This is a genomic window from Shewanella sp. YQ_9, assembly GCF_043103185.1.
In the GTDB taxonomy this organism is placed as follows: Bacteria; Pseudomonadota; Gammaproteobacteria; order Enterobacterales; family Shewanellaceae; genus Shewanella; species Shewanella algae.
On the sequence record NZ_JBICJO010000069.1, the window covers coordinates 1 to 57,671 of the forward strand.

36 protein-coding genes, 2 pseudogenes and 1 riboswitch are annotated in these 57,671 nt (G+C 53.9%); of the genes and pseudogenes, 19 read left to right on the top strand and 19 right to left on the bottom strand.

Going from position 1 to position 57,671, the window contains the following annotated elements:
• Nucleotides 1-201 (top strand): annotated as a pseudogene (locus ACF8D4_RS18795) (IS4 family transposase); the annotation flags it as partial.
• A 141-nt stretch (nt 202-342) separates the two neighbouring features.
• On the opposite strand, the gene ACF8D4_RS18800 reads toward ACF8D4_RS18795, so the two are convergent.
• The 4 genes from ACF8D4_RS18800 to ACF8D4_RS18815 form a co-directional block, all read right to left on the bottom strand.
• Entirely contained in the window at nt 343-4,212 is a 3,870-nt protein-coding gene (locus ACF8D4_RS18800; protein ID WP_392466180.1) for a S8 family serine peptidase, read from the bottom strand.
• Between the two features lie 192 nt (nt 4,213-4,404).
• Nucleotides 4,405-5,511 (bottom strand): succinylglutamate desuccinylase/aspartoacylase family protein, encoded by a 1,107-nt coding sequence (locus tag ACF8D4_RS18805; RefSeq protein ID WP_071238446.1) that lies wholly within the window; start codon nt 5,509-5,511, stop codon nt 4,405-4,407.
• Complete coding sequence (gene lysC / locus ACF8D4_RS18810; RefSeq protein ID WP_392466182.1) at nt 5,501-6,868, bottom strand: lysine-sensitive aspartokinase 3; 1,368 nt, start codon at nt 6,866-6,868, stop codon at nt 5,501-5,503. The genes ACF8D4_RS18805 and lysC overlap by 11 nt, the downstream gene beginning before the upstream one ends.
• A gap of 136 nt (nt 6,869-7,004) precedes the next feature.
• A riboswitch (Lysine riboswitch) is annotated at nt 7,005-7,181 on the bottom strand.
• A gap of 82 nt (nt 7,182-7,263) precedes the next feature.
• Nucleotides 7,264-7,698: a DUF3293 domain-containing protein gene (locus ACF8D4_RS18815; protein ID WP_144166516.1), complete on the bottom strand. Its 435-nt coding sequence runs from the start codon at nt 7,696-7,698 to the stop codon at nt 7,264-7,266.
• Nucleotides 7,699-8,258: 560 nt separating this feature from the next.
• Between ACF8D4_RS18815 and arcA the strand changes: the two genes are divergently transcribed.
• Complete coding sequence (gene arcA / locus ACF8D4_RS18820) at nt 8,259-8,975, top strand: two-component system response regulator ArcA (protein WP_025008928.1); 717 nt, start codon at nt 8,259-8,261, stop codon at nt 8,973-8,975.
• Between the two features lie 333 nt (nt 8,976-9,308).
• Here the strand turns inward: arcA and fusA are convergent, their stop codons facing one another.
• Together fusA and ACF8D4_RS18830 are read right to left on the bottom strand one after the other, a co-directional pair.
• A complete protein-coding gene (fusA, locus tag ACF8D4_RS18825) occupies nt 9,309-11,399 on the bottom strand; it encodes an elongation factor G (protein ID WP_096140981.1) in 2,091 nt (696 codons plus the stop codon).
• A 261-nt stretch (nt 11,400-11,660) separates the two neighbouring features.
• A complete protein-coding gene (locus ACF8D4_RS18830; RefSeq protein ID WP_096140982.1) occupies nt 11,661-13,094 on the bottom strand; it encodes a diguanylate cyclase in 1,434 nt (477 codons plus the stop codon).
• A 236-nt stretch (nt 13,095-13,330) separates the two neighbouring features.
• On the opposite strand from ACF8D4_RS18830, the pseudogene ACF8D4_RS18835 reads away from it, so the two are divergent.
• Nucleotides 13,331-13,612 (top strand): annotated as a pseudogene (locus ACF8D4_RS18835) (IS4 family transposase); the annotation flags it as partial.
• Nucleotides 13,613-13,663: 51 nt separating this feature from the next.
• Here the strand turns inward: ACF8D4_RS18835 and ACF8D4_RS18840 are convergent.
• Nucleotides 13,664-18,217 (bottom strand): biotin carboxylase N-terminal domain-containing protein, encoded by a 4,554-nt coding sequence (locus ACF8D4_RS18840; protein WP_096140983.1) that lies wholly within the window; start codon nt 18,215-18,217, stop codon nt 13,664-13,666.
• Between the two features lie 121 nt (nt 18,218-18,338).
• On the opposite strand from ACF8D4_RS18840, the gene ACF8D4_RS18845 reads away from it, so the two are divergent.
• Nucleotides 18,339-19,250, top strand: a complete 912-nt coding sequence (locus tag ACF8D4_RS18845) for a LysR family transcriptional regulator (RefSeq protein WP_025008920.1) — start codon at nt 18,339-18,341, stop codon at nt 19,248-19,250.
• 196 nt (nt 19,251-19,446) lie between these two features.
• On the opposite strand, the gene ACF8D4_RS18850 is transcribed toward ACF8D4_RS18845, so the two are convergent.
• The gene (locus ACF8D4_RS18850; protein WP_025889747.1) at nt 19,447-20,316 is read right to left on the bottom strand and encodes an OXA-55 family carbapenem-hydrolyzing class D beta-lactamase OXA-964; all 870 of its coding nucleotides are present in this window, start codon (nt 20,314-20,316) and stop codon (nt 19,447-19,449) included.
• Between the two features lie 269 nt (nt 20,317-20,585).
• Between ACF8D4_RS18850 and ACF8D4_RS18855 the strand changes: the two genes are divergently transcribed.
• The 12 genes from ACF8D4_RS18855 (at nt 20,586) to ACF8D4_RS18910 (ending at nt 35,470) form a co-directional block, all read left to right on the top strand.
• Nucleotides 20,586-21,734 carry a hypothetical protein gene (locus tag ACF8D4_RS18855; protein ID WP_392466189.1) on the top strand — a complete coding sequence of 383 codons (1,149 nt, stop codon included), beginning with the start codon at nt 20,586-20,588 and terminating at the stop codon, nt 21,732-21,734.
• Nucleotides 21,735-21,805: 71 nt separating this feature from the next.
• Nucleotides 21,806-22,375 carry a SprT family zinc-dependent metalloprotease gene (locus tag ACF8D4_RS18860; protein ID WP_101058647.1) on the top strand — a complete coding sequence of 190 codons (570 nt, stop codon included), beginning with the start codon at nt 21,806-21,808 and terminating at the stop codon, nt 22,373-22,375.
• 95 nt (nt 22,376-22,470) lie between these two features.
• Complete coding sequence (locus ACF8D4_RS18865) at nt 22,471-23,226, top strand: endonuclease (RefSeq protein WP_370629046.1); 756 nt, start codon at nt 22,471-22,473, stop codon at nt 23,224-23,226.
• 18 nt (nt 23,227-23,244) lie between these two features.
• Nucleotides 23,245-23,976: a 16S rRNA (uracil(1498)-N(3))-methyltransferase gene (rsmE, locus tag ACF8D4_RS18870; RefSeq protein ID WP_044735161.1), complete on the top strand. Its 732-nt coding sequence runs from the start codon at nt 23,245-23,247 to the stop codon at nt 23,974-23,976.
• A 43-nt stretch (nt 23,977-24,019) separates the two neighbouring features.
• Nucleotides 24,020-24,979 carry a glutathione synthase gene (gshB, locus tag ACF8D4_RS18875; protein ID WP_025889743.1) on the top strand — a complete coding sequence of 320 codons (960 nt, stop codon included), beginning with the start codon at nt 24,020-24,022 and terminating at the stop codon, nt 24,977-24,979.
• Nucleotides 24,980-24,986: 7 nt separating this feature from the next.
• Nucleotides 24,987-26,303 carry an alkaline phosphatase gene (locus ACF8D4_RS18880; RefSeq protein WP_044735955.1) on the top strand — a complete coding sequence of 439 codons (1,317 nt, stop codon included), beginning with the start codon at nt 24,987-24,989 and terminating at the stop codon, nt 26,301-26,303.
• A gap of 124 nt (nt 26,304-26,427) precedes the next feature.
• The gene (locus ACF8D4_RS18885) at nt 26,428-27,462 is read left to right on the top strand and encodes a methyltransferase (RefSeq protein WP_392466230.1); all 1,035 of its coding nucleotides are present in this window, start codon (nt 26,428-26,430) and stop codon (nt 27,460-27,462) included.
• 301 nt (nt 27,463-27,763) lie between these two features.
• Entirely contained in the window at nt 27,764-29,434 is a 1,671-nt protein-coding gene (locus ACF8D4_RS18890; protein ID WP_109248594.1) for a DUF342 domain-containing protein, read from the top strand.
• Between the two features lie 94 nt (nt 29,435-29,528).
• Nucleotides 29,529-29,891 (top strand): DUF4144 family protein, encoded by a 363-nt coding sequence (locus ACF8D4_RS18895; protein ID WP_109248593.1) that lies wholly within the window; start codon nt 29,529-29,531, stop codon nt 29,889-29,891.
• A 119-nt stretch (nt 29,892-30,010) separates the two neighbouring features.
• Complete coding sequence (locus ACF8D4_RS18900; RefSeq protein ID WP_170946674.1) at nt 30,011-31,138, top strand: site-2 protease family protein; 1,128 nt, start codon at nt 30,011-30,013, stop codon at nt 31,136-31,138.
• A gap of 196 nt (nt 31,139-31,334) precedes the next feature.
• The gene (locus ACF8D4_RS18905) at nt 31,335-32,396 is read left to right on the top strand and encodes an efflux RND transporter periplasmic adaptor subunit (protein ID WP_144191491.1); all 1,062 of its coding nucleotides are present in this window, start codon (nt 31,335-31,337) and stop codon (nt 32,394-32,396) included.
• The gene (locus ACF8D4_RS18910) at nt 32,396-35,470 is read left to right on the top strand and encodes an efflux RND transporter permease subunit (RefSeq protein ID WP_392466195.1); all 3,075 of its coding nucleotides are present in this window, start codon (nt 32,396-32,398) and stop codon (nt 35,468-35,470) included. The genes ACF8D4_RS18905 and ACF8D4_RS18910 overlap by 1 nt, the downstream gene beginning before the upstream one ends.
• Before the next feature lie 91 nt (nt 35,471-35,561).
• Here the strand turns inward: ACF8D4_RS18910 and ACF8D4_RS18915 are convergent, their stop codons facing one another.
• From ACF8D4_RS18915 to ACF8D4_RS18960, 10 genes are all read right to left on the bottom strand, one after another.
• A complete protein-coding gene (locus ACF8D4_RS18915) occupies nt 35,562-38,351 on the bottom strand; it encodes a M16 family metallopeptidase (RefSeq protein ID WP_392466198.1) in 2,790 nt (929 codons plus the stop codon).
• Between the two features lie 66 nt (nt 38,352-38,417).
• Nucleotides 38,418-40,778, bottom strand: a complete 2,361-nt coding sequence (locus ACF8D4_RS18920; protein ID WP_392466200.1) for a TonB-dependent receptor plug domain-containing protein — start codon at nt 40,776-40,778, stop codon at nt 38,418-38,420.
• Between the two features lie 352 nt (nt 40,779-41,130).
• Nucleotides 41,131-41,988, bottom strand: a complete 858-nt coding sequence (locus ACF8D4_RS18925; protein ID WP_208136142.1) for a pirin family protein — start codon at nt 41,986-41,988, stop codon at nt 41,131-41,133.
• 99 nt (nt 41,989-42,087) lie between these two features.
• Nucleotides 42,088-43,011, bottom strand: a complete 924-nt coding sequence (locus ACF8D4_RS18930; RefSeq protein WP_025008904.1) for a phosphatidate cytidylyltransferase — start codon at nt 43,009-43,011, stop codon at nt 42,088-42,090.
• Nucleotides 43,008-43,646 (bottom strand): lysophospholipid acyltransferase family protein, encoded by a 639-nt coding sequence (locus tag ACF8D4_RS18935; protein ID WP_025889733.1) that lies wholly within the window; start codon nt 43,644-43,646, stop codon nt 43,008-43,010. Before ACF8D4_RS18935 ends, ACF8D4_RS18930 begins: the two co-directional genes overlap by 4 nt.
• Nucleotides 43,647-43,665: 19 nt before the next feature.
• Nucleotides 43,666-44,094, bottom strand: coding sequence for a hypothetical protein (locus ACF8D4_RS18940; RefSeq protein WP_109248587.1), 429 nt, complete (start codon nt 44,092-44,094; stop codon nt 43,666-43,668).
• Nucleotides 44,087-45,472 (bottom strand): phosphatase PAP2/dual specificity phosphatase family protein, encoded by a 1,386-nt coding sequence (locus tag ACF8D4_RS18945; RefSeq protein WP_115389781.1) that lies wholly within the window; start codon nt 45,470-45,472, stop codon nt 44,087-44,089. Before ACF8D4_RS18945 ends, ACF8D4_RS18940 begins: the two co-directional genes overlap by 8 nt.
• Nucleotides 45,472-47,241: a bifunctional alpha/beta hydrolase/class I SAM-dependent methyltransferase gene (locus ACF8D4_RS18950; RefSeq protein ID WP_392466205.1), complete on the bottom strand. Its 1,770-nt coding sequence runs from the start codon at nt 47,239-47,241 to the stop codon at nt 45,472-45,474. Before ACF8D4_RS18950 ends, ACF8D4_RS18945 begins: the two co-directional genes overlap by 1 nt.
• A gap of 25 nt (nt 47,242-47,266) precedes the next feature.
• On the bottom strand, nt 47,267-47,881 hold the full coding sequence (locus ACF8D4_RS18955) for a CDP-alcohol phosphatidyltransferase family protein (protein WP_071238429.1): 615 nt from the start codon (nt 47,879-47,881) through the stop codon (nt 47,267-47,269).
• 195 nt (nt 47,882-48,076) lie between these two features.
• Nucleotides 48,077-51,088, bottom strand: a complete 3,012-nt coding sequence (locus tag ACF8D4_RS18960; RefSeq protein WP_392466233.1) for an ImpA family metalloprotease — start codon at nt 51,086-51,088, stop codon at nt 48,077-48,079.
• A gap of 247 nt (nt 51,089-51,335) precedes the next feature.
• Here ACF8D4_RS18960 and ACF8D4_RS18965 point away from each other — a divergent pair, with 247 nt between their 5' ends.
• Together ACF8D4_RS18965 and ACF8D4_RS18970 are read left to right on the top strand one after the other, a co-directional pair.
• Nucleotides 51,336-52,934, top strand: coding sequence for a TerC family protein (locus tag ACF8D4_RS18965; protein WP_208139234.1), 1,599 nt, complete (start codon nt 51,336-51,338; stop codon nt 52,932-52,934).
• A gap of 370 nt (nt 52,935-53,304) precedes the next feature.
• The gene (locus ACF8D4_RS18970; protein ID WP_392466208.1) at nt 53,305-55,284 is read left to right on the top strand and encodes a diguanylate cyclase; all 1,980 of its coding nucleotides are present in this window, start codon (nt 53,305-53,307) and stop codon (nt 55,282-55,284) included.
• Between the two features lie 2 nt (nt 55,285-55,286).
• Here the strand turns inward: ACF8D4_RS18970 and ACF8D4_RS18975 are convergent, their stop codons facing one another.
• Nucleotides 55,287-56,015: a DUF3581 domain-containing protein gene (locus ACF8D4_RS18975; RefSeq protein ID WP_392466210.1), complete on the bottom strand. Its 729-nt coding sequence runs from the start codon at nt 56,013-56,015 to the stop codon at nt 55,287-55,289.
• A 401-nt stretch (nt 56,016-56,416) separates the two neighbouring features.
• Here ACF8D4_RS18975 and ACF8D4_RS18980 point away from each other — a divergent pair, with 401 nt between their 5' ends.
• On the top strand, nt 56,417-57,637 hold the full coding sequence (locus tag ACF8D4_RS18980; protein WP_096140999.1) for a porin: 1,221 nt from the start codon (nt 56,417-56,419) through the stop codon (nt 57,635-57,637).
• Nucleotides 57,638-57,671: the final 34 nt, after the last annotated feature.

Genomic DNA, 57,671 nt, shown 5'->3' on the forward strand with positions numbered 1-57,671 from the left:
TCGAGTTATATCATTTTTAAACTGACTCAACTGTCATCTCAAACGCCTGGAAATGTCCCGAGAGATGTCTTGGACATAGTGCGTAATGCGAGGCAGTTCAAGCTTGATGGGAAACGGGATAGAGCCTATCCACGTGCGTTAAAAATGAGTAAAAACAAGTATCCCATTAAGCCTAAGAAAAATGCCGTTCACACTAAGTGAACGGCATTAGCCAAATTGGCAGCCTTTTTCAGTTTAAGGCTTAGGGAAGGTGCAAAGGACTATGGCCATTTGCTGCAAACCACGCCTTGCATCCAGGCCTGTAAGCCAACGCAGAGCACACAGGACTTGCTCGCACCTTCCTTAGCTCGATTTCCTGCGCAGCCACCCCAAAGGCAGCAATAGCAGCGACAACCAACCCAGCGAACCACCACCGTCACGCTCGAAGTCAAAGACCACTATGCTGACAGTTTCTGTGGTGCTGTTACCCTTGGAGTCACTCACCTTCAGATTGAAAGTCAGCAAATCGCCAGAGCCTCCCACTTCAGGTGCCGTCAGCTCCAGCTTGGCCGCCGAGCTGTCAAACTTCAGTGGTGCACCGGCAATCTGAGTCCATTGATAGCTGACAGCATCGCCATTGGGATCGGCCGAGGCAGACGCATCGATAACAAAGCTCTTGCGCTCTGCCACTCGGTCCGGTGCATCAACTTTGATAACAGGGGCCCCTTCTTTAACATCGAACAGATACTCCTGAGTCAGCACCTCGGCGGTATCATTGACTACGGTATTGCTCAATATCAGCTTATTGCCCTGCCCCTGTTTACGCGGGATAAACTTGAAGCTCAACGTTTTGGCCGGATCGCCGGTTTGCATCACATGAGTCCAACTCAATACTCCTTGAGCCAGTTCTCCTTGGTCGCTGATAGCCGTGACTTCATGTCCTTCCGGCACCATGGCCTTGATTTGATATTCCCGAGCCTCCGGGGAAGCATTGGCAGCAATAGTTACAGCCATGGTTACTGGCTGTCCGGGGGCCATCTCTCCACTGAGCACACTGGCCGCAGGCATTTGCACATCATCAACGACTCGGCTGAAAGCAACCGGCAAGTTCTTGGCCGCGATGCTGGTATCGCTGGACGTCAGAGTTACTACGGCATAACCCAGGTCGCTGGCGGCAAAATTATCCTTCCAGGCAAACTTCAGTGAGAAGTCCTCGTTATCACCCGTCTTGGTCAGAGTAAAGTTGTCCTGAGCCGGACCTGCCTCTACCACTGAAGTTTTCAGGGTGAAGGGATCCTCGGCATTGGCGGCTGAGGCCTCATAGTTTTGCACAAAGATATAGTAATCACCGGCTTCTGGATTACTGATGCTGACAGATTCATCAGAACCGGCTCTGGCCGATTGGCCAACAAGGGCATCCAGCGCCCCGTCACCGTCCCTGTCTATTGCCACATAGAGATCCAAATCCGGAGAGTTGGTGGCAGTAATGGCCGTATTGAACAGCTTGGCACCATCTTCAACACTGTAAACAACGTAGGCAACGCCGTCGGTAATGTCGTCCAGGAAGCTACCAACATCCGAATCTTGCTTCAGCACGCCTTCAAAGCTGTCGGCCAGTGCCAAGGCAGATACCTCTGCATCCAGTCCCGTCATATCCAGCGATTTGAGCTGGCTGAAAGTCAGCTCATCGGCATCTCGTCCTGCCCGGATGGTAAAGCTGTCCGGCAGGTTGTCACGGGAAGCCTTGACCGCCACCGGCATAGCCGCATCAGGGTGGTTGCTCGAGGTCAACAGCAGGTTACCAAACGCCCAATCACTGGAGCTCACCCCTGTGATATCGGCAGTGACAGTCACCACCTGTGACTGCCCCTTGGTCAGAGTGAAGTTTTCAGGCGAAACCGTTATTTTCAGCCCTTCAGTCGTCGCCACCCCGGCAGCGCTCCATACGCCGTCTTTGGTCGCCGTGACTTTTCGAGTCCAACTGCAACTGTTAACACATTGGCTAGTGGACATGCTGGGAAGATTCAAACGTCTGGGATCACCACCGAGTTCTGGATTGGCAAACTCATAATTGTCCGCCAACTCATCCATGATGAGCCCTGTCTTGGCGGCCAAATCGACCCGGATCCGGCCGGCACCCACATCAAACGGATCCGCGGTAGTCTTGCCATCGGCCTTGGTCATAGCACTGGCCGTAGTTGCCGTCAGCATCAAGGCTGAACGGATATTATCCGGTGTCCACTCAGGATGAGCCGACTTCAGCAGCGCCCCGGCGCCCGCCACATGAGGGCTGGACATGGAAGTACCGGACATCAAGGTATAATCGGCAGGATCTGTCCCTGTTACTTCATGGCCATACTGCTCATCGGCATAAGCGGCATAGATGTCCACACCCGGTGCTGAAATCGAAGGCGCAATCACATCGAAGTAACGATTTGGCCCGAGTAGAGAGAAGTCGCCCAACACATCTGCCTGACGCTCAACGGCCGATGGAGTGGCATTGATTTTGGCCACCAGCCCTGGCGTGGCCGCCAGCGCATCCACAACAGCCAAGCCATCAATATTACCGATGAAAACAGAAGGGATACTGGTGTTGCCCAGTCCGGACATCTTGGTTCTGACGTTGCCTTCACCGTCTTTGTTAAAGACGATAACCCCTACTGCCCCCGCATCTTTGGCATTATTGACCTTATCGGCAAAGTTACAACCGCCGCGCTTAATCAGCGCCAACTGTTCCTTGAACGCATCGGCGGCAAAGGCGTTACAACCTTCGAAATTATCAGCTGCCAAGTCACCGGCATACACCAAAGGTGCACTGATATCTGTAGTCATTACCGGCCCGGTTCCCTGAGTGTAGTCCAGTTGGTCACCGTTGAACTCCAGAATGGAACGCACTTCCCGGTTGTGGGTAGATGCCGCGACTGAGGTATACCAAGGCGCATTTTTGGGTGAAGAAAAGGGAACTTGGCTAACCGAAGCAGAGGTATTTCCGGCCGATACGGCAGAGAAGATGCCGGCATTACGGGCAGCCAGGAAGCTCATCTCTGTCGCGCTTGACCAAGGGAAACCACCGCCGCTGATGGAATAGTTGATCACATCCACACCGTCGGCAATGGCATCATCCAACGCTTTGAGAATCGCCGATGTGGGACAACCTGAATATCTATCGCCATTGTTGCCCGGACGGCAGATCTGATAGGCAACAATGTTGGCATGGGGGGCGACCCCGGAGATCTGTGTAAATTCGAGCCCGGTCTCAATGCCATCCCCCTGAGCCTCACCGACTTCACCGGCAACATAGGGAACATTCTTAAGGATATTGCCCGCAGCAGTACTGGCAGTATGAGAACCATGGCCCCCATAATCCTCACCATTCTTGGCAGGAGGTGTTGGGCCAAAGACCTCTTCATCATCATAACTGTCGGTAATCTCAGGATAACTTCTGACCCCGATTAACTTGTCGTTGCACATGTCAGAAAACGCTGCCGCACAGTCACCGACGTAGACCCCCTGCCCCCAGGGGTTAGTATGGTCGTAACCATCTCCCCCAATGTCGGCAAAGGATGGATGATCACTGTTGATCCCCGAATCGATCACCCCGACTATGACCCCTTCACCCATAGCCCGGGTCCCTGTTGCACTGCCGTCCCACACTTTGGGAGAACCTATCATGCTCTGGCTACTGTCGGTATCCATTGAATAGAGGCTTTCCCGCTCAATGAACGCCACTTCGGGTAACTTGGACAGGGCTTCAGCCTGCTGCTGATCCATGGTGACAGCCAGGCCATTAAAGGCATAGTGATATCTGGCCTTGGCCTGCAACTGAACCCCTTGGGCCGCGGCACTCATTAAAAAGTTCTGTTGTTTGGCATTCAAATACTTCACGTAGGACTTCACCGCCACACTGGCGGTATTCAGCTTGGGAGCCTTTTGGGGCGCCAGCCCTTGGCTTCGTTGTGGACTGGTGGCTTCAAGCCCGACAATACCACCGGCATAATTCGCCACAGAGGGATCTTTAAGGCGCACTATATAAGTGTATTTACCCTCTGCAAGTCCAGGCTCTTTGACAAACTTATGTTGCCCCACCCCTTGCTGTTGTCCTTTGAGGCCGCTGGACGCACTAAGCAGATCCGACGAAATAAATGGATCTGATACGCTAACTGGCGCGGCTTCTGAATGGAATGCCATAGATAACAGCGCTGCTGAAACGGCTATTGCAACTTGACTCTTCACTTGTCTACTCCCTATAAGACTGCTTATTGTTGTTTTATGTTTCCATGCTCAAAAACACTCCCTTAATACAAAGGGATTAATTCTTGTAACACCAATTGATACAAACAAGAAACAAAAGACACAAAATATTACAAATTATCAGCCAGTTACAGAATGGTAGACGCTAAAAAGGATTTCATATCCGGCTTTGACTTAACCAGAAAGAGTGAAGTAGTTGGTCATCACCTTGTAGAGCTCAGTACCTTGATGCACAGACGCCGAGGCAAAATGCAGCACGGGGATCACATCCTCATTGAGTGAGAGCCTGGTGACTTCAGTGCCGGCATCGACTCGGTCGAGCCTGAGCATATTGACCAGAGGCGCGCCCGCAGCCAAAGGTACTCCCGGCTCGGCCAGATACTCCACCATACCTGCCATAGGTGCGTGAAACTTTCGATAGTCTTTCAGCATACAAGCAAAACGCGACATCACCTCGGGCTGTATGCTCTGGGCTATCACCTCTCTATAGCTCAGATAACTTAATATGCCTTCCGCATCCCGGCTGGCATCAGCAAGATCGATACGCTCCTGGCTGCCAAGCTCCAAAGTAAAGGCCGACACTGCGACTTTCAGCTCTCTGCCCCGGCTATTGGCATAGTCGCTGAGCTGCCACCAGGGATTGAAGGCCGCTTCATCCATCGCGCCGCCAAAACCTTTAGGCATCACCAGGGTATAGGGAATATGAAAGTAGCCGGCAGCAGACAGCTCATACTCGGGGCAATAGAGATGTTTACAGGACTTGGGGCCGGTGTGCAGATCCAGCACTATGTCAGCACCGTGCGCCAGTTTCTGCAGATTGAGCGCCAATCTCTGCCCGGTCGTCACTCCCCAGGGATTGGCCAATGCCTGCTCACAGTTGGCAATAAGAAGACGACGAAAAGCGTCAAACAGTGCTGGCTCCGGCAGCTCACCGTGCAGCAGATACCAGTCATCCAGGTGGACAGCCTGATCCAGATAGGCTCGGTTCCAGTTGATACCTGTGATGGGATCGAAACGGCCCAAGGTAAACTCACCGCTTTTCTGGTTAATCCCCAAGGGGTTGGCCAGAGGCACCAGGGTGATATCCCCCAACGGCGGATGAGCCTTGAAGTACTGCAGCAACTGCAAAATCACCGCATTGCCCTGCACCTCGGCGCCATGCACATTGGCCTGAATATAGACGCTGGGCGCCGCATCGCTGGTACCTTTGAAGCGATAAACAGGTATGGTCAAGGGCTGGCCGGCGGCCAGCTCCCCAACCGGCAGATGTTCAAGCTGCATCCTGAGCCCCTTCAAACAGGTTACGATGCAAAGCGGCAACAACATCACCGGCTTCGGCTTCAGACACCAAGACACAAAGATTGTGCGGACTGGCGCCCTGACAGATCATTCGGACGTTATGGGGTTCAAGCACTTCAAATACCCGGCGACAGACCCCGGCAGTAGTGGCTATCTTGTTGCCTATGATGGCCACCAGAGCCAGCTTATCTTCCACCCGCACACGGCAGTTTTGCGACAATTCCTGCAGCAGGGCTTCGGTCAGAAGCCCCTTGCCGGCCGAATCTGAGCCCGTTTTGTCCAGCGTCAGCGACACATTCACCTCTGAGGTGGTAATGAGATCGACACTGATCTTGTGCCGCGCCAACACGGCAAAGGTCTCTGCCAAAAAGCCCTGGGCATGCAACATCTGCAAACTGTGCAAGTTAAGTAGGGTCTGATCTCGTCTCACGGCAACGGCCCTGAATACCGGCTCATCTTCCACTTGGTGACGGATCCAGGTGCCACCTTTTTCCGGTGCCCGACTGGAGCCGACAAACACCTGGATCTGTTGACGCACCGCCGGCAAGATGGTGGCAGGGTGCAACACCTTGGCACCGAAAGTAGCCATCTCTGCCGCCTCATTAAAACTGATTTCTGCGATAGGCCTGGCGTTGGGAGCCAGTCGGGGATCCGTGGTGTAAATCCCTTCTACATCGGTCCAGATCTCGACCGCATCGGCTTCCAGCGCCTCAGCCAAAAGGGCCGCAGAATAATCGCTGCCACCACGCCCAAGCGTAGTGGTTCGGCCATCGGCATCGGCGCCGATAAAGCCCTGGGTCACCAGCAGTTGCTGCTCAAGCAAAGGTTGCAATTTCTCTGTCGCCAGTCGCTTCAACTCGGCGATTTGTGGCTCGGCCTTACCGAAATGGCTATCGGTACGCATCACCTGGCGCACATCAAAGGCGCTGGCCTTGGCACCACGTTCTCTCAATACCGCGGCAAACAGCGCTGAAGAACACTGTTCGCCCAAAGATAGGATCTCATCGACCATAGCATGACTCGGCGCTTGCAATAACTTGGCACTGAGCGTTGCCATGCGGCTGAGCAAAGCATCCAGCGCCGCGGCAACATCTGCCGGTCTGCCAAGTTTATCCAGAATTGCGTATTGAATGGTGGCGATCTCTTTCAATAGCTTGAGACGGCGCTCATCCCCCATGTCTGCCTGAGACAGCTCCACCAACAGATTGGTTACGCCACTGGATGCACTGACCACAACCAGACGGGAGGCCGGGTTTCCAAGCACTATATCGGCACAGCGATTCATCGCCGGATAATCGGCAACTGAGGTACCACCAAACTTGGCAACAACAAGAGACATCAGCGCATTCCCCCACAGGCAGGTAACAGGGAAAGGTCGATAACGAGAATAGATTTCATGAGTTAAGCTCCGAACAGATAACGTTCGAAGAGCCTGGTGCAGAGATAACGCACCCCATAGCAGGGAAACAGCGATCGTCACCAGAAGCTCTCCACCAAAACCAGGTGACAGTCGCCAGGATTCAGCCTGACCAACCGACCGGAAGCGTAGCCAATACGCATCCCGACCTCGGCGTTAATCTCCCTCATGAGCCGTCATTGGAGAATTGCCCTCCTCTGACTCACTACCTAGTTAACGCACCTCTTCTGTTCCTTTCTCGCGAAAGGGATGAAAAAATTAGCAATAAAGTCCTTATGAAGTCAATGCTAATTTGCGCAGGATGAAATTTCCTCAACTCATCCGTCACTGAGCTCGGGTAACTCGCTGACCAGGCGCGCCCTGGCAGCAAACTGTCCAAGCGCCACCTCTCGCTCCCCTTTCAGGCAAGGCACCAAGGTCAAGAGCCCACTATCAACGTAGTAAAGGGCATTTTGGCGATACTTTGATGCCAGTTCGATTGCCGAGGCCTTATCCAGAAACAGAGCCCAGCTTTTTTCCATATGACTGAGATCATCGGCAGCGCCTATGATCGCCCGGTAAGGAATGCCCAGCTTATCAATATCGTGTTGTAGCTGCCGATCGAGAAGGCGGTTTTGGCAAGAAGTGAGTTTTTGCCCAAGGGGATTATGGGCGGTGACAATAGCGAAAGGAACAGCGGAAGAAAACGACTGAGTCAATAAAAAGCATGCGCTCTGGTAGTACTGCCAGAGACTTTCAAATGCAGCATCCATTGTAGTATCTGTCTCTAATGAACCGGATTTATTCTAGCAAAGGCTTTTGCATTCCCCTAGCCCCGTGAGCAAGCTCACAGTAAGAAAAAATACAAAATGCTTATCTTTCAATAGGTAACGCAAAAACTTGTGATGTGGATCATAGTTAAACATTAATTTGTTAACATTTCATTTGTTAACAAATGCCCAATCCTAGTACAATGGATTGTATCGACAGAGGCTTAGAGTTAAGTGTGTGACCCGGCTAGCGCCATTACGCTACAGCATAAGTCTCTATCGATAACGACTCTGTACCAAATGTAATCTGGTTTTAAGATGACATTTTCTGGATTTTCCATGTCTTTCAGGAACTAAATCCCGCCACTGGGAATCCTAGACAGTACAGTTCGCGCCTCTCCGGGTGGAGAGCATACTTTTTGCTAATCATGAAGTGTGTTGCCGTTTCATTTCAGTTTTGAACAGCACTTACGTGAACCCTGTGAATGTTGGCGTTTTAGAGAGTATAGCGGAGCGTCACCCGCGCTCATGGTTAGATAAACTGATTTAATTAGGTAAATAACATGCAAAACCCGCACATTCTGATCGTTGAAGATGAAGCCGTTACCCGTAACACGCTGAGAAGTATTTTCGAGGCAGAAGGTTATGTGGTAACCGAAGCCAATGATGGCGCAGAGATGCACAAAGCCTTGCAGGAAAACAAGGTGAACCTGGTGGTTATGGATATCAACCTGCCAGGTAAGAATGGTTTGCTGTTGGCGCGGGAATTGCGCGAAATCAACAATATCGGTCTCATCTTCCTTACTGGCCGTGACAACGAAGTGGACAAGATCCTTGGATTGGAGATCGGTGCCGATGATTACATCACCAAGCCGTTCAACCCTCGTGAACTGACCATTCGTGCCCGTAACCTGCTGACTCGAGTCAACAGCTCTGGCGCTGAAATTGAAGAAAAGGCTGCCGTTGAATACTATCGTTTCAATGGTTGGAGCCTGGAAATCAACAGCCGTTCTCTGGTGAGCCCACAGGGTGAATCTTACAAGCTGCCACGTAGCGAATTCCGCGCTATGCTGCACTTTGTGGAAAACCCAGGCAAGATTCTCAGCCGCGCTGAGCTGCTGATGAAAATGACCGGCCGTGAGCTCAAGCCACACGACCGTACTGTTGACGTGACTATCCGTCGTATTCGTAAGCACTTCGAAAGTGTGCCTGATACACCGGAAATCATCGCCACCATCCACGGCGAGGGCTACCGTTTCTGCGGTAACCTGGAAGACTGATAAACACGCGTTATCGGCCCTGCACAAAGCCAGCTTATCGAGCTGGCTTTTGTTTATCTGCTCACCTATTTCGGTTCCCCCAGCTACTGATATTCGCAGTGGCTTCCTCACGGCAATTCTCTGCCAATCCCAGCTCCTTTATCTCCTTTATCTTAGGTAGCTCCTTTGCCACATATGCCACTTTCGGAAACAGTTGCCATACGATTGCCCATTGATATTCATCGGCATCCGCCGAGCTGAATGCAAGTTTGATTCTGCTGGCTTCGCGGCACTAGATATTCGCCCATAAAAAAACCCGCCATCAAGGCGGGTTTTTATCAGGATAATTAATCCTTATTTCTTGGCTGCGTTACGAGCCTTGGTTTCTGCGATAACAGTCTCAGCCACGTTGGCAGGACATGGAGCATAGTGAGAGAACTCCATAGAGAACTGACCACGACCAGAAGTCATGGTACGCAGGTGACCGATGTAACCGAACATTTCTGCCAGTGGCACGTCAGCCTTAACACGTACGCCAGTCAAACCAGCTTCCTGATCCTTGATCATACCGCGACGACGGTTCAGGTCACCGATAACGTCACCAACGTGATCGTCTGGAGTGAACACGTCAACCTTCATCACAGGCTCCAGCAGCTGAGGCTTGGCCTTAGGCATAGACTGACGGAATGCACCCTTGGCAGCGATTTCAAACGCGATTGCTGAGGAGTCAACTGCGTGGTAACCACCGTCGAACAGTTCAACTTCAACGTCCAGTACTGGGAAGCCAGCCAGAGGACCTTCGTTCATCATGTCTTCGAAGCCGCTTTCAACTGCTGGCCAGAATTCACGAGGTACGTTACCACCAACAACGCTGGAGGTGAACTTGAAGCCACTACCAGCTTCGCCTGGACGGATGCGGTAGTCGATCTTACCGAACTGGCCAGAACCACCAGACTGCTTCTTGTGAGTGTAGCTGTCTTCAACGGCTTGAGTGATGGTTTCACGGTAAGCTACCTGTGGAGCACCAACAGTCAGTTCAACACCGTGAGTACGCTTCAGGATGTCTACTTTGATGTCCAGGTGCAATTCACCCATACCCTTAAGGATGGTTTCACCAGTTTCTTGGTCGGTTTCAACCTGGAATGATGGATCTTCTGCAACCATCTTACCCAGAGCAACACCCAGCTTCTCAGAAGCGCCTTTGTCCTTAGGAGTTACAGCGATAGAGATCACTGGCTCAGGGAAGATCATAGGCTCCAGAGTACATTCGTGCTTAGGATCACACAGAGTGTGACCAGTCTGAACGTTCTTCATACCTACAACAGCGATGATGTCACCGGCTTGAGCAGAATCGATCTCTTTACGATCGTTAGCGTGCATCTCAACCATACGGCCAATACGCTCGGTCTTACCGGTAGCAGAGTTCAGGATAGTGTCACCTTTCTTCAGCTTACCAGAGTAGATACGGATAAAGGTCAGGGCGCCGAAACGGTCATCCATGATCTTGAACGCCAGTGCGCGCAGTGGCTCATCGGCAGATACAGTAGCTACTTCACCGGTTTCTTCACCAGTTTCTGGGTCAGTCAGAGGCTGAGGCTCAACTTCTGTTGGAGATGGCAGGTAGTCAACAACTGCATCCAGAACCAGCTGCATACCCTTGTTACGGTAAGCAGAACCACAGTATGTGGGGAAGAATGACAGGTTGATGGTACCTTTACGGATACAACGCTTCAGGTCTTCGATAGAAGGCTCTTCACCTTCCATGTAGGCTTCCATCAGGTCGTCGTCCTGCTCAACGGCAGTCTCGATCAGTTGCTCACGGTATTCTTCAACCAGATCAACCATGTCTTCTGGAACTTCTTCTACAGAGTAGTTTTCTGGCAGACCAGACTCATCCCATACATAGGCTTTGCGGTTCAGTACGTCAACAACACCCTTGAACTCGTCTTCGATACCGATAGGCAGAGTCATAACCAGTGGTGTCGCAGCCAGAACGCGCTTGATTTGACCAACAACACGCAGGAAGTCGGCACCCATACGGTCCAGCTTGTTTACGAAGATGATACGGGCAACTTCAGATTCGTTAGCATAGCGCCAGTTGGTTTCGGACTGAGGCTCAACACCGCCGGAACCACAGAATACACCAACACCGCCGTCCAGAACTTTCAGAGAACGATATACTTCAACGGTGAAGTCAACGTGTCCGGGGGTATCGATGATGTTGAAGCGGTGATCTTTCCAGAAGCAACTTACCGCAGCAGACTGAATGGTAATACCGCGCTCAGCTTCCTGCTCCATGAAGTCAGTAGTGGTGGTACCGTCATGGCTGTCACCCATCTTGTGGATTTTGCCGGTCAGTTTCAGGATACGTTCTGTGGTAGTGGTTTTACCCGCGTCAACGTGAGCAAAAATACCAATGTTTCTGTATTTTGATAAGTCAGTCATGATTCAACTTCAAATGATTAGTTAATAGGAGACGGAGTATGCCACTTCAAAGCTGCGACAGACGGAACCCCATAAATAAGGCGCGTATTATAACACCGAAACCCCTATAGGCTGCAATCAGCAGTTTCAATTTTCACCAGTTTGTCATCACAGACGGGCAACAAAAATAAAATTCATTAAATTCAACATCTTGAAATTCAATATTTTCTATATTCGAGCGATTAATGCAGAAATTGATTGTATAAAAGCGCCGCTACAGCGCTAAGCTGACGAATTTGAGCTGATTTTATCGGCTCGATCGGATTCGGGATCGCAGCAGATCCTATTGCGACCTTCCGACTTGGCCCGGTACAAGGCCAAATCTGCCCGATCAAATGCACTCCAGATCGATTCACCGGCTTTAAGTTCTGTCAGTCCAAAACTGCAACTCAGGCTAACACCGGCTGAAAAGGGATAAACCTTCATCGCCAGTGCCAGACGCTCACATAAACGCCCCGCCTGCACACAGTCGGTATCCGGGCAGATGATCATAAACTCCTCCCCCCCCCAGCGTGCCACCAGATCCTGTTCACGGGCACCATCTTTGAGCAGAGCCGCCAGTTCGCGGAGAATCGAATCTCCCACACTGTGGCCATGACGATCATTGATCTCTTTAAAAAAATCTATGTCTATTACTATCAGCGACGTGTGCCCTTGCGCCGAGTTACTGCGGTGTTCGGCGGCGAAGTGTCGGTGGAAATAGTGACGGTTATATAACTTGGTCAAAGGGTCGTGGGTCGAAATGAACTCCAGTTCTCTGTTGGTTTCCAGCAACTGATTGCGCAATTGTTCCAGTTGTTGATTCTTGGCTGTCAACTCGCGGTTGTATTTACTGATCCAGCGGTTACGTGCCAGCAAGGCACCGAAGATCAATGTTGCCACCGCCAACAACTGCCAGAACATTCGGTAATCTGTCTGTTCCAGCACCGCCATATTGCTCCACTGCCGGTACAGCCTGGCCCTGTGTTCATCGGAAATCTGCGCCAGTAAATGATTGAGCTCGGGTAACATCCATTTGGCATTCTCTGTTACCGCCATCCGGAACTGATCCTCTGGCCCGGCCCAACCAGCGATTTTGAGATTGAACAACCCACTCTGCTGAATGCGGGCATTGATGGAATACATAGAGCCGATAAATAGATCCGCCTCACCGCTGGAGACCATCTCCAATCCCTGCTGCTCTGTCTCGGCCAGAATAATGCGGATTTTGGGATAGTTCTGGCGCACATAATCCAGCAAGCGGTAGCCTCTGGGGATCGCCAAGCTTCTATCACCGACCTGTTCCATACTTTGCAGAAAGGGTTGCTCGTGGCGGGAAACCAACACATTGGGAGAACGGCTATAGATATCGCTGAAATATAAGAACTCAGCGCGCCTGGAAGTGTAGTTGAGCATGGGGGTGAATACACAGCGTTGCTGCTTCAAGTAGGCTAATGTCTGTTGCCAGCTTTCGGTGGGCACCAGTTGAAACAGCCAATCTGTCTGCTGATCGATAAGTTCAAGAAAGCCGGAAGAGATCCCCACATGCTTGCCTTGGTCTATGCCTTCATAGGGCATCCAGTCGGGGTCGACACAATAGGGAATCGTGACAGCATTGACTGCGGCCGTTGCCAGTAAAAGGCTGCCAAACAATATGGGCCGCAAATATCTCAGCAATCTGTATGCTCCGGCGATTCAGGATACATTCAATATTAGTTCAAAAACATCAGCTTCTGGTCATATGCTGCGCCGGCTGAAATTGAATCCAACCGTTAAGAAACAAAAGACCCGCTCATGGCGCAACGTCGATCAGATAAGGATCGGTTGACCGATCCTTCTGATGAGAGACAATCGGAAACCTGTTTGTAGGTTTCCGATTTTTTATGTCTATTCAAAACTGCTTTGCCGACTTTGGTTATAACTTGGTGAGACGAGAAGCGAGTCAGGCGGCAGTAGAGCATGGTCGAATGCCCAATGAAATCAGCTTTAAGTACGCTTGTCAGTTCATCGCAAGTCAGCTCAAAGTCATGAGCAAAACGGTGTCACCAGGTAATACGCCGAAGCGTCTAAACAGTCTGCGAGGAGACTTGTCCATCCTTTTTATAGACAAACGCCCTAAGCCAAATCGGCCTAGGGCGGTAAAAATATCAAAGACCCGATATCCTGTGAATCACAAGGCAGCTCCGCTTAAGTGAACTACGTTGCGCTCATGGCGGGCCTTTTCGGGTTACCTACAATCAGCAGCCTCAGTCTTCCACAGGGGAGACCACAAACAGCAGATCGCCTTGAGAGACCTGTTGGCCATTGCTGTTGAGGATCCGCTCAATGCGGTATTTCTTATCCTCTGGATACAGCTCGGCGCCCTTGCGGTTGAAGCCTGCCAGTGTCACCTGAGAGAACATCTTCATCGCTTCGGTCAGTGCCAGCGTTTGATCGACAGTCACTATGTCGCCTTCCTTGACGAAGTCGGCTTCGCCCGGTGCCGGAGAGGTATAGAAGATACCCGCGCCCTGAGCCAACACCTTGAGCTCGTTGGACTCACCCACACGCAGCGATTCGGTATCCACACCTTGAGTTTCGGCGGCGGCTTCCATTTCGGCGATCAGGGCTGGGATATCCAGCTCGGCCATCAGGCGCGGCAGATAGTTGGTGTCATACACGCCTTCACGGAAGGTCTCGTCGGCCAGGATCCGCTTCAGCAGCGGGATGTTGGTGGCGATACCCTTGATGACCACCTGATCCAGATAGTCATACATCTTGGCAATCACATCGTCCCGGCTTTCACCGCGGATGATGATCTGGGCAATCAGGCTGTCGTAGTATGGCGACACTTCTTTGCCATCGGCCGCGATAGAGATGATTTCCACATCATCGCGCTCTGGCATCACGCACTCAGTGATAAGACCCGGGTTTGGCACCAACTGCAGTATGCCCTGGCTGTCCAGAGCAGCCTTCTCGGCTGTCACCCGCACTTCCATCGCATAGCCGATTTCCTGCGGCTGCAGATCTTCAATGGAGCGACCGGCTGCCACATCGAATTGCGCGCTGACGATATCAATACCTGAAGTCGCTTCGGTTACCGGGTGCTCTACCTGCAGACGGGTATTCATCTCCATGAAGTAGACTTCGTTGGCATCCAGGTTATAGATGAACTCAACGGTACCTGCGCCCATATAGTCGGTGGCATCACCCAGAGCACGGGTGTATTCCATCACTCTCTGCTTGAGTTCTTCAGGCAGCATGGTGGAACCGGACTCTTCAATCACCTTCTGGTTGTTACGCTGCACCGAGCAGTCACGCAGACCCAGTACCTTGGTGTTGCCGAACTTGTCACGCAGCAGCTGAACTTCGATATGACGCAGTGAAGTCACATATTTTTCCAGGTACAGGTCACCATTACCAAAGGCGGCAGCCGCTTCTGTGGAGGTTTTCTGGAACAGGCCAATCATATCCTCGGGGCGCTTAACCACTTGGATACCCTTACCGCCACCACCTTGTACCGCTTTGAGCAGCACTGGGTAGCCGATTTCGTTGGCCACGTTAACCGCTTGCTCGGCGTTGGTCAAAATACCGTGAGAGCCTGGTACCACGGGCACATTCTGCGCCTGAGAGGTCTTGATGGCGTTGGACTTGTTACCCATGGTTGTCATCGAGTGCACACTTGGACCAACAAAGTTCACGCCGTTGTTCACACACAGGGCGGCGAACTGTGGGCTTTCCGACAGGAAGCCGATACCTGGGTGCAACGCGTCTACCTGCTCATACTCGGCCACTTTCAACACTGAATAAGCGTTCAGGTAGGACTCGTCTGAAGTGTTACCGCCGAGACAAACCAGCTTGTCGTTTTCCTTGAGCATGTCAGCAGGAACCGAAGTCATATCAGGATCGGACGCCACCAGTACCACATTAATGCCATTGTCGTGGGCCTTGCGGATCAGTTTCACCGCAGTACAGCCTCGGGCGTGTACCAGCACCTTATCGATAGGCTTCATCAGGGCACGAGGATCGTCCTGAACTATCTCCTCACTGACCTCTTCAACTTCAACCACCAGAGTCGACAGTGCATTGGTCAACACATCACTTATCTCGGCGTTAGGCATAGGCATCAGAGGATCTATGCTCTTGAGCTGTTCATCGAGCTGAGTGCTGAATGGGTTGTTGACCAGGCCATTCATCGCTCCGGGCACCTTGGACAGGTAGTTGGACAGAGTCGAAGTGGATGGCAGGTAAGCTGGTACCACCATCTGACCGGCAAACGGCATATTGGTACCGGACAGATAATAAGTCTGCACCAGAGGGTGAGTCACGAAGGATGCCTGGGCTCCACCGGTACAGTCACCGAAACCGAACATCAGCACAGGCAATTCGTTGTCACGCACGAAACGGGTAATACGGTCGTTCACCACGGCCATGGAGAACAGCGCAGCAGCCCCTTCTTTGGTCTGCATACCGCCGGAGCTGATAAAGCAGATCACCGGCAGCCTGCGCTTGGCACACTCAATAAGCAGCGCAGAGAACTTCTCGGCACTGGCCATATCGAAGGCACCGGCCTGGAAGGCGGTGTTGGATACAGCAACCCCGACACGCAGCGCCTTGCCGCCATGTTCAAAGTCCGCCAGACCCGTGATCAAACCACAGGGGCGAATGCCCTTGTCGAGTGCATCTTCAATAGAGAGACGGAAGCCCGGGAAGTTGAGCAGGTTGGCCGACATCTTATCGCCATTGATCTCATCGAAGTTCTTGAAGAACTTGGCGATGATATTTTCCCAGGTCATATTGCCGGCTTTCTTCTCGTCACGCAGCACCTTCTGAATCAGCAGATCCTGGTAACCCATGGTCAAACGGTTCCAGAAGTCCTTACGACGACCGATACGCACCGGGTTAATGGCACCTGTGTACTTGCCCTTATCCTCTTCGCTGTCGAAGTATTCCGGCAGCAGACGCTCGAAGAAGTAAGTCAGGATAACGAACAGCGAATCGTTCAGCTGTGGGAAACCCACGCTCTTCCACTGCTCTGTCTTGGTCAGCAGTTCGGCACGGTTGGACTGTGACATGAAGTACTTCAGCCACTTGTAGAACTTGCTCTTGTCGTTGGCGGTATCCTGTGTGGAAATCGCCCGGTCGATAGACTTGTGCAGCAGGCCATCAACAGACTGACGCGACAGGCTCTTGGCCATCATGGCTTCCTTGGCGATAGAGGCCAGGTTACCCACGACATTGTCGTACAGCGCGTTAAAGATCAGGATGTTGTAACACTGCCAAATGAAGTCTTCACGCAGCTCTTCATTGACCACTACATCCAGTACTGTCAGCTGGTTCAGTTCAGGCCAAGGCGCCTGAGTCACTTCTGCCGGCAGAGTTTCCAGATAGTGGATAAGCCCCTTGAAGTTGTTGGCGGCATTACTCTTCCAACGGTGATACAAAGACCAACCAATGTTGAACAGCAGCGCCTTACGGGCCTTCTTGTAGTTCTCTTTCGGCTCACCCAGGATCAGACGGGTCAGCATGTTACGCTCGGTGGAAACATCATCACGCTTGGAGATGAAGTTACTCCACAGCTTGTTGAGTTCTTCGTCGTAAACCAGCTTATCCGGGCTGGACAGCCAAGCCTGGAACACCTTCTCCTGCTCCTTCTGGATCCGGGCCAACAGATCCCCTTCCGGCACACTCACCTTGGACAAGCGACCATACTGATCCATGGAGATGGAGTGAATACGGCTACGCAGGGTCAAATAACGCAGATAACGGTAGGCGCTGCCGAACAGGTTAAGGTGCATGGTCGGGCTGATGGCAACAGACATTTCCGCGTTGGATTCCAACGCCTTGAGGCTCTTGGAAGGCTCGAGGAAACGCTTGAGGCTGCGATCATAGTGTTCACGCAGGTCATCGGATTCTTTTACAAACTGCACTGCGGCACGTTCAATGGCTTCGATGGCGCTGATGATGGCGCGGCGCAGGTTGTGCTGACGCTCGTCGCGATCATAAGGAGAGAAATCCACAATGCCGTCGATACAACCTGAGGTATAGAGCTCTTCCGGGGACACACCCACAGACTTGGCACACTCCTGCCATGAAAGGTTGTACTTGCGGGCGATGCTCTGCAGGCCCTGAGGCTGAATGGTGTTGAAAATACCATCACGCAGCGACAACAGTATATTGGCCGCCGCCAGTGGGATAGCACCACCCGAGTAGCCGGCGCCAATCACTATACCCAGAGTCGGCACATCGACGTTGGCACTCTCGGCAATCGCCTTGGAAATAGAATGCGCCTGGTTGTGGCTGTTGGCCACCTCACCGGCATCGGCTCCGGGGGTATCAATCAGGTAAACGATAGGCATGGACAATTCGGCAAAATGGCGAATCGCCTCACAGGCCTGCAGGTGGTGCTCCGGCATCCAGGCACCGTTGGCCGTGGTGCGCTCCTGGGCGATAAAGCCGATGCGGCGGTTACGACCACCAAAGTTCAGCTCTATTTCGGCGCTGTAGAATGGGCCGTTGTGGCTCTCGGCGATCATCTTGCCTTTCAGATCGGCAATGATTCGCTTGGCACCCGGGCGGTTCTTGTCCTGGGTAGGCTGGATAACTTTGGCAACATAGCCATCCACATCCAACTGCGCCAATGACTTTAAGTTACTCTGGATGGCATCGTCATCCAACAGACCCTTTATCTCTTCAGAAAGGCTCTGTTTGCTGTGCTCTGGGAACAGCGAAAAATCCTTAGCCAAATGCTCCGCCTGCAGAAACAGGGGATCCGGAGTCTGGGCTTGAGTCGTGTTTGCGGGCTGCTTCTTGCTGGTCATCTATCGATCCTCTGCTAAGCCTCTGAAATTTTTTAGCCAATAAATATACCTTTGTTATCCCGTCAAATGCCATTAAACTGCCTTAGACGCTATGTTCCATTTTTGAGACAGTAATAAAAACATGCCAGATTTGAATGGGATGCTCCTATTTGCAGCAGTGGTCAGAGCAGAAGGCTTCTCTCAGGCGGCCCGTGAAACTGGCCTGCCAAAGTCTACCATTAGCCGAAAAATCGCCCAACTGGAACAACAGCTTGGGGTCCGTCTGCTGCAACGAAATACCCGCTCAATAAGCCTCACTCAGGTGGGCGCGCTCTTTTATCAACACTGTGACAGCATCTGCAACGAAGTGGAAGCGGCAAAGGCCACAATCGAGAATACCCATAACGATGTTTCCGGTTCATTGCGGATTGCAATCCCGGTTTCATTCAGCCAAGAGTTAATAGCCAATCTCTGCAGCGGCTTTATGCGGCTTTATCCCGGGGTCGAACTGGATGTTCAGTTTACCGATGCCGATGTGGGCTTGGTGGGCGAAGGCTATGATATCGCCATCAAGTATGGCCCGCTGCAGCCTTCGGATCTCGTCGCCAGGCTCCTGTTTGAACGTCAGCCGATTCTGGTGGCTGGCCCCGGCTATCTCAAGTCCAAAGGAACGCCGGCAACCCCGAGAGATCTGGCCCGTCACGATGGTATCTTGCTGGGTACCTCACGCTCGGCCCCCATCTGGCCGCTGGGCAAGGGGAGCCGCAAAACCATGGCCAGCTTCAGGCGCCGCACTCGAGTGAACAGTGCCATCATGGTCAAGCAACTGGCACTGGATGACTTTGGCATCGCCATGTTGTCCCATTCGGTATGCAAGAACGAGCTGGCCAGCGGCGCCCTGGTGCCGCTGCTGCAGGAGTGGCCCATAGAACCCTTCAAGGTCTATGGCGTCTATTCCTCCCGTCGACAACTGGCGACCAATATCAGTGTGTTTCTGGACTTCTTTACCAAGCGCTTCAACAGTCAGGAGTCGCTGCAATCTTTGATGATGTAGCCCATCTTTGCAGGTGAAGGAAGGCGCGAATAAGTCCTCGTGGCACTCTCGTGATGTAAAGAGTGGCTTGCACAGCAATTGGCGTTCAAGGCATCTGACTGAAGGCATGCCGGGGCCTGTCCAAGTCAGATAACACAGCACACAAGTTGGCCTTCTCTGACTTATGTCTTGGCTCTCTATTCCGTGCCAGCCAGACTCAAGGCAGCAGCTGTTCCTGCTTGAGCACCTGTTTCACCAGTTGTTGGCGCAACGGTAACTGGCTGGCCGAGGCCAGATCCAGGTTAACGGCGAAATAGACAGTGTTGTCGTCCAACTCCAACCAACCGACCCACCAACCTATGGCCGGCGTGCGCCGCACACCATAGCCTGTCTTGGCGCGAATAATATAGTCAGTACTCGCTTCGGTCAGCATCATCTGTTTGACAATTCGCTGGCTGCGCTCGGACACAGGCAACTTGTTGTCATGCAGTTGCCTTAGAAAATCCACTTGTTGAAATGCTGTAATTCTCAGTTGGCCGTCGAGCCAGAAGCTGTCCGCTTGGCCACCGATATCCTGATTGCCATAATCCAGCTGCCGCACCATAGCTGCCATCACTTTGGGGCCTATCTCCCTGGCCAACTGCTGATACACAGGCACCACAGAGTACTTCATTGCGGTGCGAAAACTCTGGTCCCTGTTCCAGGCGGCAATTTCACGAACCTTTCCGTCCCAGCTAAAACGACTGGTTTCATCGCGCACCGCCCCGGTTTCCAACGCAATAAGGCTGGAGGGGATCTTGAAGGTGGAAGCCGGAATAAAGCCTTCGGCGGCGCGACTTAGATTGTTGGAGAGCCCCAAAGAACGCTTTTGATCCCAAAGCAGTAAACTGCCTTTAACACCTGCGGATTCGAACAGCTTGTCCCAGCGGCGTACCTCTTGCCAACCCTCGGCCGTGACCTCAGAGCCGACGTCACTGACCTTGGTCTGCTCAGCTGCCACAGCCTGCGTTTGTTGAGCCAATAAACACAGCAACATGGGCAGCAGCAAACGCTTACTCAGGCGCTTTCTGTGCAAACCTTTATTCATCTCATTCCCCTATTATTCCCGGCGGTCAAAGCAACAAGCATACAGCCCTGGGGTGAATAATGGTCTGGCAAAGCCCTGCTCAATTGTGGCAACAATCTGGCAAGGTAACAGATAGCTTTCCAGTTGCTGGCGAGTGTTGCATACTTGAGGTAGGTCGGATAACGCAGAGAGCCAATGACTGTGCAAGCCACTCTCTACAAAAGAGAACGCCACGAGGACTTATTCGCACCTTCCCTAACTTTACAACTCTATAAGCGAAAGGAACTGCCATGTTTAAGCCCAGCCTGGCCATAGCCCTGCTGTCGGGTACTCTGGTTTCTCTGTCGGCTCAGGCCGGTGTCGAAGAGGATCGCCTGCCTGCCGCCAACGAAAAAATGCCTCAAGTCGTCCAGCGCTATCAGGCATTGACAGATGATCTGGTAACGAAATACCGCCAACATACCGATGAGCTCAAGGTTACCCAGATGGTGGCGCACCAGGGGCAACGCCTGTGGCAACAGGCGGTCAGAGATGTGCAGTCAGGTCACAGCGACGACCGCTCCCTTTACTGGAGCCGGTTGCAGATGCGAGCAGAGCTGGGCAAACAGTCGCCCAAGTTCAATATCGCCTCCTGGCAAAGAGAAATACTGACCAAGGCGGTGGAAAAGTCATCCCGAGGTTTCAGCGATATCGACTTTAAGGATGATGCCAGCATCAAGATACTGCTAACCGGATTCGACCCCTTCTTTCTCGATCGCAATATAGAGCAGAGCAACCCTTCAGGTCTGGTCGCCCTGGCATTGGATGGTTACCGCTTCTCGGTTAACGGCCGCCAGGCACAGATAGAGACAGTGATGATCCCGGTACGTTTCGCTGACTTTGATGAGGGCATCATAGAGTCGCTGTTGACCCCGGTTTATCGCGACAAGAGTGTCGACATGGTGGTCACTGTCAGTATGGGGCGCAGCGACTTCGATCTGGAACGCTTTCCGGGCCGCAACCGCAGCGCCGAAGCCCCGGACAACCGCAATGTTTTTACCGGCGCCAGTAAACAGCGACCTCTGCCACCCAAGCTGGAAAACGACACCCTCAATGGCCCTGAGTTTGTCGAGTTCTCCCTGCCGGTAGCAGCCATGCAGAGCGTAAACGGCCGCTGGAAAACCAACGACAACCATACTGTCAGCACCCTTTCCCGTGGCGAGTTTCAGGCAAGCAGCCTGAGCGAATTGCAAAACAGCACTTCGGTGGAGGGGTCTGGCGGCGGTTACCTGTCCAATGAGATCTCTTACCGGGCTATCCTGCTGCAAAACCAACTCGGCAGCCGCATTCCCACCGGGCATATTCATACCCCGAGAATTGCCGGTTTCGAGCCCGCTACCGAAGAAGCGATAGTCGAGCAGGTCAAAGCCATGCTGACAGCGGCGGCCAAAAGTTTATAATCCCTGATTCAACAGAGGCGCAGTTGCGCCTCTGCTTATTTGCCACCAATTCATGCCAATTTGAGTTTCTCATGCTGAGTCAGTTGTTCAGATCCCTTAAAAACGCCGGCACCTCTGAATACAATCAAGCACCTGAGCCACAGCCTGAAGTTGCCGCTAGTGAGGCGCAGCAGGCCGTGCTCAATGCAATAGAGCTTTGCTATCTCAAGGCGGAGGCCGCCCTGGGCCGAGCGCTAAAGCGCCCTTCGGTCAGCTTTGCCCTGCGAGGCCGCAGCGCCGGTACCGCTCATCCAACCGAGAACCGCTTGCGCTTCAATCCGGTGCTACTGGAGCAAAACCTGCACACCTTCACCCATGAGGTGGTTCCACACGAGATTTGCCACCTGCTCTGTTTCCAACTGCATGGCAAGACCCGACCTCATGGCAAGGAGTGGCAAAGCCTGATGCGGCGGATTTATGGCCTGGCGCCGCGTACCACTCACTCGATGGATATCAGCTCGGTCAAACCCAGAACCCTGCCCTATCAATGTGGCTGCGGTGTAGTAGAGCTGAGCATTCGCCGTCATAACAAGGTCGTGCGGGGCCAGGCTAAATATCAATGCCGCCGCTGCGGCCAACTGCTTAGCCCTCAGCCATCCTGAGCCAAGTTGCCAAGCCTGGCGGCTTCTTTTACTATCTGCTGCAACAATTCCAAGTCTGGCACCTGAGGTATCGGCTGTCGGCACCCGAAGTTATGATTTTAGGGAATAGCGTGATTTCATTGCACCTGCGGCCACTCGTGGCCCTGCCGCTGCTTTTGGCGGCCTCTTCTGTGCTGGCATCGCCCAGCCATCCAAGCAGTTTTTCCGAAGCCAAGAAACGCGCCAAGGTGATTTACAGTCAAACGCTGCCGGCAGTCAGTTTCTACTGTGGCTGTGCCATCAAAATGGAAGGCAAGAAATGGCAGCCGGATTTGGCAAGTTGCGGTTATCAGATTCGCAAACAAGAGACCCGTGCCAACCGCATCGAATGGGAGCATATAGTACCTGCCTGGGAGTTTGGCCATCAGTTGCAGTGCTGGCAAAACGGCGGCCGTAAGAACTGCAGCAGCAAAGATAAGACCTTTAAGCGCATGGAGGCCGACCTGCACAATCTGGTGCCGGCCGTGGGAGAGGTCAATGGCGACAGATCCAACTTCAGGTTCAGTCAGTGGAACGCCAAGCCAAGCCAATATGGCCAGTGTCAGATGACAGTCGACTTCAAGGGCCGTAAGGCAGAACCGCCAGCGCAGGCAAGAGGACGCATCGCCCGTACCTACCTTTATATGCAGCAGACCTATGGGCTCAAGATAGCCTCCAGCCAATTAAAGTTGTTCAAGGCGTGGGACAAAAGCTATCCAGTTGATACTATTGAGTGCCGGCGAGATCAGGTAATAGCCGCCTCTCAGGGCAATCACAACCCATTGGTGCAGAAAGCCTGCAACCAAAGCGGCCTCAGCGGCAGCGCAGAATAAGCCTAAGGAATACAGAGCATGAGAGTGCCGAGAATTTATCACACAGGCCCGATAACCCCAGGCCAAGTTCTGTCATTGGATGATGACGCCAGCGCCCATGTCGGCCGAGTGCTGCGCATGAGCAGCGGCGAGCAGATAAGCCTGTTCAATGGTGACGGCAAAGACTATCCGGCCACTATCGTCAGCGCCGGAAAGAAAGCCGTGGATGTACACGTGCTGTCTGCCATGGACAATCCCTCTGAGTCCCCCCTGGATCTGCACCTTGGGCAAGTGATCTCCCGCGGCGATCGCATGGACTTCACCTTACAAAAATCGGTAGAGTTGGGGGTTAACACCATCACGCCACTGTTTTCAGAGCGTTGCGGCGTTAAACTCAGCGGCGACAGGTTGGAAAAGAAACTGCAGCAGTGGCAAAAAATTGTTATCAGCGCCTGTGAGCAATCCGGCCGTAGCCGGGTCCCTGAAGTGAGACCGGTAATGGAGCTGGCAGCCTGGTGCGCCGAGCCCACGACGGCACTGAAACTCAATCTGCATCCCAGAGCCGCTCACGGCATCAATGGCCTTGAGCTGCCAAACAACAAGGTGCGGCTCTTGATAGGTCCGGAAGGCGGCCTGTCGGAGCAGGAAATTGCCATGACAGAAACCCAGGCATTTACCGAAGTTCTGCTCGGCCCCAGAGTACTGCGCACAGAAACCGCGGCGCTAACCGCCATTACCGCATTGCAGCTCAGATTCGGCGATCTGGGCTAACCATTTTCTGCCCTGTGGGCGCAACGAATAAAGGAAAGGCATCATGATCAAGCTCGGCATAGTGATGGACCCCATCAAGGATATCAACATCAAGAAAGACTCCAGCTTCGCCATGTTGTTGGCGGCGCAGTCCCGCGGCTATGAGCTCTTCTATATGGAGATGCAGGATCTGGCACTGCTGCAGGGTGAAGCCTGGGCCAAGATGCGGCCGCTCAAGGTTCAGGAAGATCCCACTGATTGGTACCAGTTGGGTGAAGCGACCGACACGCCGCTCAAGGAGCTGGATGTGATTCTGATGCGTAAGGACCCACCGTTCGATACCGAATATATCTACGCCACTTACATGCTGGAGCGCGCCGAAGAGGCCGGGGTATTAATAGTCAATAAGCCACAGAGCCTGCGTGATGCCAATGAAAAGCTGTTTACCGCCTGGTTCAGCCAGTTTACCCCCACGACACTCGTCAGCCGCGATCCGCAGCGGTTACGCGCTTTCCATGCCCAACATGGCGATGTGATCCTCAAGCCATTGGACGGCATGGGCGGCACATCCATATTCAGGGTCAAGCAGGACGACCCCAACCTGGGGGTTATTATAGAAACCCTGACAGATTACGGCCAAAACTATGCCATGGCGCAGGTGTTTATTCCCGAGATCACCAAGGGTGACAAGCGTATTCTGGTCATCGACGGCGAGCCTGTACCCTACTGTTTGGCGCGTATCCCCAAGAAGGGTGAAACCCGCGGTAACCTGGCGGCCGGTGGCAGCGGTGTTGCCCAGCCTCTGTCTGAAAGTGACTGGGCCATTGCCAGAGCCCTGGGCCCTGAGCTTAAAAAGCGCGGCCTGATCTTCGTCGGTCTGGATGTGATTGGGGATAAGCTCACCGAAATCAATGTCACCAGCCCAACTTGCATCAAAGAGATTGAAGCGGCTTTCGATGTCAATATCACCGGCATGCTGATGAATGCCATTGAGCAAAGACTGCAACAAAAACAACAAGGATGAGACTCTGATGAAACTGAGCCAACTCACGGGCGCATTGCTGGGACTGTCATTGCTGCTGCCACTGGCAGTCGATGCCAATCAGTTGCCCAATCCCGCCCCTTCCAGACCCCAAAATATCGTGATCATGGTCGGTGATGGCATGGGGCCGGCTTATACCAGCGCCTACCGGTATTTCAATGACAACCCGGATACCGAAGAGATAGAACAGACGGTATTCGATCGCCTGTTGGTCGGTATGGCCAGTACCTACCCCGCCAGAGTCAGCGGCTATGTCACCGACTCCGCCGCTGCGGCAACTGCGCTGGCAACCGGAGTAAAAAGCTATAACGGCGCCATCTCGGTCGACACCCAGAAGCAGCCGATCCCGACCATAATGGAAAAGGCCAAGCAGCGGGGCATGAGCACGGGAGTGGCGGTCACTTCCCAGATAAATCACGCCACACCGGCGGCCTTTCTGTCTCACAGCGAAAGTCGCAAAAACTATGTCGAGCTGGCCAACAAGTATCTGGAAACGGATGCCGATGTGATGCTGGGGGGCGGCCAGAAATACTTCGATCAGGAGCTGCTGGCCAAGTTTGATGCCAAGGGCTATCAAATTTTGCAGGAGTTCAGCGCGCTTGAAAGCATCAAACAGCCCAAGGTAATGGGCCTGTTTGCAGAAGTGCAACTGCCTTGGGTGCTGGACGACAAGGATGGCCATCGCCTCAGCACCATGACAGGCAAGGCACTGGAGCTCTTGTCACAAAACCCCAACGGCTTTGTGTTGCTGGTTGAAGGCAGCCTGATCGACTGGGCTGGTCACAACAACGACATCGCCGCCGCCATGGCGGAGATGGATGAATTTGCCCATACCATGGAAGTGGTCGAACAGTTCGTGCGCCAAAACCCCAATACCCTGATGGTGGCCACCGCAGATCACAATACCGGTGGTCTCTCCATCGGCAGCAAGGGCAAATATGCCTGGAACCCAGAGGTGCTCAAGGGGCTGTCTGCCAGTATTGATACCCTTGCCGCCGCTGCGTTGACCGCAGAAGACTGGCAAGCGCCGCTGGCTCAAGGCCTGGGTTTTGAGCTGGAACCCGCGTTGCTTGAACAATTGACCAAGGCCAGAATGCAAGGCAAAGAGACGCTGGCCAGCGCTATCAAACAGGAAGTGGATCGCCGCTCCAACACAGGCTGGACCACCGGCGGCCATACGGGTACAGATGTGCAGGTGTTTGCCACAGGCCCGGGTGCTGAGCTGTTTATCGGCAACCAGGACAACACGGATATCGCCTCCAAACTGATAAGCTTACTGCCCAAGGGGCAAAGGGCTGCTCAGTAATGCTTAACCTTGCAAAAAGCGGCCTTGGCCGCTTTTTTTATGTTTGCCGGCCATAACTCTTGCCCGCTGCCGCCACTGATTGGCTATAATGCGCGGCAGATTTTATCCTTGGAAGTCCCCAATGTTGCTGACACCGCCATCGCAATTACTGCTGCGCAACAGTGCGCTATTTGAAGGCCAAAGCCTGCTGCTGCTCAACCATGAGAGCGACAGCTGCGCCAGAGAGCTTTTGAACCTGTGCCCCAGAGTCGATGCCCTGGCGCTGGATTTCAATCACTTCCAACAGCTTAAGTCGCAAGCCAAGGCCGAGCTCCATTGTTACTTTGGCCACCAGTTGCCCCATACTGACAGGTTCGAGACGGTTGTGGTCTACTACCCCAAGGCCAAGCCGCTGCTCGCTTATCTGCTGGAACTCGCGGCGCTGCACCTGCAACCGGGAGGTCAACTACTGGTCATAGGGGAAAACAAAGGCGGGATAAAGTCGTTTTCCAAACAGCAAAGCCGCTGGTTCAGCAATGCGGCCAAACTGGACAACGCCCGTCACTGCCTGCTGTTTGCCGCCGAGGCCATCGCCAGCCCAACTGCGCTGGATATTGAAGCCTTTGTCAGCCATTACAGCTTGCCCACTCCCCAAGGGGACATACAAATCTGCAATATGGCCGGGGTATTCAGTGAAAAACGCCTAGATCTGGGCACTGAGCTGTTGCTGTCTCATCTGCCCAAGCTCGAGGGACGGGTACTGGACTTTGGCTGCGGCGCCGGAGTGATTGCCGCCGCCCTGCTCAAGGTCCAGCCGGAGCTTAATCTGGATTGTGTCGACATCAACGCCATGGCACTGCTGTCCTGTGAGCTGACACTGAAGGCCAACGGCCTGAGCGCCAAAGTCTATCCATCCGATGGATTGAGCGCCACTCAGGGCGAGTTCGACGCCATCATCTCCAACCCGCCGTTTCACGATGGCTTGGCAGCCACCACCCAGATTGCCGAAAGCTTTATCGCCGACAGCGCCAACAGGCTAAGGGACAGAGGAGTATGGCAGATAGTGGCCAATCGTCACCTGCCCTACAGCAACACAATCGCGGCCCATTTCGGTAACGTGAACGTGATTGCCGAAAACAACAAATACAAGCTTTACCGGAATATCAGTAACAAAAAGTAACGCCGGGCAATTTTGGTAACTTTTCGCTAAGAGATCAAAGATTTTTATAAGTATTCAGGGCTATTATCTTTTGAGCAACTGCTAATAATATGTTAACAACAGGCTTCGTTTTGGCGAGCTTATGTTGCTATACTCAACAGCAGTCGGGAAAATAATAATAGTACCATTCCGTACAGGAGTTGATTCAGTCGATACGCGCCTGTTGTCTCGCCATAGCATAGTTATGGCGTCAACAAACAGCTTGGTACTCGATGTTTAAACTTCGAAAAGGAAGGGTATAACTAACCTGGATAACTTTAATATGCTGGCGCCGGATCTCGTTGAACTCAGCAGCAATAAGCAATTTGCCGAGCTGAGGCTCATCCCCAAAACCCATGGCCCCGTGACCGAGGAAGCCATACGTCATCTGTTGGCCCTACCAGACTTCGCCAATCTCTGTCCGCTGGACAGTCAAATCGCCAAAGCCGTCAAGGACGTCAATAAGCTTTACGCCGAAGAAGACGGTCAGTTCGAGCAGTTCTTTCAGATAGCCGAGCGCCGTGACGGCCAGATATCACTCCAGCCCAGTAAAGATAAGATGCAAGCCGGTATGACCCTCACTGCCGCCTGGGGCGGTAAAGAGATCACCTTGCCGGACATTCTTCGCCGCCTGAAAGAAGAGAAGATCTGCATGGGACTGTCGAAAATCAAGATAGAAACCATGCTCAAACGCCTGAAGCAGAGTAAACCGGGCGAAACCATAGAAGGCACTATTGCCTGTGGCAAGGCGGCGGTGAACGGCAACCATGCCAGATTGGATCGCAAAGTGCCCCTGGCCCGTGAGCGTCTGCTGCACCCACAGGAGCGGGAGGATGGCACAGTGGACATGCGTAACCTGGGCGCAGTCATCATGGTTAATGCCGGCGATCTCTTGATGGAAAGGATCCCCGCCACTCAGGGCACCCCAGGATACAATGTTTTCGGCGAAGTATTGCCGGCCAAGCCGGGGAAAGATCTGGAGATGGTAGCCGGCAAAGGTACAGAGTTCAGCGCCAAAGACAGCAATAAACTTATCGCCACGGTTGCCGGTCAGCCGGTGGAAATCCGCAACGGCATGCAGGTAGATGATGTATTGCAGATAAAAGATGTAGACGTGGGCTACGGCAATGTCGACTTCAAGGGCAGTATCCTTATTAGTGGTGATGTCCACGAGGGGATGCAGGTCAAGAGCAGTGGCGATATCACTGTCATGGGTTTTGTCGACTCGGCATCCTTGATGGCCGAAGGAGATGTAACCGTCAGCAAGGGCATCATAGGCAGGCAGATCCGCGCGAATGAGTTGTCGACCCAAATCAGAGCCAAGGGGCAGATATCGGCCCAGTTTGTGCAATATTCCGATCTCCAATGCCAAGGCGATATCCTGGTGACCAAGCAGCTGCTGCACAGCAATAGCCGTACCGACAGTAAACTCACAGTCAGCGACGCCAACGGCCGCCGCGGAGATCTGGTGGGAGGAATTGCCAAGGCGGAAAAAGGCATCAAGGCCGTCGCCATAGGCGCTACAGCAGATACCAAGACAGATCTCTTCTGCGCCATGCGTTTGGGGGAGTACCGCCAAAACCTCAAAGATCTGGAAGAAAGTGTCCGGGTTTTGGTGGTAGCCGGTTTGGATATGGAAGCCAGACTGAGAAAACTGCCACCCAAGAGCGAATGGCAGGCAGATCCGGCCATGGTCGAGCAGGTCAAAATGATGCTGGAAGAGAAACACCGTGTCGATGATGAGCGAGTGCGGGAAGAAACCGAACTCGAGCTGCTGAAGGCGGAAACCGAAGGCTACTATCGCCATTACTTTGTCGAAGCCCTGAAGCATATCTACTCCAATGTGGAAATTCACATAGGCCCGGCGCAACAGCGCACCCAGAGGGAACATGGCCCCTGTGTGGTTCAAAACCAAAACGGAGAAGTCCATTTCGACTACAGCAGTCGCGGCTGATATTAAACCGGGCCTCGGTTCTACGCGGGATAATTAATCGCAACGCCAGGCCGTTGTGATATGGTGTTGGGGACAGCTTATTCCTGGAGCCCCTATGACACAGCCAGCCTGGCCAGCCATTCTGAAACCGGCAGATTCGGACGAACTGGTGTATCTCGAGAATGAAAGAGACTGGCTGGAATATATCTGCCTGAATCAACACCTGAGTTGCCAGGGCGATCAACTGATAGATTCCGGCGGCTTATGTTATCCCATACTTCCGGCCATTCGCTGTGACGAACCTGTACTGGCCTCATTGCCACAAATAGGCCCGAGCCATGCACAGCTCGAACTCACAGATCTCAAGCTGTTGGTGCAAAAGCACGCCGCCGCGATCGGCAGTTGCTGCGTCGCCAAGTTAGCCTTTATCACTTTTCCCCAAGGACTGGAGATGGTGCGTTATCTCGACAGTCTCTAAGGCGTTCTGGCAAAGGACTTGGGCCATATACTGCGAACTGCGCCTTGTATCCAAACCTGTAAGCCGATGCAAAGTCCCCACGGACATGTTCGCACCTTCCCTGACAAAGCCCGGTGCCCATGGGTATAATCGGCGCGTTTTCTCTCACCGGAGTCATAGATTTGCAACTTCTGAAAATAGATTGCTTAGGGAAACCTCTGAGGCTGGAAGGTTCCATGGCGGGTTGGCAGCAACTTTTTTGGGATAACCAATTAGTCTCACAACAAGCCGCCAGCGCCGATGACCAAGGCATTGGCAGCCATGAGTTCAGCCTCAGTCGCGCCGATGGCAGCAGCATCAAGGTACGCCTGGAAACCCAGCTCAACTGGCAACCCTTTGAGCTGAGCTATCGCTTGCTCATCGATGAGCAAGTCACGATTGAAGGCAGCCGCAATAGCAAAGATATTGAGCGGCAAACACCGGACATAGCGCCGGTAAAACAGCAGAAACTGAGTCTGGTGGGGCTGGTGTCTCTGGGCTTCAAACTGCTCAAGAGCGCCAAGGTGATCAAGGTAGTCCTGGCAGGAGCCAGTATTGCCGCCTACTCCTGGCTGTTTTCCCTGCAGTTTGCCCTGGCTCTGATAGCCTGCCTGGTGTTTCACGAGTACGGCCATATCCGGGCGATGAAATATTTTGGCATGAAGACCAAGGGTATCTACCTCATCCCCTTCATGGGCGGCCTGGCCTTGTCCGATGAGAAGATCAACACCCGCTGGCAAGACGTGGTGATCTCCATCATGGGGCCAACCTTTGGCCTATTGATGTCCCTGGCAGCCTTAGTGGCCTACTGGATCACAGGCAATCCCTTCTTTGCCGGTCTGGCGGCCTTTAACGCCTTGCTCAACCTGTTCAACCTGCTACCTATTTTGCCGCTCGATGGCGGACATATTCTCAAGAGCATCAGCTTTTCGATGAACAGCGCCATCGGCCTTATCGCCTGTATTCTGGGTGCTGCCATAGGGGTATTTATCAGCTACAGTCTGGGGCTGGCACTGCTGGGGTTCCTGTTGTTGATAGGCAGCGCCGAGATTCTGTTTGAGTGGAAACAGCGTCATCACAGTCATCTGCTGCCGCTGGACAGGTATGGGCAAGTGTTTTCCATTGTCTGGTATCTACTGACAGTGGCGGCCCTGGTGGCCGTTATCTGGCATCTGGCCGGCAGCGGTGATGACATGCTGGGACTGCCACTCAAGATATTGCAAAGCTGATTTAACACTCAGGTTGCAAGGCTGCCACAGCTGCGCGTCCTGGGTGCTACATTCAGGCAAATTAGTGCCTGAAAATCTCTATTGGGATCAAAAATCACAAAGATAGATCACCAATGCCTTAAATTGTCGGAATGCCCTGGATCCTGATTAAGGTAAACTGAATTGCTTACCGCTTAATCCATGATACAGGGCGTTTATGAAAACACTTTCAGGCTCCAGTCTTTGGTTACTGATCTTTTGTCTGCCAATTTCCCTATCACTCTCGGCACAGGAAGTTCAACCCCCTCCGGTAACCGTAGAAGCGGTGAAACAGGCATCCTTTAGAGATGTCGCCAACGAAGTCGGTAAAATTCGGGCTATCGACTCTGTGGCCCTCAGTTTCAACGCCAGCGCCAAACTCACGGCGATCCACTTCAAAAACGGAGACATGGTCAAACAGGGTGACTTGATTGCCGAGCTCGACAGTGTCAAGGCGCAAGCCGATGTCGACAAGGCCCGCAGCACGCTGGCTCTGGCGAAAACCAAACTGGAGCGAGTCAGAGGCCTGCTAGCCAAAGAGCCGGATTCACTGTCAAAACAAGATGTGGATGAGCTGGAAGAAAATGTGCAACTGGCCGCCGCCGATTTCAAACAGAAACAGGCCACCCTCGCCGATTACAGCCTCATCGCCCCCTTCGATGGCCAATTAACTTCCTTTACCCCCTCTATCGGTGCCCAAATAACCGCAGAAACACCTCTGGTAACCCTGTACCGCTTGGATCCGGTTGAAGTGCATTTTGCCATCAGCCAAGTCGAGTTCGGCAAGGCGCAGCGAGGTCAGGAGGTGCATCTCACAGTGGAGGCCTACAAGGGACGCGAGTTCAAAGGGCTGGTCAGCTATGTAGCGCCGGCTGTCGATGAGAGTTCGGGCAGGGTGGAGGTTCATGCGCAACTGAAGAACCCGGATCATGCCTTGGCTCCCGGAATGTTTGCCAACGTCAAACAGATATTCAGCAAGGGGATCAAGCACTTGTTGGTGCCACAAAATTCCGTCATTGCCAATAATGAAGAACGCTTTGTCTGGGTACTGCAAGGCGACAAAGTCAGCAAGCGCCCTGTGTCACTTGGGCGCAACACCAATGACGGTTATGTCATCATCAAGTCGGGGCTGCAAAACTCAGATACTGTGGTGCGAACAGGCATGCAGAACCTGCAAGAGGGAGGTGAAGTCAGAGTCCTGACCAATGCCTTATTGGCCACCGAAGAGGACCAACTCTGATGCGCCTGCCGGAAATCTGTATTCGCCACCCAATTTTCGCCTCGGTGATTAGCATAATGATAGTGCTGATCGGCCTGGTGTCTTTCGGCAAACTGCCGATTCAATACTTCCCTGACTACAACACTCACTCGGCTTCGGTCAGCGCATCCATCAATGGCGCCAGCGCCGAATTCATGTCCGAGAATGTCGCCGATAAGCTTATCGACGCCGCCTCCGGGCTGGATAAGGTCGATACCATGACCACCGACTGTCAGGAAGGCAGCTGCACTCTGTCCATCAACTTCAGCAAAGAGATAGATGACATCGAATACACCAATTTGATGAACAAGCTGCGCTCCAGCGTTGAAGCCATCAACGACTTTCCCCAAAGCATGATAGACAAGCCCAGAGTGACAGATGACGTGTCGGCGACCCATTCCGCCAGCAATATCATCAGCTTTGTCAACGAGGGCGGTATGACCAAGCAGCAGATGTATGATTACATCAGCCAGCAGCTTGTACCTCAATTCAAACATCTGTCCGGTGTGGGCGCTGTATGGGGCCCCTATGGCGGCTCACAGCGCGCCGCCAGGGTTTGGCTGAACCCGGATCAGATGAAGGCGCTCAATATCAAGGCCGCCGATGTGGTGGCCACCCTGAGCACCTATAACGCCACTTTTACCTCGGGCACCATAGTGGGCAAGTCCCGCGACTTCTCCATCAACCCGCTCAGCCAGGTTGAAAACATAGAAGATATTCGCGATCTGGTAATCCGGGTCGATAACGGCAAAATAATCCGGGTGAAGGATATCGCCAATGTCGTGATGGGCGAGGAGAGCCTGCGGCCCAGCCTTTTGAGCATTGGCGGACATCAGGCGATGTCGCTGCAAATACTGCCGCTGGCCAACGCCAACCCTGTGACAGTGGCACAAACCATACGTGCCGAAATCGACAGGATGCAACACCAGTTGCCGGCCGGTCTCAAGATGCAGTTGGTCTATAACCAAGCCGACTTTATTCAAGCCTCTATCGAAGAGGGTTTCTCTACCTTACTGGAAGCCATAGTGCTGGTATCCCTGATTGTGGTGCTGTTTCTCGGCTCACTCAGAGCCGCTTCGATTCCGATTATCACCATTCCCGTCTGTGTCATAGGGGTATTTGCCGTTATGGCCTGGCTGGGGTTCAGTATCAATGTACTGACCATATTGGCAATCATCCTCGCCATAGGTCTGGTGGTGGACGACGCCATAGTGGTGGTGGAAAACTGCTACCGCCATATAGAAAAAGGCGAAACGCCTTTTAATGCTGCAATCAAGGGCAGTCAGGAGATCATCTTTCCCATCATAGCCATGACACTGACACTGGCTGCCGTTTATCTGCCGATAGGTTTGATGTCCGGACTGACGGCCGATCTGTTCCGCCAGTTTTCCTTCACTCTGGCGGCGGCGGTGATCATCTCAGGGGTGGTGGCCTTGACCCTCTCGCCTATGATGAGTGCCTACCTGATTCAGCAAAGCCACAAACACCCGGCCTGGTTTCAGCGGGTCGAGCAGGGACTGGAGCGTTTAATTGAGCGCTACAGCCAGGAACTGGAGCTCTGGTTCAACCGTAAGCGTCTGTTGGCCGCAATTGCCTTGTTGCTGGTCGTTTCGGGTGGCGTACTCTATTGGTACATGCCCAAGGTACTGCTGCCCACAGAAGACAGTGGCTTTATTGACGCCAGCGCCAAGGGCCCCACCGGCGTTGGCCGCCAATATCACCTGAATCACAACGCCGAGCTCAACAGCGTTATGGATGACAACCCCAATGTAGCCGCCAATCTGGCTTATATCGAAGGCGGCCCGGTCAACCATGTGCTGCTGAAACCTTGGGGAGAACGCAGTGACACCGCCGCCGAAGTGATAGATCAACTGATAGCCAAAGCCAAACAGCAGGTGTCGGCCTACAACATGTCGTTCAGTGTTCGCTCCGCCGACGGCTTGAATATCCCCACCAATCTGCAACTGCAGTTGATGACGCTGGACAGAGACAAAGATGCCTTGGCCCACACCGCCGAGAAGGTGGTTAAACTGCTGGAGGACTATCCCGGGCTGACCAATATCAACAACTCGACCCTCAGGGACTTGCCACGCTTCGATCTCAGCATAGATCGCAATGCGGTGATCCTTTCCGGCGCCAGCTACAGCGATGTGACCAATGCGCTGTCGACCTTTTTAGGCTCGGTCAAAGCCGCCGATCTGCACTCGGACGACGGCTTCACCTACCCTATCCAGGTTCAGGTTAACCTGGAGATGCTGGGGGACTTCAATGTGCTCAGTAAGCTGTATGTCACCTCTGAATCGGGTGAGGCGCTGCCGCTGTCGCAATTTGTCACCATAAAGCAGGCAACCGCTGAGTCGAATATCAAGACATTTATGGGTCGCGACGCCGCCCTAATCAGCGCCGATCTTATGCCGGGTTACTCCCCGGGAGAGATCAAACTCTGGCTGGATGAGCAACTGCCGTCGCTGCTGGCTCCATCACAGGGCTATGCCTACAACGGCATAATCAAAGAACTGATGGACTCCCAGGCAGGCACTCAGTCACTGTTTTTGCTGGCTTTGGTGTTTATCTATCTGATCCTGGCGGCGCAGTTTGAGAGCTTTGTCGATCCCTTGATCATTCTCCTCACTGTGCCCCTGTGTCTGGTGGGAGCCTTGCTGACTCTCAACCTCTTTGGCCAGAGTATGAATATCTATTCCCAGATAGGATTGTTGACTCTGGTAGGCCTGGTGACCAAACACGGGATCTTGCTGGTCGAGTTCGCCAATAAGCAACGCCAGGCCGGCAAAAGTGCCCTCGATGCCGCCATGGCCAGCGCCCGCTCAAGGCTGCGTCCTATTTTGATGACCTCGCTGGCGATGATCCTCAGCGCCATCCCATTGGCCATAGCCTCTGGCCCCGGCTCTCTTGGACGGATAAACATAGGCCTGGTATTGGTGGGTGGCTTGTTGATGGGCACCTTCTTCTCGCTGTTTGTGGTGCCTGTGGCCTACTTGGCCATGAGCCAGTTAAAACAAAAAGATGTGCTGGCCAAGCTAAGAGGCAAGATCTAAGTTTTCGCCAACGCTCTATCACTTCTTACTCACCCACTTTCCAACTCTCAAAAAAGCGCCACCCCGGGGGTGGCGCTTTTTTGCCTGAGTTTTACTCGCTTGCCGGCAGCATCACGGCCTCAAAGACCTGGCTTTGCCGGATAAACTGCTTAAGCAGGCTATTCAGCTCAGCGGCAGTGACCTCCTCATTGAAGCGAATGTTTTGTTCTATCTGCTGCGGCCCACCCACTGTCATATAGCTTTGGCTGACCGCCTCCAGCCAACCGAGATTGGATTTAAGCTCCCGCTGCAGCCTGTCCTGACGCTGACGGCGCTTATTTTCCAGCGAATGGGGCGATACTCCCTCATCAGCCATCCGCTTGAGCACCAGATGCAATTGCTGGATCAGTTCATCGACCCGCTCCGGATCGCTGCTGAAGCTGATACGGCCCGAGCTGAAATCTTCCCCCGGCTCCTGCCAGAACCAAGCGGTTACCCCATAAACGCCGCTGGCCTCCTCTCTGAGTTTGAGCCTCAGCTGCTCCTGAATAAGCTCCCCCATGAGCGACAACTGATAGGCTTGCTTTGCTGACCAAGGCTGCGGATAGGAGGTCAGATAGACCTCTGTTTCGGCTCTGGGCTCACCGGAGACAGGCATCTGCAGACGCTCCTTTGGGGTCGCCGGCCGAATTTGGTATTGCTTGCGCGCCTCCCTTTTTACCTCAATCCCGGCCAGATACTGCTCGGCCAGGCGAATGAGGCGCGCCTCGTCGATATCGCCGACAAAGAACAGAATAAAGTCGGTATTTCCCAGCATGTGACGGCGATAATCGGCCAGCAGCTCATCCTCGGTCAGGGTCGTCAGCAACTCGGGAGCCGGGTTGTAAACCGTCGGCACTCCGGGATAGCGCTTGCCATCTATGGTGCGGGCAAACTGCTCCCCAGGGTCATTGGCATATTGTGCCCGGGTCGCCTGATACTCTTCGCGCCAGTGCTTCAAGGCATTCGATGCAAACTGTACCTGTTGCAACTTGAAGCGAAACAGCTGCAGCAGCGCCGCCAGATCATCCCTGTGGGCCCAGCCGGAAAAGCCTTGCGTCTGGCCGTCCAGCAAACTGGAAAGCACCAGAGGATAGTCGCTGTCATAGTTGATGATCGCCTGCTGCGGCACCTCGCCGGCGCCGAACTCATCTGCCAGGTTCACCGCCAGACGCAGCTTTTGCGCCTCCGAAGGCGCCAGACTGCCCATCCCCCCGACAGTCAAGGCCTTGAAATGCACTTCACCTGGGTTGAGATCAGATTGGCTGAATACCAGACGCAACCCGTTGCTGAGTCGATACTCCTTCAGGCGTCCATCGGCGGCTTCACCGATAAAGCGACTGCTGCCGGCCTCGGCCTTGAACTCGGGCATCTCAGCGGTCTGTTGCCCGGCTTCAAAGTCGCTGTGCTGCCTGCTCATACTCTGCTGCCATAATGCATTGGCTTCAGCACTCGTCAGTGCCGATATCTCCCCGGCCCCAAGAGTCTGCAGCAATAAGCGGGAACTTGGCGCCGTTAAACGCGCCAGCGCCTGATTGATATCCTCGGTCGTCAGCGAGCCAATCAGCTCCAGGTTGAGCCGGGCTCTGTCTTTATAGCTCAACCAGGGGTCGAGATTGGCAGCGGTAGTGACCAGGTCGCCGGCAATATCTATGCTGTAAACCGCCTTGTCGGCGCGGCGCTGTTCCAATTTCAGTTGGCGTTTCAGCTGGGAAGCCACGGCCTTATCGCTGAAACCATGCTGCTTGAGGGTGGCCAGAAGATCAAACAGTGCACTGACGGCGCTATGGTACTCACCCTTCTTGAGCTGCAAGGTGAAAATGCTCTGTCTGGTCTCGCGGCCAATGGCCGAAGAGAAGAAAGCGCCCGACAGCAGCCAGTCTTGATGTTGCTTCTCCCACTGCTGCAGACGCAGATTCAGCATACGCCCGGCTATCTGCTCGGCCAGCTCGCGGCGATAACCGGCCCGCGAATAATCCGGCTCAAGCGGCGAGAAAAAGCTCAGTTCCAGCGCCGGCTCTTCGGCGCCGACTTCATGCACCTTGGCGGCCCTCAGGCCATCTTGCAGCGGTATGCCAAAGTCCACGGTTTCCAGTGGTGTTGTGGCCGTGGGCATGGCTCCCAGATATTGCTCGACCATGGCCTTGAACTTGGCGACATCTATATCACCGCTCGCCACCAGCGCCATATTATCCGGCCGATACCAGCGGCGATAAAAGTCGGCCACCCGCTTACCGGATACCTGGCGTATGGTTTCGGGATCGCCGATGGGATCGCGCGTCGCATAACGGGAACCGGCCATTTCGATGGCAGACTTTTTGTCCCCCAAACGCAACATAGGCCCAAGCCTTGCCCGCCACTCCTCCAGCACTATGCCACGCTCGGCATCGAGATCGTCGCGGGCAATGCTCACCTCTGCCGCCCAGTCGGCAATAATTCTAAGCGCCAGCTCCAGAGTCTGCGGCCGGTTATCCGGCAGATTGAGCAGATAGACGGTATTTTCAAAGTCAGTGAAGGCATTGACATCTATGCCAAACTTCAGCCCGGCATCCTCCAGCGCGCTGATGACGCTGTTGCCCTTAAAGTGCTTGCTGCCGTTAAAGGCCATATGCTCGACCATATGGGCCACGCCTCTTTGGTCGTCATCTTCATGCATGGAACCGGCGTTGACCACCAAACGCAGATACACGCGTTTGGCCGGGGCATCGTTGGGGGCCAAATAATAGCGAAAGCCATTGTCCAGCCGGCCCTGAACCAAGTCAGGATCACTGTTCAGAGGCAGCATATCGCTGGTTTGACAGGCCGCCAGCAGGCAAGCCATCGCCGCCATCATCAGGCAGCCGAATCGTGTTTTAACAATCATCTCAGGATTTCCAGAACTCAACAAAAGCAGCTTCCGGTGAAGCTGCCCATCACTACGACTCAGGGTTTAGAAGCGATAACCCACTTCCAGCCAGAACTGACGCCCTGGGGTATAGAGGCCGTATTCGCCGTTCTGGTTAGCCTTGAGGCTATACTGGCGCACCTGGTTGAGCACATTGTTGATATCCAGCTGCAGATAGACCTCACCGCCCAGCGCCTGCGGCTCCCAGCGAATACGGCTATCCCACTGGGTGTGACTGCCGAAGTCATAGCTGCGGTACATCTCCAGCGCCGCCTGGCTGTTTACCGACTCATATCCCCGTACCGGCGCCTTGACATAAAGCTTGTTGCCCCAGGTGATATTCCAGGCCGGTAACTCCATATCCAACCCAAGACGCACCATCCACTCTTCCTGGGATGAGTTGACCTTCTGCTCCATCTGGCGACGGCTCATCATGGCGCCATCGAGCATCACCGCCTCATCCGGGTTCATCGCCTTATCCAGATCGTTGCGATCTGTCTCCAGCCAATCGGCCGCCAGCGACCACTCCCATTGACTGGCACCTAAGGTCAGCGGCGCTATGTTATTCAGTTGCAGGGTGTAGACATGAACCTTGTAGTCTTCGCCATTGCGATAGTCGTCCACCTTGACGCTGCCTACCTGGCTTCTATGGGTCACCAGGCGATCGCGATAGTCCCTCAGGGTATAGCGACCACTCAGGCTTAAATTGCCCAGATTCTGGTGCAGCGCCAGGGTCAACTCATCGGAGAAGGGGGTTTTCAGATCCTTGATGCTTTCGTATCTGCGGGTGTGATCCTGGCTGAGTTTAAGTATTTCATCCGCCAGCTTCATCGAAGCGAAAGAGCGGCCATAGTAACGGTTAAGCCCGATATCCACCCGGGTGCCCTCGACGACATCCCAGTTGAGTGCCAGCCGCGGCGCCAGGTTGAGATTATCCAGGTAGTCATCATGCTCAAGCCTCAACCCGGGGCGGAATTGCCAGGAGCCGAATTTAATGGTGTCCTGCAGATAAGCCGCCGAGTTGCGGTGGCGGGTGTCTATGCTGCCGGCCAATACGGTTTGTTCATCGAGCGGCATCTCCATGCCCGACATTATCAAGCGGATCTCCTGATTGACCTCCCTTGGGCGGTAAAAATCATAGTCGGTCTGCTGGAAACTCAAGCCGGTTTCCAGGCTGTGACTGACATCGCCCCAATAGAGGCGTTTGAAGCTGACATCGGCCAGCAGTTGCAGATTTCGCTGCTTGAGACGACTGTCGCCATAGCCCCCCTTCTGGTAATCCAGCCCGGTATCGGCATCACTGATCACCAGCACAGTATCACTCTGGGAGTGACGCTCATCCTCAAAGCTGTCGTAGGCCGCCTTGAGGGACAAACTTCCCAGGCTGAACTCCCGCTCCAGACTCAGGGTCGAACCCAGTGCCAAGTGGCTGTCTTCAAAATCATTGTCTATGTTCTCGCCCATAAACAGGCCTTCACTGTAGGCCGAATAACGCCAGTCCCAGTCGATTCGGGTCAGGGGATCCGGCGTCCAGGCCAGATTCAACAACAGGTTGTCCGATCTGCGGCTCTGATCCTGAGAGTCAACCGTACCTTCTGCATCCATGATCCTGCTCTGGCGAATGCTGGAGCGGCGTTGACCAAAGGCCAGCACCATGCCCAGCTCGTCGTTAATCCCCTGCTGCCACTGCCCCGAATAACTGTGTTTAACAAAATCGGGTTGATAGATGGCCTTACCCCCTTCGGGCCTGGCCTGCTGTAAAAACTCGTTGATGTTGGGATCGACCTTCTGGCTGGTCCAACTGCTGCGGCTGGTACGGTACCGCAGCTGGCCGCCGTTGACGCCGTTGTAGCTCAGGGTATCGGCCACTACGGCCCCACCGGTAAAGCCCCCCAGGCTGGCCGGCACATTGTTGTCATAAACGGTGATCCCGGCCAGCATGGCGGCATCGAAAAAATAGGCCTGCTCAGAGCTCATCCCCGGCAAGACCCCGACACTGCCGTCAAACAGGCCTGAGCTGGGATCCAGATCGTTGTTGATATTGATGCCATCAATAAGAAACGCTGTCTGTTCAGACTCGGCGCCATAGATGGAGATCTTCGACGGTTTGATTTCACCGCCACTAAACCCTTCATCCAGCCCCTCCAGGCGAACCGCAGGGTTGGATTTGACCAAGTCGCTCAAGTTGCCATCGGCCGAAGGGGTACGGCGGATCATCTGCTCATCCAGAGTGCTTTTGCCATCCAAACCGTTATCGGCTCTGTCTTTGACTGTCACAACCGCGCTGGTTTCGGGCGACTCATTCGAAGAGGGCGCTTGCTTATTTAGCGTTTCGGCGCCGGATGCGGCGCAAAAGAGTACGGCTGCCACAGCCAAAGCCACGGCAGAAGGTGCGGGGTATTGCATATAAAACCTGACCAATGAGAATGATTCTCATAATTGTTACAGGCAAAATATTTCCCGACAAGATAGCCAAAATTCAGCCAAGGTAATAAGAATGTTTTGTAAAAAGCGCCACAAGTTTAACTTTTGGTAACTTTTTGAGAAAGGAGCAAACAATCAGGCCCAGGCTAACCTTTAAAATCAATCAAAGGTGGGGTTGGGCAAAACCTATCACAGGTTAACCGCACCGTATTCCAAATGACTTTTTAACGAAAAAATCTTAAAAATTTACATTTGTGTCAGCACTGATGTGCTGTTTAGGCGGAAAAAAGCAAGAGGCGGCCACAGCAAAGCAGCCGTCTGTTGCCTATGTCAGTTAAACGGAACCGGATGGGATCTCACCAAAATCACCGTTTTGGTAGTCACGAATGGCCTGCAGGATCTCCGCCTGGGTATTCATCACAAAAGGCCCCATCTGCACCACGGCCTCACCAATGGGGTTACCGGCCAGAATGAGCAGGCCCGCGCCCTTGAAACCGGCTTGCAGCTCGAGAGGATAACGACTGTCGAGCAGCAACATATTACCGGCCGCCAGTTGTTTGCCATCCGGCAGTTGCAATTCACCACTGTGCAGATAGAGCGCCAGTCGCCCCAGATGACTGAGATCCAACTCGGCTTGGGCTTCCGGCGCCAGCGTCAAATCGGCAATCGCCGCATCGCCGGCCAACCCGGTCAAGGGAGCACTGGCTTCAGTACCGGCGAAACGCCAGTCACCGGCCAGCAGTCTCAGGCTGGCGCCGTCAGTTTCAAGCTGTTGGTGTTCATCGGCTGCGCTGTCCTGATACCTGGGCGGCCGCATCTTGTCCTTGGCCGGCATATTGAGCCAGATCTGAAAGCCATGCAGCCCCTCTTTGGCATCGGCCAGCGGCATTTCGGAGTGGACCACACCGCGGCCGGTACTCATCCACTGCACCTTGCCTTCGCGGATGGCGCGGACATTGCCCAGTTGATCCCTGTGCTCAAAGCCGCCCTTGCGGATATAAGTAAAAGTTTCCATACCGCGGTGGGGATGCGGCGGAAAACCGCCGAGATAATCGCGTTCATCGTCGGAGCGGATCTCATCCAGCATCAGATAGGGATCCAACGCCAGAGCCTGAAAATCGGCGACCCGGCTGATATTGACCCCATCGCCGTCAGAGGTGGGTTGCGCCGGCAGTATTTGCAATATTTTCATCATTGGGCTCCTTCAGTTTGGAATAACCCCAGCTTACTGCCGACAAATAACAACAAAAAGCGCATTTATCCGCTATGAGTCTTCGACTTTATAGAAAGGTCACACCCACCAATAGCGCACCACATGGAAGAAAACCGGCGCAGCAAAACAGACAGAATCCATGCGATCCAGCATGCCGCCGTGGCCCTCTATCATATGGCCCCAATCCTTGACGCCGCGGTCACGCTTGATGGCCGACATCACCAGTCCTCCGGCAAAGCCGAGCAGGTTCACCAGTAAAGCTATGATTGCCGCCTGCCAGGGGGTAAATGGGGTGATCCAGAACAGCGAGGTACCCACCAGCGTCGCCAGCAACACCCCACCGACCAGGCCTTCGAGGGTCTTGGAGGGCGACAGCTTGGGTGCCACCTTGCGTTTGCCAAACAGCTTGCCACAGCAATACTGCAGCACGTCGGAGAGTTGCACCACCAGAATGAGCCAGGCGATCAGCAGCAAGTTACGCCCTTCATAGCCCTCAATCTTCAAGGTCATCAGCGCCGGCACTGACGAGACACAATAGACGGCTATCATCAGCCCCCACTGCACTTTGGCGGTACGCTCAAGGTAACGTGTAGTATCGCCGCCAAGTGCTGCCAGAATCGGCATCAGCAGGAACAGATACACGGGAATAAAGATACTGAACATGCCGTACCAATGGATGGCTATCAGCAGATACTGCACCGGCAAGGCAAAATAGAAGGCGGCGACCAGGGCAGGATAATCGCTGGCCCGGGTCGGTGTCAGGGTTAAAAACTCCCTGAGCGCATAGAAAGATACCAGGGCAAACAGCAATATCACCCCATAGAGCCCGAACAGGAAAGCGATACCTATGGCCAACACCATCATCCACCAGGCATCGATTCTGGCATTGAGATTGGCAATAACGGCGTTGTTGCCCTTACGCCAGGCCAGCAAACGACCTATCAGGGTCGCTACCACCAGCAGTAGGCCAATACCGGCAAACAACCACAGTGTCTGGTTCATACTTCCTCCCGTGACATTGCCAATAGTGCCAAACGCAAACGCTCGAGAAAGGCCACCTTGGTTTCCTGCGGCTGCAGCTTGATAGGCGTACCAAAACTCAAAGTGCAGAGCAGCGGCAACGGCAGATAACGCCCCTTGGGCATGGCGCGATTGAGGTTGGCAATCCACACGGGGATCAGTTCCAGATCCGGGCGCGAGTGTGCCAGATGATAGATTCCACTCTTGAACGGCAACAATGGCGCCTCGCTCAGATTACGGGTCCCTTCCGGGAAGAAGATCAGCGAGTCACCCTCTGCCAGCGCCTTTTCCACCGGCGCCAGGGGATTGCCCTCACCATGGCTCTCTCTTGGAATAAGCACGGCATTGAATACCCGCTGAATAATAAAGCGCCTCAGCGCCGTCTTTTGCCAATACTCGGCGCCGGCGACCGGACGTGTCTTGCGTCTCAGCAAGGCAGGCAGTGATGCCCACAGCAACACAAAGTCACCGTGACTGCTGTGATTGGCAAAGTAGAGCCGCTGATTGTGATTGGCGCGGCAACCAAGCCACAGGGCGCGGGCACCGGTGACCAACCTGGCCGCCGAGGTGATCCCAAAGGCGGTCAATCCCGCGAGCCAGCCGATTAGGGTATCCATAGATAAGGGTAAACTCCTCTTACAGGAAAAAGCGCCAGACGAGTAACAACACCAACGCCGCGGCCTGCCCGGCAAAGCAGAGGAACAGACGCTTTAGCAGCGCCTGCGCCCCTTGGGCGCGCTGCAGCATACTGCGACCGGCCTGCTCTTCTTTAAGCCAGCCGAGCTGCTGCATGCTGTGATCCAGACGTTCGCAGGAATGCTCCCCTGCCAGGGCGGCAAACAGCTTGGCATCCAGCGCCACTCTGAGGCCCAAATACTGTCCGCCCAGCCCGAAAAGCACCATCAACAGGGCGCTGAGCAGTTCCGGCCATCCTTGAAGCTTGCCGCCCCAGATAAGCAGCAAAGGTGCCAACATCAAAACCGCACTGAACCAGCGCAGCGGCGCGGCATTGCCTAGTAAAGTGGCCACCAATTTTGCCAGATCCCGCTGCTGCGACTCAGGCATGTTGCACCTCTGGCGGGCAAAAACCGGACTTGAGCCGCTCCAGGTAAGCCAGAGTCTCTGGCTTGAAAACCACCTTGGGCCTGACGGCGGCAATCATCTTTGCGGCATCCAGGGCACTGCCGGCCCGACCGCTCAGCAGCAACCAGGCCGCCAATACCAGGGCGCTACGGCCATAACCCAAGGCGCAACATACAAGTAGAGTACCTGAGGTGCGCAAACACTCGAGCCGCCTGACCGCTTCCAGGCAGTCCTGTTCATCCGGCAAACATAAATCCAGCATGGGCATGGGCTGATACCATTTGAGCTTGCCTTCGGTCATCCCCCGAGCGGGTGTCAGCAAGGCCTTGCCTGAATAGGGGAAAGGCAACTCGGCGCAGAGATCCAATATCGCATCATATTGCTGCGCTTCACTCATGGTGGGCATGCGCCCGAGCCAAACCCCAGGCAGCACCTCTTGCGCCGCCACCTGGCCACCGGTCCAGAAACGGATATTGAGCCAGGCAAACAAACGATAAGGTAACAACAGCCAGCGACTGGCGAAGCTGGGATGGCCCAGCTCACTCTTTTGAAAACCCGCGGCGGCAAACAGGAGATAATTGAGCGCCACCATGGCCAGCGCCAAGGCCAGCCAAAACAGCAGCATGCCAAGCAGACTCATGGGCCAGAGCATGGCCGCGAGCAGCAGCAAGACGGCGCCCACGCCATAAGCCGCTGCCAGCTTGAGCCTGCGGGGTTCCCTCGCCAAACTCAAGCGGCTGAACGAATTTCGTGGCCACAGCCAGAGGCAGAACAGACCGGCCGCCAGCCCTGTGGGCAGGTCGATAAAATGATGTTGCCAGGTCGTCAGCACAGACAGGCCAATCAAGGCAAACCAGCCGTGGAGCAGATAACGCCAGGCGCCCTTGGCCCGCTGACTGTATTCACTCCAGAGCACCACCAAGAGGGCGATGTGCAAAGAGGGCGCCTGATTGAAAGGCTTATCAAACCCCATCAGGAGATCGAACAAACCACCAAAAACGCCGTCGAGCGGCGGGCGCTCAAAACTGAATTTAAGTGGCCAGATGAGAAAACAGCCGATACACAGAAGCTGTACGCTCAGCAGCCTGAGCCCCAGTCTGTCTATCCCCTTGCGGCTGAGGGGGAGCAGAAACGCCAGGCCGTAGAGAAGATCTATCGACCAGTAAGGCACTATGGTCCAGGGCCAGAGCGGAATGGCATGCTCCCAGGAAAACACCAGACTGGGAACCTCACTTTGCTGCGAGGCATACCAATTGGCAAAACCATAGCTGGCAAAGAAAAACGGCGCCAACAAGGCCAGCCAAAGCAGGCCACGGCGAATGGTGCCGACCTCGCGTCGACGGGCGGGCAGCTCAGGCATCAGTCGGCCTTACGCGCCATGGACACGGTAAATATGCCCCACTCATCCACTCTTTGAGTCAACTTGTGAAAGCCGTTGGCTTTGGTCAGTTGATCCATCTCCTGCTGACTGCGGCGACGCATCACCCAAGGCTGACCGTCTCTGTGGCTGGTCAGGGCCCGGCCGATGAATTCCAGCTGCGGATGCCAGGGCTGGCCCGTGTAGATAAGCAGGCCTCCGGGCGCCAGTGCCGCGGCAATACCCGCCAGGGAGCGGGACACAATCTCATTGTCACCAAACAGCTCGTAAAGGCCGGAGACTACCGCCAGGGTTGGTTTGGGCTCGACCGCCGCCAGCGAATCAAAGTCGAAGGCATCGCCCTTTTCAAAGCGCACTATGTCACTGAGGCCAAGCTCATCGATGAGGGCGCGGCCGTCGCGGATATTGATATCACTGTAATCACGCAGCAGCACAGAATCGGGCTTGATATCGCTGTTCGCCAGGCTCTCCAGCAGATAGCGGCCATGTCCGGCGGCCACATCCATCAAATGCAGCGGCTTTTCTTCCTTTCTGAGCGTCGACAGCGCCTGCGCCAGCAACTCTTCGATATGGCGTTTACGCTGGCGTATGCCGCGCCAGCCAATGGCATTGAGATATTGTTTGTCGACAAAGCGGCCAAACTCCCCCTTGCCGGAGGGTGTGTTGCGATAGACATAGTCCAGGGTACTGCCCGAATCGAAGCCGCGCTCGAACCCCAGAGCGATGCCCTCTGAGTATTTCTCCCCCAGCTTCATCACCGCACGGGTGGCTTGCCAGTATTTGGCCTGCCAGGAAGCCTCGGGCAGAGGGGCGGCGAGCGATTCACTTTCGGCGCAGCTCGGGCCGAATTTATCTTGCTGCAACAAATTCACTGCCGCCTGCGGCGAGGCGATATTGGCCCGCAGGAAGCGTCTAATCCTGGCTATCGGGTCGGCCCGGTCCAGCTCTCCCAGGGTGTCATGGTAAAACCCGGGCAGCAGGTGCAATTCTTTACGCTGGGAACCCAAACGCTCAAAAAACTGCTGCTGCGGCTTGCGCCGAACCACATAATCGGCGCCCGAGATCAGTACCTGAGTCGGTACAGTAATCGCCTGGGCATTGGCCACCACCCTTTCGGCGGCATCATAGAGTCCCAACAACACATTGACCGAGATCGGCCTGGCGATCAGTGGGTCTGTCTCAAAGCTGTATTGTCTGGCTGGGTCATGGGTCAACAGCTTGGCCTTAACATAGCTGTTGACGAAAAAGTTGCCCTTGAGGCTCCTCAACAGCTTGAGCCCAGGTATAGCAAAAGGCACATAGAGTTTGACGCTGAAGGCCGGCGACGCCAGCACCAGCGCTCGAATAGAAGGCGCATAGTCATGCACCCAGGTGCTGGCCAGCACGGCACCGACACTTTGGGCCACCACACACAGCTGCTCTTGGCTGAAACCATGTTTGCGCTCTATGTGTTCCACAAAGGTCTGAATGTCGCGGACACTGGTACCAAAGGAGGGGCTGTCGCCTCTGGCGCCCGGTGATTGCCCATGACCACGGGCGTCCCAGGCGAAAAAAGCCTGCTCAGGCAGCGCCAGTTCATCCACCAGGTGCGCCATTCGGCCACCGTGTTCATGGCCACGGTGAAACAACAACACGGCCCCGGGATCCTCTTGTTTATTGGTTTCCAGCGCCGGCCAGAAACGATAAAACAGCTGGAATCCATCATGGGTAGTAAAAAAGTGTTCCTCGGGTACCCTTGCGGCATTATCCATATATTTCATTCCTTTGATAAACAACTTAACTTGCGCTCTCGCCCTGCTTCAAACCGGATTTTACCCGGTTGAATATGGTCAGGCAGAGTAACAGGAGAACCAATGACAGGATCAAATTGAGCCAGAATGGTGTCAACCAACCCAAGGCGACGGCCAGCCCCAGAATACCGAAGACAAACGCGCGATCGCTCTTGCCCATAGGGCCATCATAGCGGCGCTCGGCTCCCACCATCAGGCCTAGCACCCCGGCATATTCACTGGCTATGGCCAGTAAGGTCAGAGCGATCACCAGTGCAGGTTCCACACCACCTAGCAAGGCAAAAGGCAGATAGAGTATCGCATCCGAAACAATATCGGCGAGCTCATTGAGATAGGCGCCGAGACGGGATTGCTGCCCAAACTCGCGGGCCAACATGCCATCTATGGCATTGAGCGCCATTCTTTTCAGCATCCAAATCGGGATGAGGGCAAAGAGCCAAGGATGAGGCCAGATAAGCAACAGGGTTCCCAGCAGTATAGAACCCAGCGCCGCCAATACCGTGACTTGATTGGCGCTGACGCCGCGCCGATACAGACGGGTAACCAGTGGCCTCAGTAGGCCCTGAAAGCGGGATTTCAACTGATAAACAGACAAACTCATTGGCTACAACATCCTAATCGAGAAAGGAAAGTTCTCACAGTCATCCTTGAGTATCGAGCAAATGACCAGAGTGCACTATGCCTGATTTTTAGTGTGCTTCAAAGTGCTTGAGGGAAAAAGCCGCGGCTGAATCACGCCTCGGTTGCAATGCTGTCGGCAATAGGGAAAGAGCGCCGAAGCGCCCTTTCCTCTCAGTTACCAGTTGGCATCCAGAGTGAGCTTGGGCACCGCCAGCTCAGCGCATTGGCTCGAAAGTCGATAGAACACGGCTTCGGCGGCCGGGTAACCATAGGCAGCTACCTGGTTGGCGGCCTGGGCCTGATAGCGCACACCCCAGAGATCAAACCAGGGACGCATATCCAGTTGCAGCAACTTCGACAGGCTGAGCAGCATGAAGTCGTTGCCATCCAGGTTCGGGGCATCGATATAACTGCTCATGCCCAATGCATCCCTCATCTCGCCCCAGCGAGCGGCGTCGGCAATCGCATGGCTAAACAGACGCTCATGCAGATAGAGCAAGGTGAAAATTTGCCAGCCGTTGTCCAAACCTGCATGCTCTTCGGCCAATGCCGCCAGCTGCATATAAAAATCCAGTCTGGGCCCGGCGTTGTCATAGGTGCCGGTCTGACTCCAGAGCTTGTCGTAGACAGAGGTCACAGGATCGCTGCTGTTTTGCGCCTGTTTCAGCCACTCGAAAGTGGTTTGAGGCGACTGGCGATCGCAGCTGGCGATCCGCTCACCACTATCTTTAAAGCGTTGCCAGCCCTTGTACAGAGGGAAAATATTATTGGAGACTTCACCGGAGCGGCCACCATAGATTTTCAGTCGGTTACGCTGCAGATTGTGGCCTATTTCGTGACTCTCGCCCCAGCCGAAGGGGCTCAATACCCAGGCTTGATCATAGGGGTTACCCGAGCAGCCGCCACCGCAGTGTGCCGCCTCATCGACATTGATGTGCTGCACCTTGGGTTTGGCATGGATCTGTTCATTTTGGCAATCCCAGCCCAGCAGGGCGCAGCGGGCGGCCACGCTGGGTGCCAGCGCCAGCCCTTCGCCACTGAAGCCGGCCAGATCATAGGTCCCCTTGATCATATAGCGCCAAACATCATTCAGGGCCTGCTCCACATCGCCGCGGTAAGGCTCGGCATAAATGAACTGTTTCATCATATGCTTGCGGGAGTTAATTTCGACAAAGTCGGTGCGCAGCCCGGCCCAGCTCAGCGGGCTGGTTTCAAGTGCCGTCAAATAGCCACTCGCTTGGTTGAAATCCTTGAGGTAGGGATAGGCCAGTACATTTTGTGCTTCAACACTCACCACGCCCTCACCGGCCGGCAGTTGCAGCATCAAAGTCCCACCATAAGGGCTACTCAGGGTCAGAGGTTGCCCGGGTTTCAGGGTCAACTCGACCGAGCGCAAAAATTTGGGGCGCTGGTATCCCTGGTTATTGAATTCCCGTGTTGAGCCGGTTCTCTGGGTATTGATAAAGGCCTTGACCGTCAGCGGCAGTGTGTCTTTACGTTCGAGACGCACCCTCTGGCCGGGCAACAAGTAAAAACCGCTGCCGCGATAACCACTCTCTTTGCCCAGTGCCATTTCCAGGCTGACGTTCTCAAGAGTCAGCGTTTGCGGCAAAGGATCGCTGAAATTGCCCAAATCCGGCTGCGCTGGATTATTCCCCCTCAAATACAGCGCCAAGTGGTCGGCCAGGTAGGCCGCCAGAAAACGCCCTTGCGGCGTGGTGTCCTTATCCATGGGATAAGCTATGTCGGCACGGTAAAGATCGCCAAGCAACACAAAGAGTTTCAGCAGCCTGCGCCCCTCGTTGCCGAACAACACCTGACCACGACTATCCAGTTGATTGAGTGAGTTTTTAAGCGCTCTGGCACCGGCAAGGAACTCAGATTCAAAGCCGTTGACCTTGTCACAGCTCACTTTACCCACATAGGTTTCACAGCCGGACCAGTCAAAGTTGAAGTCATCATCAATAAAGTGCTGTGTCAGGCGCTGCTCACCGCCAAGCAGCGGGAAAGCGGCCGCCATGGCCGTGGCCGAAGACCAATCGGCAGCGGCGCTGGCCCAGAAGTTACCGCCATAGGGCAAACTGACCCCCATGGTTCCGGCAATGGCGTCGGCCACCGCATTGGTCGCTTCATACCAGTTGTGCTGATAATAGAGTGCCTTGCCCGATGCCAGCGCCCGGGAATAGACGCCGGCTATCTGCCCGGCATCGATATCGGCCGCGCGCCAGCCACTGATTAACAACTGGGCATCGGCGATACAGGCTTCCAAAGTAGCGACCTGATTACAACTTTTGATGGTCCAATTGGGAAACCGCCCTTGCAACCAACTGCGACTGGCACTCTCCTGACCACCAAGAAAGCTCAAGGACACGGTCAATGGTTGCTGCAGTTCTGCCGCTTGCGCTCTGTTCAGCAACCAAGCCAGCAGATTGTCATTGGCTGGCTCCATGGCGGTGAGTTCACCGGCATGGAAACGGGCAAACAGATGGGTACCAAAGGCCGCAAAGCGCCCGGTATGCTGCTCGCCGGCGACGGCCAAGACCTGACCCGTGTTGGCACGCAGCAGAGGTGTGGCCATTTCCGGCTCGATGATATTGAACAATTGAGTTCGGTTGCCTGGTGCATAGGCCAGCGCCGTATCGGCAAATACCCTTTGCCGCAGGGCTTGCTCATTCGAGCGCAGCTGCGTTATCTGTACGGCAATCGCCTCAAGCAGAGTATCCGGGTCCAGCCCGCTTGCATCACCGCTTGCCAGCGCCCGCTCCAGAGGGCTTTGACTGTCCACACCAAAAACTGCCAACTTGAGGTTGACGCTGCCACCACGGCCATCACTAACCTGCAATAGCCCTTGATCGCTGCCCTTGGCATCTTTATCTGCTTTGTAGCTCAGCATATCGCCATCGAGACTGAACTGCCCCAGCTTGCCCTGCTCGGCAATGCTGGCCTGCAAGGGATCGCCATCGGGATCTGACACATAACCTTGCCAGTTGACCGCAATACTCTGCAGCGAGCTGTCATAAGCCAGCTGAATATCGTCACCCTTGGGCGCTTGATTGACGCCGGCAGGCGGCTGCAGATTATCGTCGCTTGACCCGGCGCCACTTTCATCATCACCACCGCCGCAAGCGCCAAGCAGTAAACTACCCAGTAATATCGAGTGCAGCAACAGGGGCTTTTTTCTTGCCATCACAGATGTTTCCCATTTGTTATTTTGGGTTAATTCTAAAGTCTGATACGGAAAGATAAAACCTTTATAATCAAGTTTTTAAATAATACACAATACGTAAATTTTATGACTCCAAGGCAGTTTTTTGACACTCGTTCAAGCACTGCTGCGCCAGCAAAGGATTAACCATAATTAATTCAGCATTCCGCCCAAGTTATGCTGCAATAGGCCCAAGTTAAACCCACTTTGAGGCTCTTGGTTCACCACTATGGAACTTTTGCTCGACCCACACATATGGATCGGACTCTTTACTCTTATCATCCTCGAGATAGTTCTCGGCATAGACAACCTGGTATTCATTGCCATTCTGGTTAAAAAACTCCCTCAACATCAAAGAGACAAAGCCCGGGTCATAGGCCTGTCGTTGGCCCTGTTGATGCGCCTTGGCCTGCTGGCCGTGGTGTCCTGGCTGGTCACCCTCAACCAACCTCTGTTCAGCCTTGCCGACTTCAGTTTTTCCGGACGGGATCTGATCCTGATATCCGGTGGTCTGTTCCTGCTGTTCAAGGCCACCAGTGAACTGCATGAACGGCTGGAGTCCAAAGAGCCGGAAATAGGCCAGAAAGTCGCCTACGCAAGTTTTGGCATAGTCGTGACCCAAATACTGGTGCTGGATGCGGTATTCTCCATCGACTCCATTATTACCGCGGTCGGCATGGTGGATGAACTCTGGGTGATGATGACAGCCGTAGTGGTGGCCATGACAGTGATGTTACTGGCCTCCAAACCGCTGACCCGCTTTGTCAACGCGCACCCAACCGTGGTGGTGCTCTGTCTCAGTTTCCTGCTGATGATAGGTTTCAGCCTGGTAGCCGAAGGCTTTGGTTTCCATATTCCCAAAGGTTATCTATATGCCGCCATAGGTTTCTCCATCATGATCGAGTTCTTCAACCAGTTGGGGCAACGCAGGTTCGAACAACGTGAGGCCCGTAAACCCTTGAGGGACAGGACGGCCAACGCCATCTTCAAGCTGATGGGCGGCAAGAAACAGTTTGAGGAAATTGAAGAAGATGAAGAGGTGCCCGAAACTGAGCGCGCCTTGAGCAAGTGCTTTGCCGAAGATGAACGCAACATGGTCGGCGAGGTGCTGACTCTGGCCGAGCGCAGCATCAAGAGCATTATGACGCCGCGGGCCGAAATAAGCTGGATTAACCTCAGCCACAGCCCCGAGCAGATAAAGCAGCAACTGCATGGCGACAGTTTCAGCCAGTATCCCCTGTGTGACGGCGACATAGACAAGGTCGTGGCACTGGTCAGTGCCAAGGAGTTACTGGCAGCCATAGAACAACAACGGCCGCTGCAGAGTCTGCGCCCCGGCCACAAGCCGGTGATAGTGCCGAAAAGCATCAGCGTATTCCGTTTGTTGGAAGAGCTGAAACGCGCCAAGGCCGACATGGCACTGGTCACTGACGAATTCGGTGCCCTATTGGGACTGGTCACCGGCCACGATATTCTCGAAGCCATAGTCGGCGAACTGCCCCAGGAAGATGAGGCCGAAGAGATCCGCATCGATGGCGATGGTTGGTGCGCTCGCGGCAGCATAAATCTGCATCAGTTGGAGAAGCTACTGGGCTGCGACGAACTCGAGAGCCATAATCACGAGTACGTCACCCTGGCGGGCATGTTGCTGGCACGCTTTGGCCGGATCCCGGAAGCAGGTAGCGTACTGACTCTGATGCCCTGGCGCTTTGAGGTAACGGCGATGAATCAGCATCAGATAGCCGAAGTCAAAATAAGCCGTCTTGATCAGCAAACTGACAACAGCCCAGCCAGCGACGGCCCCTATCAAACGCTGGCAGAAAACTGATCAACAAGCGCCGATAGCAGCCAGCATTGCTTGGCTATCGGCGCAGCTTTTGCTTTACCCGGATTTCATTTCAACCATCATCCTACTGAAGTTTCAGCTTCTTTCTATTGATTAATATCTTTCTTTACTCACTTCTTTTTCGAAGCACTTTCAAGGCAACTCACAATGAACTCCTCACCTTGGATTTCAACCAGGGTTAGCTTCAGGCTCGGCCATGATGTAGCTTTTTTGACCACTCCACCTCTATCAGACAATTCCCAAATCCGGGTAGTTAGTAGCGAATAATTAGACAAACCCCGGCAGCGAACGCGATAATCTCTCCAAAATATGACTTTTATCAGACATTTTCGGTTCAAAGAGCACTAAGAGTATGAAGAAACGCTTCTGCCCCCCCTTGATCGCAATCTTTATGGTTCTGGCGAGCCCGACCTTGTTGGCGGCCAATGCAGAGCAATTCTCCCGCTTGCTTAAAGGGGCCGAAAGCCAACTCTATTCCCTGCCGCAACGGGCACAGGCGCAGCTCTACGAGATGGAAGGCGATCAGCTCAAGGACCTGCCCAAGCCCTTAGTGACCCGTTTTTATCTGACCAAGGCGACAGTGTCTCTGCTGCTGCATGAGGTCCCCACCGCCGAGCAAGCCGCCAAAGAGGGCCTTAAACTGGCGGATGCCGGAACCAGCGAACATACCCTGCTGGAGCTGAGACTGGTACAGGTAATGCTGCAAACCGGCAAGGTCAAACAAGCCATCAGCGAACTGCAAAAAATAATAGATCGCAACCAGAACTCTGCCGATAAGGCGGTTCAGGCCGAAGCCCTGCTACTGAAGAGCAAAGCATTTGAACAGCAAGGCAAGCTGGATGCATCCTACGCCAGCCTGATGCTGTCATTGGACGCTGCCGATCAGAGCCAGGACAAGGAGTTGCTTGAACGGATCTCCTTTGGCATGGGCCACCTCCTGGTGCGCCTCAACGGCTTTGAGCGCTCTGAAAAACTGCTCAAGAAGGCGTTTAATTTCTTCAAGGACAGAAGGATGTCCTACAACCAGATGCTGGTGCAATTGGATCTGGCGCAGTTGGCTGAACGTCAAGGCAAGGCTGAAGTCGCCATTGACAGGTATCAAGCAGCGCTGGAGTTGGCCAGAGTGCTGGGTTACGGCCTGTATCGCTTTCGCATCAATGTGGAATTGGCGCTGAAGTACCGGGAGCTGGAAGATGTGTCATCCATGTCCAGGCACCTGCAACTGGCCGACAAGCTGCAATATCGTGAGACTTCAACCCTCTACACCAGTCGCTTTCAACTGCTCAAGGCTCAGGACTTGCTCAATAAGCATCAGTATGCCGAGATGGCTGTCTATGTCGACCCTCTGCTTATCGGCTTAGCCAAGGAAAAAACCTTGTTGCGCTCTCAGATAGAGCTGTTAAAGGTCAGCGCCGAAGGCTTTGCCGGGTTGGGCAATTTCAAGCGCGCCTACGAGGTGCTGGAGCAGTATCAGCAGCGCTTCGCCGCATACAGCTCCAAAGAGTTGGTCAGTAACCTGGATCGCCAACAGTTGCTGTTTAACTTAGAGCGCCTCGAGTTTGAGAACCAGGATCTCAACTGGAACAACGTACTGCAAAAGCTGGAGCTGGAAACCAACCGCACTACCCTGAATCAGCTCAATATCATCAGCAGCATAATCCTGTTGCTGCTGTTGCTGGCCACCGCTGTTATTCTCTGGCTCAATCGCTCACGCTTGAAGTGGGGCCTGCTGGCCAAGACTGACAGCCTCACCGGCCTCTATAACCGTCGCTATCTGGCCGGCTGGTTACTGTACCATCAAGCTACAGAGGAGCAAAACCAGGAAGCGCAGCCCAAGTGGCGCATGTGGCTTGACCGCCTGAAAGAAGTGTTACTGCCGACCAAGGCCCAGAGCAGCCATGGCCCGTTGGCACTGATTACTCTCGACATTGACCATTTTAAAAAGGTCAATGACACCCATGGTCACAATAACGGCGACAGAGTGCTGACCGAACTGGCCAAGGTCATGAAAACCTCGCTGCGGGAAGATGATCTGCTGGCTCGGGTTGGCGGTGAAGAGTTTATGTTATTGCTGCCCAATACCGGCTTGAATGACGCTGTGGCTGTCGCCGAAACCCTGAGGCAGAGTGTGGCCGAACACATATTCACCCTGGAAAGTGGTGAGCCGCTTAGGCTCACCGTCAGTCAGGGGGTGGCTTTGGATGCCGACGGCAGCCAGAGCTTCAGCCAACTCACTGATACTGCAGATAAACTCCTGTATCAGGCTAAGCAGCTGGGGCGTAACCGGGTCGAAAGCAGGCTGGCGCCGGGCTCAGAAGCCGCCGCAGTTTGAATTTAGGCGTTTGTCTGTGAGCAGCCATTCCAGCTGCCATCGCGGCGCGCCTGATACTCGCTGACCATAGCCTCGACAGCCGCCTCATCGAAGGGGCGCAAGCCGCTGAGTACCAAGGTCTTGCGCCCGGTGCCCACCTGCTTGTCATCGCTGATAAGCGCGAAATCCAGCGTCACATCACCGCGCTTGCCATCGACTTTGAGACTGCTGTTAACCAGTTCCAGTTTAACCTGCTCAAACTCCAGGGTTTCCAGCTCAAAGCCCATGCTTTCATAGATAACCAATGGCCGCGCCGGATTGATGGTTACCTGATGCTCACGCATCAAAGGCACCAAAACATGGATAAAGTTGAGGCCGGAAAAAGCCACATAACTACGGATAAAGGACTCCAACTGTCGTTCACAGTGGCGCATTTCACCATCGCGATGGACATTCAGGTAGCGTTTGCCGCGCTCATCTTCTATCGCCAGCTCGGCCCCCTGGTCACTGGGAAAATGCAGACATACGCCGTCTCCTACCATGCCTTCAAACTTGAACTGCATCCGGCGGCTGAGGCCATAATCGTTCAACACCAGGGCAAAAAGGAGATCGCCGGGAACACAAAAACGTTTGGCATCCTCATCATGGATGGGATTGAAATCCCCTGCTACACCCTTGGCAAAATCACTGGCCTGTTTGCGGCCTATGGTTATTTGGTTATTTTCTCTTTTAAAATAATCAACTAGAAACATCTTGTTCGAACACTCACAAAGCCAAGGCTAACCGGAATAAAAAGGCCGATCAGTTTAACCGCCTTTTGACAAATAACTCACCCGATCTGTTGCCCCAGTCTTCCGGCCAAGGTTGAAAGTTCAAAAATTCAGCAATCGCACTTCAGCGGGTTTATCCGGGAATGACGTCAGGCTCTCCCCTTGCGACTAAAACATAGTCTTAATACTTTAATAAAAAGATCAAAAACTTACATTGTAAGCATCCGTTTTCAGACAAAACATTAACAATAACAAGTAAGTTTACAGATACTGACATTTGTTAATTTTTATCACATTGATAAATGCAAATCGTTTGCATTTATCAAATCAATTGCTAGAATTCGCCCGATTTCAACAACAGTAACATCACAACGGGAAGCAAGATGATCAAGAAAACTCTCATTGCCAGTGCGCTACTGACAGCCCTGTGCGGCCCGCAGGCGTTCGCCTCGGACGAGACTCAGGAGCTGCGCAAAATCATCGAACAGCAACAAAAAGTCCTCAAGGATCTGGAGCGCCGTCTGGCAGAAACCGAAAAGCGTCAGCAACAAACTGCCGAGCGTGTCGAGCAAACTGCTGAGCGGGTTGAACAGACCGCCGAGGTGGTAGATGCTACGCCGCAAAAAACCGCCACCACTATTGGCGGCTATGGCGAGCTGCACTACAACAACATAGACAACAAGCTGGGCGAGGATAAGAAAGAGTTCGACTTCCACCGTTTCGTGCTCTTCTTCGGCCATGAGTTTACCGAAAACACCCGTTTCTTCTCCGAGCTGGAAGTGGAGCACTCCATCTCAGGCGATGGTCAAAATGGCGAAGTCGAGCTGGAGCAGGCCTACATAGAGCACGACTTCAACGAAGCACTGACTGCCAAGGCGGGTCTGTTCCTGATGCCGGTTGGCATCATCAATGAAACCCACGAGCCACCGGCATTTTATGGTGTCGAGCGCAACCCGGTTGAGAAAGACATACTCCCGGCTACCTGGTGGGAAGCGGGTCTGGCAATGAATATCCAGGCGGCTCCCGGACTGGCCTTCGATGCGGCCGTAACCTCGGGCCTGAATGTCCCTACCACAGGAAAAAATGCCTATAAGCCAAGAAGCGGTCGCCAAAAGGTTTCCGAGGCCAAGGCTGACGATCTGGCCTATACCGGCCGGGTGAAATACACAGCCGTTCCCGGTCTGGAGCTGGCAGCCACGGTGCAGTACCAATCGGATCTGACTCAAGGCGAAGCCACTGTAGACACAGCCTCAGCTCTGATGTGGTCGGCGCACGCCATCTACCACATAGAAAACTTCAGCATCAGAGCCCTCTATGCCGAGTGGGACATAGATGGATTTGAAGCCGAAGCCCTGGGCCGCGACAAGCAAAATGGCTGGTATATAGAGCCGTCCTACCGCTTTAACGAGCAGTTCGGTATCTTCGCCCGCTACAACGAATGGGACAACAATGCCGGTGACAATCAAGACACCAAAGAAACTCAAACCAATGTGGGTATCAACTACTGGTTGCACGAGAATGTGGTGTTCAAGGCCGACTACGAAAAACGTGGCGGCAAGTCTGACTCAGACGGTTTCAATCTGGGTGTAGGTTATCAGTTCTGATGATCTTTGGGTGCCCTCTGGGGCGCCCTCATTG

Excerpts from the sequence above, each read along its gene's own strand:
- ACF8D4_RS18805 (WP_071238446.1), bottom strand. The coding sequence starts at position 5,511 with ATGCAGCTTGAACATCTGCCGGTTGGGGAGCTGGCCGCCGGCCAGCCC.
- lysC (WP_392466182.1), bottom strand. The coding sequence starts at position 6,868 with ATGTCTCTTGTTGTTGCCAAGTTTGGTGGTACCTCAGTTGCCGATTAT.
- ACF8D4_RS18815 (WP_144166516.1), bottom strand. The coding sequence starts at position 7,698 with ATGGATGCTGCATTTGAAAGTCTCTGGCAGTACTACCAGAGCGCATGC.
- arcA (WP_025008928.1), top strand. The coding sequence starts at position 8,259 with ATGCAAAACCCGCACATTCTGATCGTTGAAGATGAAGCCGTTACCCGT.
- fusA (WP_096140981.1), bottom strand. The coding sequence starts at position 11,399 with ATGACTGACTTATCAAAATACAGAAACATTGGTATTTTTGCTCACGTT.
- ACF8D4_RS18840 (WP_096140983.1), bottom strand. The coding sequence starts at position 18,217 with ATGACCAGCAAGAAGCAGCCCGCAAACACGACTCAAGCCCAGACTCCG.
- ACF8D4_RS18845 (WP_025008920.1), top strand. The coding sequence starts at position 18,339 with ATGCCAGATTTGAATGGGATGCTCCTATTTGCAGCAGTGGTCAGAGCA.
- ACF8D4_RS18850 (WP_025889747.1), bottom strand. The coding sequence starts at position 20,316 with ATGAATAAAGGTTTGCACAGAAAGCGCCTGAGTAAGCGTTTGCTGCTG.
- ACF8D4_RS18855 (WP_392466189.1), top strand. The coding sequence starts at position 20,586 with ATGTTTAAGCCCAGCCTGGCCATAGCCCTGCTGTCGGGTACTCTGGTT.
- ACF8D4_RS18860 (WP_101058647.1), top strand. The coding sequence starts at position 21,806 with ATGCTGAGTCAGTTGTTCAGATCCCTTAAAAACGCCGGCACCTCTGAA.
- rsmE (WP_044735161.1), top strand. The coding sequence starts at position 23,245 with ATGAGAGTGCCGAGAATTTATCACACAGGCCCGATAACCCCAGGCCAA.
- gshB (WP_025889743.1), top strand. The coding sequence starts at position 24,020 with ATGATCAAGCTCGGCATAGTGATGGACCCCATCAAGGATATCAACATC.
- ACF8D4_RS18880 (WP_044735955.1), top strand. The coding sequence starts at position 24,987 with ATGAAACTGAGCCAACTCACGGGCGCATTGCTGGGACTGTCATTGCTG.
- ACF8D4_RS18890 (WP_109248594.1), top strand. The coding sequence starts at position 27,764 with ATGCTGGCGCCGGATCTCGTTGAACTCAGCAGCAATAAGCAATTTGCC.
- ACF8D4_RS18895 (WP_109248593.1), top strand. The coding sequence starts at position 29,529 with ATGACACAGCCAGCCTGGCCAGCCATTCTGAAACCGGCAGATTCGGAC.
- ACF8D4_RS18900 (WP_170946674.1), top strand. The coding sequence starts at position 30,011 with ATGGGTATAATCGGCGCGTTTTCTCTCACCGGAGTCATAGATTTGCAA.
- ACF8D4_RS18905 (WP_144191491.1), top strand. The coding sequence starts at position 31,335 with ATGAAAACACTTTCAGGCTCCAGTCTTTGGTTACTGATCTTTTGTCTG.
- ACF8D4_RS18910 (WP_392466195.1), top strand. The coding sequence starts at position 32,396 with ATGCGCCTGCCGGAAATCTGTATTCGCCACCCAATTTTCGCCTCGGTG.
- ACF8D4_RS18915 (WP_392466198.1), bottom strand. The coding sequence starts at position 38,351 with ATGATTGTTAAAACACGATTCGGCTGCCTGATGATGGCGGCGATGGCT.
- ACF8D4_RS18920 (WP_392466200.1), bottom strand. The coding sequence starts at position 40,778 with ATGCAATACCCCGCACCTTCTGCCGTGGCTTTGGCTGTGGCAGCCGTA.
- ACF8D4_RS18925 (WP_208136142.1), bottom strand. The coding sequence starts at position 41,988 with ATGAAAATATTGCAAATACTGCCGGCGCAACCCACCTCTGACGGCGAT.
- ACF8D4_RS18930 (WP_025008904.1), bottom strand. The coding sequence starts at position 43,011 with ATGAACCAGACACTGTGGTTGTTTGCCGGTATTGGCCTACTGCTGGTG.
- ACF8D4_RS18935 (WP_025889733.1), bottom strand. The coding sequence starts at position 43,646 with ATGGATACCCTAATCGGCTGGCTCGCGGGATTGACCGCCTTTGGGATC.
- ACF8D4_RS18940 (WP_109248587.1), bottom strand. The coding sequence starts at position 44,094 with ATGCCTGAGTCGCAGCAGCGGGATCTGGCAAAATTGGTGGCCACTTTA.
- ACF8D4_RS18945 (WP_115389781.1), bottom strand. The coding sequence starts at position 45,472 with ATGCCTGAGCTGCCCGCCCGTCGACGCGAGGTCGGCACCATTCGCCGT.
- ACF8D4_RS18950 (WP_392466205.1), bottom strand. The coding sequence starts at position 47,241 with ATGGATAATGCCGCAAGGGTACCCGAGGAACACTTTTTTACTACCCAT.
- ACF8D4_RS18955 (WP_071238429.1), bottom strand. The coding sequence starts at position 47,881 with ATGAGTTTGTCTGTTTATCAGTTGAAATCCCGCTTTCAGGGCCTACTG.
- ACF8D4_RS18960 (WP_392466233.1), bottom strand. The coding sequence starts at position 51,088 with ATGGCAAGAAAAAAGCCCCTGTTGCTGCACTCGATATTACTGGGTAGT.
- ACF8D4_RS18965 (WP_208139234.1), top strand. The coding sequence starts at position 51,336 with ATGGAACTTTTGCTCGACCCACACATATGGATCGGACTCTTTACTCTT.
- ACF8D4_RS18970 (WP_392466208.1), top strand. The coding sequence starts at position 53,305 with ATGAAGAAACGCTTCTGCCCCCCCTTGATCGCAATCTTTATGGTTCTG.
- ACF8D4_RS18975 (WP_392466210.1), bottom strand. The coding sequence starts at position 56,015 with ATGTTTCTAGTTGATTATTTTAAAAGAGAAAATAACCAAATAACCATA.
- ACF8D4_RS18980 (WP_096140999.1), top strand. The coding sequence starts at position 56,417 with ATGATCAAGAAAACTCTCATTGCCAGTGCGCTACTGACAGCCCTGTGC.